This is a genomic window from uncultured Aquimarina sp. (assembly GCF_947495315.1).
Classification (GTDB): Bacteria; Bacteroidota; Bacteroidia; order Flavobacteriales; family Flavobacteriaceae; genus Aquimarina.
Genome location: NZ_CANLYD010000022.1, coordinates 57,672 through 108,328 on the forward strand (window position 1 = coordinate 57,672; position 50,657 = coordinate 108,328).

General features: G+C 33.0%; 48 protein-coding genes (1 of these 48 only partly in view). 23 read left to right on the top strand and 25 right to left on the bottom strand.

Features of this window, described 5'->3' with window-relative positions; genetic code table 11:
- From Q0910_RS26375 to Q0910_RS26425, 11 genes are all read left to right on the top strand, one after another.
- Nucleotides 1-1,451, top strand: the 3' portion of a protein-coding gene (locus Q0910_RS26375) for an RHS repeat-associated core domain-containing protein (protein WP_299223298.1). Its footprint begins 2,947 nt before the window's first position; the window shows 1,451 of its 4,398 coding nt (coding positions 2,948-4,398); the start codon falls outside the window, past its left edge; its stop codon occupies nt 1,449-1,451.
- A gap of 5 nt (nt 1,452-1,456) precedes the next feature.
- Nucleotides 1,457-1,870 (top strand): hypothetical protein, encoded by a 414-nt coding sequence (locus Q0910_RS26380; RefSeq protein ID WP_299223300.1) that lies wholly within the window; start codon nt 1,457-1,459, stop codon nt 1,868-1,870.
- Between the two features lie 469 nt (nt 1,871-2,339).
- Entirely contained in the window at nt 2,340-2,798 is a 459-nt protein-coding gene (locus Q0910_RS26385) for a hypothetical protein (RefSeq protein ID WP_299223302.1), read from the top strand.
- A 1,491-nt stretch (nt 2,799-4,289) separates the two neighbouring features.
- Nucleotides 4,290-5,024, top strand: a complete 735-nt coding sequence (locus Q0910_RS26390) for a hypothetical protein (protein WP_299223304.1) — start codon at nt 4,290-4,292, stop codon at nt 5,022-5,024.
- Between the two features lie 219 nt (nt 5,025-5,243).
- Nucleotides 5,244-6,173, top strand: a complete 930-nt coding sequence (locus tag Q0910_RS26395) for a hypothetical protein (RefSeq protein WP_299223306.1) — start codon at nt 5,244-5,246, stop codon at nt 6,171-6,173.
- Nucleotides 6,174-6,177: 4 nt separating this feature from the next.
- On the top strand, nt 6,178-6,648 hold the full coding sequence (locus Q0910_RS26400) for a hypothetical protein (RefSeq protein ID WP_299223308.1): 471 nt from the start codon (nt 6,178-6,180) through the stop codon (nt 6,646-6,648).
- A 29-nt stretch (nt 6,649-6,677) separates the two neighbouring features.
- Nucleotides 6,678-7,916, top strand: coding sequence for a hypothetical protein (locus Q0910_RS26405; protein WP_299223310.1), 1,239 nt, complete (start codon nt 6,678-6,680; stop codon nt 7,914-7,916).
- Complete coding sequence (locus Q0910_RS26410) at nt 7,904-8,221, top strand: hypothetical protein (protein ID WP_299223312.1); 318 nt, start codon at nt 7,904-7,906, stop codon at nt 8,219-8,221. Before Q0910_RS26405 ends, Q0910_RS26410 begins: the two co-directional genes overlap by 13 nt.
- The gene (locus Q0910_RS26415) at nt 8,214-8,678 is read left to right on the top strand and encodes a prepilin-type N-terminal cleavage/methylation domain-containing protein (protein ID WP_299223313.1); all 465 of its coding nucleotides are present in this window, start codon (nt 8,214-8,216) and stop codon (nt 8,676-8,678) included. Before Q0910_RS26410 ends, Q0910_RS26415 begins: the two co-directional genes overlap by 8 nt.
- Before the next feature lie 2 nt (nt 8,679-8,680).
- On the top strand, nt 8,681-9,811 hold the full coding sequence (locus tag Q0910_RS26420; RefSeq protein ID WP_299223315.1) for a type II secretion system F family protein: 1,131 nt from the start codon (nt 8,681-8,683) through the stop codon (nt 9,809-9,811).
- Between the two features lie 234 nt (nt 9,812-10,045).
- Complete coding sequence (locus Q0910_RS26425; RefSeq protein ID WP_299223317.1) at nt 10,046-10,240, top strand: hypothetical protein; 195 nt, start codon at nt 10,046-10,048, stop codon at nt 10,238-10,240.
- Between the two features lie 97 nt (nt 10,241-10,337).
- On the opposite strand, the gene Q0910_RS26430 is transcribed toward Q0910_RS26425, so the two are convergent.
- The 11 genes from Q0910_RS26430 to Q0910_RS26480 all read right to left on the bottom strand — a co-directional run bounded on the left by Q0910_RS26430 (nt 10,338) and on the right by Q0910_RS26480 (nt 21,963).
- Nucleotides 10,338-10,472, bottom strand: coding sequence for a hypothetical protein (locus tag Q0910_RS26430; protein WP_299223319.1), 135 nt, complete (start codon nt 10,470-10,472; stop codon nt 10,338-10,340).
- A 160-nt stretch (nt 10,473-10,632) separates the two neighbouring features.
- Nucleotides 10,633-11,085: a hypothetical protein gene (locus Q0910_RS26435; protein WP_299223321.1), complete on the bottom strand. Its 453-nt coding sequence runs from the start codon at nt 11,083-11,085 to the stop codon at nt 10,633-10,635.
- Nucleotides 11,086-11,617: 532 nt separating this feature from the next.
- Nucleotides 11,618-12,037 carry a hypothetical protein gene (locus tag Q0910_RS26440; protein ID WP_299223323.1) on the bottom strand — a complete coding sequence of 140 codons (420 nt, stop codon included), beginning with the start codon at nt 12,035-12,037 and terminating at the stop codon, nt 11,618-11,620.
- 483 nt (nt 12,038-12,520) lie between these two features.
- Nucleotides 12,521-13,423 (bottom strand): aldo/keto reductase, encoded by a 903-nt coding sequence (locus tag Q0910_RS26445; protein WP_299223325.1) that lies wholly within the window; start codon nt 13,421-13,423, stop codon nt 12,521-12,523.
- 39 nt (nt 13,424-13,462) lie between these two features.
- Nucleotides 13,463-16,327, bottom strand: coding sequence for a glycoside hydrolase family 3 N-terminal domain-containing protein (locus Q0910_RS26450; protein ID WP_299223395.1), 2,865 nt, complete (start codon nt 16,325-16,327; stop codon nt 13,463-13,465).
- 154 nt (nt 16,328-16,481) lie between these two features.
- A complete protein-coding gene (locus Q0910_RS26455; protein ID WP_299223327.1) occupies nt 16,482-16,967 on the bottom strand; it encodes an ABC transporter ATPase in 486 nt (161 codons plus the stop codon).
- 122 nt (nt 16,968-17,089) lie between these two features.
- Nucleotides 17,090-17,881, bottom strand: coding sequence for a (Fe-S)-binding protein (locus Q0910_RS26460; RefSeq protein ID WP_299223329.1), 792 nt, complete (start codon nt 17,879-17,881; stop codon nt 17,090-17,092).
- Nucleotides 17,882-17,945: 64 nt separating this feature from the next.
- On the bottom strand, nt 17,946-18,392 hold the full coding sequence (locus tag Q0910_RS26465; RefSeq protein WP_299223331.1) for a phosphoheptose isomerase: 447 nt from the start codon (nt 18,390-18,392) through the stop codon (nt 17,946-17,948).
- Nucleotides 18,393-18,459: 67 nt separating this feature from the next.
- Entirely contained in the window at nt 18,460-19,779 is a 1,320-nt protein-coding gene (locus tag Q0910_RS26470) for a (Fe-S)-binding protein (RefSeq protein WP_299223333.1), read from the bottom strand.
- Between the two features lie 13 nt (nt 19,780-19,792).
- Nucleotides 19,793-20,743 carry an MlaD family protein gene (locus tag Q0910_RS26475; protein WP_299223335.1) on the bottom strand — a complete coding sequence of 317 codons (951 nt, stop codon included), beginning with the start codon at nt 20,741-20,743 and terminating at the stop codon, nt 19,793-19,795.
- An 86-nt stretch (nt 20,744-20,829) separates the two neighbouring features.
- Nucleotides 20,830-21,963, bottom strand: coding sequence for an N-acetylmuramoyl-L-alanine amidase (locus tag Q0910_RS26480; protein WP_299223337.1), 1,134 nt, complete (start codon nt 21,961-21,963; stop codon nt 20,830-20,832).
- Nucleotides 21,964-22,161: 198 nt separating this feature from the next.
- Between Q0910_RS26480 and Q0910_RS26485 the strand changes: the two genes are divergently transcribed.
- From Q0910_RS26485 to Q0910_RS26500, 4 genes are all read left to right on the top strand, one after another.
- Nucleotides 22,162-24,942 carry a putative LPS assembly protein LptD gene (locus Q0910_RS26485; protein ID WP_299223339.1) on the top strand — a complete coding sequence of 927 codons (2,781 nt, stop codon included), beginning with the start codon at nt 22,162-22,164 and terminating at the stop codon, nt 24,940-24,942.
- A 115-nt stretch (nt 24,943-25,057) separates the two neighbouring features.
- Nucleotides 25,058-25,438, top strand: a complete 381-nt coding sequence (locus Q0910_RS26490; protein ID WP_299223341.1) for a RidA family protein — start codon at nt 25,058-25,060, stop codon at nt 25,436-25,438.
- Nucleotides 25,439-25,504: 66 nt separating this feature from the next.
- Nucleotides 25,505-26,068 carry a hypothetical protein gene (locus Q0910_RS26495; protein ID WP_299223343.1) on the top strand — a complete coding sequence of 188 codons (564 nt, stop codon included), beginning with the start codon at nt 25,505-25,507 and terminating at the stop codon, nt 26,066-26,068.
- A 547-nt stretch (nt 26,069-26,615) separates the two neighbouring features.
- Nucleotides 26,616-26,969 carry a cupin domain-containing protein gene (locus tag Q0910_RS26500; RefSeq protein ID WP_299223345.1) on the top strand — a complete coding sequence of 118 codons (354 nt, stop codon included), beginning with the start codon at nt 26,616-26,618 and terminating at the stop codon, nt 26,967-26,969.
- Between the two features lie 2 nt (nt 26,970-26,971).
- Here the strand turns inward: Q0910_RS26500 and pfkA are convergent, their stop codons facing one another.
- Both pfkA and Q0910_RS26510 read right to left on the bottom strand, forming a co-directional pair.
- Nucleotides 26,972-27,958 (bottom strand): 6-phosphofructokinase, encoded by a 987-nt coding sequence (gene pfkA / locus Q0910_RS26505; protein ID WP_299223347.1) that lies wholly within the window; start codon nt 27,956-27,958, stop codon nt 26,972-26,974.
- A 25-nt stretch (nt 27,959-27,983) separates the two neighbouring features.
- Nucleotides 27,984-32,411: a translocation/assembly module TamB domain-containing protein gene (locus Q0910_RS26510; protein WP_299223349.1), complete on the bottom strand. Its 4,428-nt coding sequence runs from the start codon at nt 32,409-32,411 to the stop codon at nt 27,984-27,986.
- An 81-nt stretch (nt 32,412-32,492) separates the two neighbouring features.
- Here Q0910_RS26510 and tsaD point away from each other — a divergent pair, with 81 nt between their 5' ends.
- The 3 genes from tsaD (at nt 32,493) to Q0910_RS26525 (ending at nt 35,469) form a co-directional block, all read left to right on the top strand.
- The gene (gene tsaD, locus Q0910_RS26515; protein WP_299223351.1) at nt 32,493-33,515 is read left to right on the top strand and encodes a tRNA (adenosine(37)-N6)-threonylcarbamoyltransferase complex transferase subunit TsaD; all 1,023 of its coding nucleotides are present in this window, start codon (nt 32,493-32,495) and stop codon (nt 33,513-33,515) included.
- A gap of 68 nt (nt 33,516-33,583) precedes the next feature.
- Complete coding sequence (locus Q0910_RS26520; protein ID WP_299223353.1) at nt 33,584-34,288, top strand: 16S rRNA (uracil(1498)-N(3))-methyltransferase; 705 nt, start codon at nt 33,584-33,586, stop codon at nt 34,286-34,288.
- A gap of 41 nt (nt 34,289-34,329) precedes the next feature.
- Nucleotides 34,330-35,469 (top strand): esterase-like activity of phytase family protein, encoded by a 1,140-nt coding sequence (locus Q0910_RS26525; RefSeq protein WP_299223355.1) that lies wholly within the window; start codon nt 34,330-34,332, stop codon nt 35,467-35,469.
- Between the two features lie 98 nt (nt 35,470-35,567).
- Here Q0910_RS26525 and Q0910_RS26530 read toward each other — a convergent pair whose 3' ends face one another.
- The 12 genes from Q0910_RS26530 to Q0910_RS26585 all read right to left on the bottom strand — a co-directional run bounded on the left by Q0910_RS26530 (nt 35,568) and on the right by Q0910_RS26585 (nt 46,224).
- Complete coding sequence (locus Q0910_RS26530) at nt 35,568-37,304, bottom strand: T9SS type A sorting domain-containing protein (protein ID WP_299223357.1); 1,737 nt, start codon at nt 37,302-37,304, stop codon at nt 35,568-35,570.
- 166 nt (nt 37,305-37,470) lie between these two features.
- Entirely contained in the window at nt 37,471-38,208 is a 738-nt protein-coding gene (locus Q0910_RS26535; protein WP_299223359.1) for a hypothetical protein, read from the bottom strand.
- Between the two features lie 58 nt (nt 38,209-38,266).
- Nucleotides 38,267-39,034, bottom strand: a complete 768-nt coding sequence (locus Q0910_RS26540) for a CDP-alcohol phosphatidyltransferase family protein (protein WP_299223361.1) — start codon at nt 39,032-39,034, stop codon at nt 38,267-38,269.
- 56 nt (nt 39,035-39,090) lie between these two features.
- The gene (locus tag Q0910_RS26545; protein WP_299223363.1) at nt 39,091-39,672 is read right to left on the bottom strand and encodes a DJ-1/PfpI family protein; all 582 of its coding nucleotides are present in this window, start codon (nt 39,670-39,672) and stop codon (nt 39,091-39,093) included.
- A 47-nt stretch (nt 39,673-39,719) separates the two neighbouring features.
- Entirely contained in the window at nt 39,720-40,097 is a 378-nt protein-coding gene (locus Q0910_RS26550; RefSeq protein WP_299223365.1) for a nuclear transport factor 2 family protein, read from the bottom strand.
- 38 nt (nt 40,098-40,135) lie between these two features.
- Nucleotides 40,136-41,965, bottom strand: a complete 1,830-nt coding sequence (locus Q0910_RS26555; protein WP_299223367.1) for a DUF885 family protein — start codon at nt 41,963-41,965, stop codon at nt 40,136-40,138.
- 111 nt (nt 41,966-42,076) lie between these two features.
- Entirely contained in the window at nt 42,077-42,433 is a 357-nt protein-coding gene (locus tag Q0910_RS26560; protein WP_299223369.1) for a VOC family protein, read from the bottom strand.
- 107 nt (nt 42,434-42,540) lie between these two features.
- Nucleotides 42,541-43,014, bottom strand: a complete 474-nt coding sequence (locus Q0910_RS26565; protein WP_299223371.1) for a hypothetical protein — start codon at nt 43,012-43,014, stop codon at nt 42,541-42,543.
- Between the two features lie 23 nt (nt 43,015-43,037).
- Nucleotides 43,038-43,247 (bottom strand): cytochrome c oxidase assembly factor Coa1 family protein, encoded by a 210-nt coding sequence (locus Q0910_RS26570; RefSeq protein WP_299223373.1) that lies wholly within the window; start codon nt 43,245-43,247, stop codon nt 43,038-43,040.
- 12 nt (nt 43,248-43,259) lie between these two features.
- Entirely contained in the window at nt 43,260-43,487 is a 228-nt protein-coding gene (locus tag Q0910_RS26575; protein WP_299223375.1) for a hypothetical protein, read from the bottom strand.
- A 74-nt stretch (nt 43,488-43,561) separates the two neighbouring features.
- Nucleotides 43,562-45,226 (bottom strand): DUF4832 domain-containing protein, encoded by a 1,665-nt coding sequence (locus tag Q0910_RS26580; protein WP_299223377.1) that lies wholly within the window; start codon nt 45,224-45,226, stop codon nt 43,562-43,564.
- Nucleotides 45,227-45,504: 278 nt separating this feature from the next.
- Complete coding sequence (locus Q0910_RS26585; protein ID WP_299223379.1) at nt 45,505-46,224, bottom strand: thioredoxin family protein; 720 nt, start codon at nt 46,222-46,224, stop codon at nt 45,505-45,507.
- A gap of 43 nt (nt 46,225-46,267) precedes the next feature.
- Between Q0910_RS26585 and Q0910_RS26590 the strand changes: the two genes are divergently transcribed.
- The 5 genes from Q0910_RS26590 to Q0910_RS26610 all read left to right on the top strand — a co-directional run bounded on the left by Q0910_RS26590 (nt 46,268) and on the right by Q0910_RS26610 (nt 50,580).
- Complete coding sequence (locus Q0910_RS26590) at nt 46,268-46,915, top strand: DUF4159 domain-containing protein (RefSeq protein WP_299223381.1); 648 nt, start codon at nt 46,268-46,270, stop codon at nt 46,913-46,915.
- A gap of 4 nt (nt 46,916-46,919) precedes the next feature.
- Nucleotides 46,920-47,438 carry a TrmH family RNA methyltransferase gene (locus Q0910_RS26595; RefSeq protein ID WP_299223383.1) on the top strand — a complete coding sequence of 173 codons (519 nt, stop codon included), beginning with the start codon at nt 46,920-46,922 and terminating at the stop codon, nt 47,436-47,438.
- A gap of 97 nt (nt 47,439-47,535) precedes the next feature.
- A complete protein-coding gene (locus Q0910_RS26600; RefSeq protein ID WP_299223385.1) occupies nt 47,536-48,624 on the top strand; it encodes an AI-2E family transporter in 1,089 nt (362 codons plus the stop codon).
- Between the two features lie 33 nt (nt 48,625-48,657).
- Nucleotides 48,658-49,242, top strand: a complete 585-nt coding sequence (locus Q0910_RS26605; protein ID WP_299223387.1) for a GrpB family protein — start codon at nt 48,658-48,660, stop codon at nt 49,240-49,242.
- 156 nt (nt 49,243-49,398) lie between these two features.
- A complete protein-coding gene (locus Q0910_RS26610) occupies nt 49,399-50,580 on the top strand; it encodes a class I SAM-dependent methyltransferase (protein ID WP_299223389.1) in 1,182 nt (393 codons plus the stop codon).
- The last annotated feature ends 77 nt before the right edge of the window (nt 50,581-50,657 follow it).

Genomic DNA, 50,657 nt, shown 5'->3' on the forward strand with positions numbered 1-50,657 from the left:
TCCAGCAATTAAACCGTAATAAAGACACGCATCAGGGTAGTAATGCGATGGATAAGTTATCGTATGAATATAAAACTGATAAACCTAACCAATTACTAAGAGTAGACGATGCAGCGGGAGATGTTGCCGGAGCAGATGATATAGGAGATCAGGATGGTATTAATTACGAATACAACGATATCGGTCAATTAGTAAAGAACGTTTCTGAAAATATTGAGTATCTTTACAATGCCAGTGGTCTAGTGACAGAAATTAAAAAGGCTGACCAGCCACTGGTCAAGTTCTTTTACAATGATAAAAATCATAGAGTACGCAAGGAATCTTATAACCCTCAAAATGGTAATCTAACCTATACGGAGTTTTATATCCGTGATGCTGCGGGAACAGCGATGGCTATTTACAGAAAAGATGCCAATGGCACCAATCTGGTAGAAAACACCATTTATGGAGCCAGTAGATTGGGAGTACATAAGACAGATGGTAGTAGCTATTATCAATTGACCGATCATCTGGGCAATGTACGTGCTGTAGTAGGTAGAACCAATACGGGGCAGGAGATCGCAATGACCACTGCTACAGATTACTATCCGTTTGGAATGCCAATGCCAGGACGTAACCTTCAAGGAGACTATAGATACGCATACCAAGGCCAGGAAAAAGATCCCGAAACAGGGAAAGAAGCATTTCAACTGCGTTTGTGGGATAGTAGAATTGGGCGGTGGTTGACTACGGATCCAGCGGGACAATATGCATCTCCATATATGGCAATGGGTAATAACCCAATTAGTCGAATTGATCCTGATGGAGGGTATGACGATACTATTTACACACATGGTGACCAGTCAGTTGAAGTTCATGATGGTGTTGATAAAACAGTTGAAGTTAGTGCTGAAGGTTTTAAAACAGCACAACAATATGCTTCTTTAGGAAAATTTAAAAATTGGACTCGTGATCAGTTTGTAAGTTATAAATCTTTTTATGAAACTCAATTGTATGGTAATACTTTTGATGAAAGACTATCAAATTTAGATGCATATATCTGGGATGCTATTAAAGATGATTTTTTAGGAAATAAATTGCAAGATCCTGCTATGCAAATTGCAATTATAGAAGACTATGGTTTACTATCAGGTGGTGGTGGGGCTGCAAAAAATGTTAAATACGCTCCTAAAATACTTGCTAAATTAAGAAGTACTGAAATTGGAGCTCAAGCTGCAGATAAAGTAGCTGATATTGCAAAACTCATGAAAGAAGGAGATATTTGGTTAATGAATGAAGCTATTTATACTTATGTCCATAAAGGAAAAACGTTTATTTTAGATGGTCACCATAGAATTGAAGCTGCAAAGTTATTAAATAGCTCTATTGAAGCAATAGAATTACCATTTAAACATGCTAGAAAACTTTTTGGTGATAAAATAGATGATATACATAGAGGTTTTTTTAATTAAGTAAAATGAAAAAAGAAATTGATACATATATAGGGTTTATTAAAGATTTTGAAGAAGAATTAAATACAACCTTTAATATTTCAGGAAATATTTGGGAAAAAGCAGGCAATGATTTCCCTAAATTGGGAGAATTTAATGGGTATAAATATAGTTTTCATGGAGCAGGTTGCAGGGTTGAAAAAGAAGGAGTAATATGCGAATATGATATCGCTCCTTTAAATAATACGAGCATTAAATTTTCCTTATGGAAACTTTTTAATTTTATCAAAACTAATCCTAGTTTACAAGACATGAGTAAGGATGATGTTCATGTAAATATTTTAAAATTAATTGAAGATAAAATCATTTCTAAACTAATTATTGAAAACATTGATACCGGTATATACCAAATATCCCCAAGCTGGCGCGAGCGAAATTAAGTAACGGCTAGCGCGATGCCAGCTCTACGAAGTTTGCAACTTCGTAGCGATAACAATAAGAAAGTAAAAACCCGATCGCTCGGATGTGATAGCGGGGAAATGTTTTCCGTGCAACGTCTGAGTAAAAATAAAAGCCCGATAGCGCGAATATGATAGCGCGGAATTGCATTCCGTGTCACATAAGAGTAAGCGACAACAATAAGAAAGTAGTAAAAACGGTCATGTTTGTAAAAAGATGTGGCTGTTTTCTTTTACAATAATTTGTAATTTACCGCACAGATTACAAAACCTGATAGCCTGGAAATGTTTTCCGTGCAACGTCTGAGTAAAAAATAAAAACACAAAACAGCTACAGATTTAGGCTTGTAACTGTTTTTATAGGGCATAATCAATCATATATCGGACTTCGAGAGCCTCAGCCCTCGTTAGGGATAGCATGCTTAAACATATAATTTCAAAATAGAAATCAATGACTCGATTATTAAAAATATTTGGGATTCTAATCTTGCTATTATTGTTTTTTGGGATTCCCTTAAAATTATATTTTAATAGAAATACTAAATCTTATAATAATCAGAATATTTACTTCGAACATTTCAATGTTTCATTCTCTGGTATTGTTAAAGATAAGGAACAAGTATCTAATGGCGCAGGAATAGTTACATTAGATATCATTACATCTTCAGTAAAAGAATATGATGTAAGAGATGAATATGAAACCTATCTTTGTGTAATAAAAAATGATATCGCAGAAGTTATTATGAATAGATTGTTTTTAATACAGCTAGATGACTCTCTTGTAATAGATTCCAAGAGAAAGAAAATGGATTTATTTAGAAATAGTTCTCTAAAAGAATCTTGGGATTTTCAACTACCAACAAATGCTACTTTCTTTTATACATTTGCTAGATGGAAACATAAACTATAACTTGCCCCAGATGCTGCTAGTATGGGCTACCGCTAGTTTTCAAAACTAGTGGCGGGTATGAGTAAGCAAATAACCTTGGCAGACAAAGCTAAAAATGATAAACAGCCACGATCTATTTTATATAGATTGTGGTTTTGTTTTTTTTAAGAAGAGTATACCCCGCTCCGCAAAGAGTGATTAAAAAATAAAGTTAGAATGCTGCGCGAATATCTCCCGACTTCGCGCAATGATCAAAGACGATAAGTCAAAAAATAGTAAAAACAGTCATGTTTGTAAAAAGATGTGGCCGTTTTTTGTTTTTTAAGAATAAGCCAGTCCCTGCTCTGCATTCTATGCAAAGCCTATCTTCCTTGCTGGTACAAGCAGAAAATAAGTAACGGTCATAGATTTAGGCTCGTAGTTGTTTTATGGTATATAATCAATCATATCTGGACTTCGAGAGCCTCGGCTCTCGTTAGGGATGGCACGTTAAGAATACTTTGATGATATTAGATAATTTCTTCCTTTAAATTTCTGGTTATTCTTATGAGTTATCTAAAAACACATCTTTAACATTTTAATAACAAAAATCACTTAAAGACGCCTAAAACCCACTTCAATTCCTAGGTTAAGGTACTTGTACAAGTGGGTACATGAGCATCAGAACATCGCTTAAGGTACTTATGATAGTGGGTACTCTTCTCATATAGGTATGCATGGGGTACTTCCAACACAGGATAGGGGTACTTCAAACAGAAGCATGACTAGACACAAACAGAAGTATCACTTGTATTGGAGCTAAGTGGCACTTCCCTCAGAGCTCGGTGTTGCTTGTGTTTGAGGTGTCCTCTGGGTAGTCTAGAGGTATGGAGAGGGTACTTACGAAGTACCCTTAAACCGTATGACTGTGTTAATTTATTAACAGATTTTTGATCATTAAGCACTTTAAAAACACTTCGATAAACTCCATGTGCCGGCTTAGTTAGTATGACGCCTTATCATTTGGTTTTTTTCGAGGGCTAAGGCTATCGAAGTCGGAAAATGACTGTATGTGATATTAAAGGAGATGTCATCGAATCTTCAGTTCATTAGATTTCGACTACAAGAGTACTATATCGAGTTGTATTTTGTCTTGCCTGGCAAGGTGAAGTTTCATAGTGATAACGCACAGATGTAAAAAAGTCAGAAACAGGAAGACGGAAGTTAGAAATTATAAATCTATTTTAGAATTAATGTAAACTTTTGTAGGATAAGACAACATCCGACTCCTGACATCCAACCTCCAACTCTCAACTTCGGACTCCTGGCTTCGGACCTCTGACATCCGACTCCTGACTTCCATCCCAAAATTTTCACACAAATCATGGTAACAAATCACACCAAACAGACACTATACTATAAGAAACCATTAGTAAGCGGTTAACAATCATAATAATCAGCACCTTACTAGTATAATTAGCTGTCTTCTATTATCTTTGGCGGCTCATTTTACGGAAGATAAAAAAACGAAATATGCAGTATAAAAAATATATTTTAGTAGTAATCGGTATCATCTGTTTAGTAGGATGTCGTAGCATTTCAGTAAACAAATCTGTTATGCATACTGCTACAACAACTCCCGTAGCATTAGGCGTTATTGGAATCCACGAAAATCATTTGCGTAACACAGATTTTCAGGTAACGACTATTCCTATGTATAAAAAGGATATTCGAGTAGGAGTTACTGCAGCAGATTTTGATAAAACTACCTACAAGGCGTACCTGTCTAAATCACAAAACAACAAACATCAAATTACCTATATAGATTCTTTAGAAACCAAACCACAATTTCTAAAAATAGAACTGATCGATTGGGTATCCACAATTTCCGAATTAGAGCAACCATATAACCAACAAACGATAGCGTACCTAAAACGACAACAAGGTGCAGAAATGATATCATCTGTTTCGTTGGCAGTATCACAAAACACTCTTAACGAAATAAACAGCGCAGAAGCTGTGTTTTTAGTAAACAAAAACTATAAACAATATGAATTATCGCTAGTTAAAGGTGGTAAAACCTATAAAACCATAGATTTTGCGGATACCACCATATTTGGGTATCGATTATCATATTTCTGTTGGGGAGAAAACGATAAGAGAAGAGTTGCTCTTTTTGATATTGTAGATGAAAATGACGATTGCCCAAAAAACACTTATAAAAAAGCTGAAAAGGCAAAAGAAAAAATAAATTATTTTAAGTTGTAAAAAGAAACTTATAATGTCAATTGATCATTTAAAAAAGCGTTAATTCGAGTGTCCGCCTCAGACGGATGTATCGAGAATAGCTTTTTTACGATCATAAATCTATTCTCGATAGCTCTACTGAGAGAAGCCGAAGTGCACTTTTCCTTAGGCTTGTACTGAGGAATATCGAAGTGTCGAAGCACTCGAATGGACGAATTAGGATAAAAACAAAAGATGAACATGAAAAAACAATTCTTATATATCTCAACACTATTCCTTACTTTATTAGGATGCGAAGAAATTCTGTTTGAAGAAGATCTTACGGGTGATATCGTTACAATCATTGCGCCTTCTGATGGATCACAGGTAGAAAGTACATCTGTTTCTTTTAGTTGGGATGCAGTTGATCAAGCTACCTCATACAGACTACAGATTGCCAGACCTACATTCGAGAATGCCGTACAGATTGTAGAAGATACTACGGTAACACTTACTAATTTTAGTATCACACTGGTGAAAAATGATTATGAGTGGAGAGTTCGCGCTCAGAATTCCGGATCACAAACCGAATATACAACTGCTGGTTTTAGTATCACCGAAAGTGAAGATTTTTCTGCAAGAGAAGTACTATTATCATCTCCAGAAGACAATGCCATTATAAACACTACATCAGTTACGCTACAATGGGAAACAGTAACAGATGCTATAACGTATAGAATACAATTATTAGATGAAAGTGATCAGGTAATTCAAGAAAATACTGCTACAAGCACCTCTATTCAACTTACATTTCCTGAAGGAGTTACTAAATGGCAGGTTCGAGCGGAAAATGATACTCAAAGCACCTTATACTTCTCTAGAAGTTTAACTGTAGATAGTATGAATCCTGCCAAACCGGAAACTACTGCACCAGCCAATCAGGCAGTACTTACGGATACAGCAGTATCTTTTAGCTGGACTAGAGAAGCTGTAGAGGGTACAACAGAATTTGATAGTATATATGTATATCGCAATGAGCAATTAACAGATCTAGTTATTAAAGATCGGGTAACGTCTCCATCAGAAATCACATTAGATGCAAGTAATACCTACTATTGGTTTATAAAAGCTTTTGATGAGGCAGGTAATCAAAGTGAAGCTAGTGACACTTTTAATTTCACAATAAATTAATACCATGCTAAAAGGTAAAAAAGGATTATATATTTTACTACCAATAGTCGTATTCATTTGGGGAGCTATTATTTTTCAAGTGGTTGATGCATTTTCTGATGAAGATCCAGTAGTTTCTGATATTACAAAGGTTTCTTTTGCCACCATAAAAACCAAGGAGCGAGAGAAATTTACGATTGGTGAAATAGATAGAGATCCATTTTTAGGAACTATATACCGTCCTAAAAAGGTGCTAAACAAAAATCCTAAGCCAATAGTAAAAAAACAGGAGACTGCCTGGCCTTCTATTCGTTATAAAGGGTTGGTTTCCGCACAAAATAATTCGTTAGCTATTTTTTTAGTAGAGATAAACGGATCAGATCAATTGATGAAGGCTAACGAATCATTTTCCGATGTGAAACTTATAAAAGGATCTTCTAGCTCCGTAAAACTAAAATATAAAGGTAAAACCAAGGAATTCCCCATTTTGAATTGAATGTATTCTACAAAATAAAAGCCCAAGCCATGCAGTTTGCATTGCTGATTTCTGTAATTATTGCAATACTACTTAGCGCCTTCTTATTACTTACACACGTACAATCTTTTTTTAGAATTAAATCACAAGAATTAATCGAAGCAGCCGAGTTAGCAAATTATCAACTATTCGAATCTTTAAACGACGCTACTACATCAAACGATACGATTCGCACCAATCTGGATACAAAAACCTTAAAATTAGCTACCAATTATTATGGCGCCTGGACAAAAACGTTTTCTGAAGTTACCATTAGAAATAGGAAAGTTAAAAAAGTCGCTTTCTCAGGATCCATTTTAGATCAAAAAACACCAAATCTTTATTTGGCAAATAAAAATGCTCCATTAGTCGTGGTTGGCAATACGCAATTAGAAGGAAATAGTTACTTACCTAAACAAGGTATCAAAGCCGGAAATATATCCGGTAATTATTATCAAGGATCAAGTCTTTATTATGGACGTACCATGGAAAGCAAGGAAACAATTCCTGAGCTAGATGTTACATGGCTTTCATATATCGAAGCACTTACAAAAGGTGATTACATCGACGAAGATTTTATTATTCCACTTGAAAAAGAAATTAAAAACTCATTTTACAACACTCCAAAAATTATATATAATAAGGAATCTATTATTCTTGGAAATGAAAAAATATCTGGAAACGTCATTGTACAATCAGCGTCCAAAATTGTTATCACATCAACTTCGCAATTAACCGATGTGATACTGATTGCTCCAACTATAATAATTCAAGATAATGTAAAAGGTAGGTTTCAGCTACTTGCCACCAAAAAGATTGAAGTTGGAAAACGGTGTCACCTCTCCTACCCATCTTCGATAATGCTGTTAGACAAAAATAGTATACCAATAGCTAATCAAGGAAATGCTTCGCAAAGCAAAACTCCGGATTTTAGTATCGATAAAAATACCATCATTGAAGGCTCTGTTGTGTATTTAAAAAAGAAAACAGCTATACAAAATCGAATCAAAACACATCTAAAAATAGAAAATAATGTTGCGATTACTGGCGAAATATATTGTCAAGGAAATATCGAGTTTTTAGGTACTGTAAAAGGGTCTTTATACACTCAGCAATTCATCGCTAATCAGTCAGGTTCTGTATATCTTAATCATTTGTATAATGGTAAAGTTCTGATAAATCCTATTCCTGAGTATGCAGGACTACCATTTAAGAACTCTAAAAAGAACGTAGCAAGATGGTTATACTAAAAAAAATACGAGCTGCTACATTGATCGAAACTTTAACGGCTTCGGTATTGATTATTATTGTATTTATGATCGCTAGCTTAAGTTTCAATAACATATTCAGTAATCATATAAAAAGGGATCGTAGCGCCATTGAAAATAGAATTAAAGAATTAGAATATTTGATCATTCATCATAAAATAGATATACCGTATACGGAAGATTTTGGCTCTTGGGAAATTGAAGTTATTACTAAGAATAACAACAACATTATATTTTATCGTCAGGGTGATAATACTTTAGAAAAACAAGTAATACAACATGACTAGTACTTCTCATAAAATAAAGGCCTTTACCATAACTGAAATGATGGTAGTCATTGTTATTTCTGCGGTTGTAGTCGGATTAGCCTTTACCATATTGGGGATTGTACAAAACAATATGAGAAGTATTGAGAATAATTATGAGTATCAAGCGCAAATACAATCTCTAGAAGTTGCCTTAACCATAGATTTTAATAAATATCCAACTGCACAATGGAATCCCAGGGAAAATGAATTACTACTTTCTTCTCCTATTCAAGAAAAGGTGTATAAATTCAGTACTGATAGTATTATAAATGACCTGGATGTTTTTATAGTAAAAACAAAGCATACTACCTTTTATTTTGAAGGAGAAGAAGTAAAATCAGGAAGCGTTGATGGTATTAAGTTTACCTTTGACAACACTACGGATTTACATCGTATTTTTATTTACAAACACAATGATCCTACAATCCACTTCTGAATATGGGAATAAAAATCGAAAATACTACAAAAGCAAAACAAAAGGATAGCTCTTTTGATATTTCGGAAATCCTAACGAAGGAGATTACCTTATTCGGAAATGCCTTTAACAGCAAAAAGAAAGAACAATGGTATGCAGAACTAAGTGTTTTATTAAAATCCGGAATCGATCTTAAGAGTGGATTAGAGTTATTGTCGGAAACTCAGAAAAAAGAAAAAGATCAGAAGTTAATGACCACCATGCTATCTAAACTGATCGATGGTAACGCTTTTTCTGAAATACTAAAAACGAATAAAAACTTTACCGATTACGAATATTATGCAGTAAAAATTGGAGAGCAAACAGGTCAGCTAGCTCGAATCACATTAGAACTAAGTGATTTTTATAAACGAAAAAATGATCTAAAAAGAGAGATCATTTCTGCACTTACCTACCCTATCATTGTGCTGCTAACAGCTTTGATTGTTATATTTTTTATGCTTAGATATGTAGTTCCTATGTTTGTAGATATCTTTAAGCAAAACAATGTAGAGCTTCCGGGTGTTACTAAAGCTATCATTGGTTTTTCTGAGTTTACGGGTGAAAATGGACTCCTTATTTTGGGATGCATTGCTATCGGAATAGTTTCTATTTTCCTTGTTTCAAAGAAAAAATGGTATCGAAAATTTATAGGTAATCTTCAGCTCAAAATTCCAATCCTCGGTAATTATTTCCGGAAAATATATATGGCCCAATTTACACAAGCACTTTCACTACTAACCTATGCAAAGGTTCCCATGGTGGACAGCATTGATTTGGTCAAAAACATGATTAATTTCTACCCGTTGCAGCAAGGCTTATACAAAACCAATCAATCCGTCATTTCAGGAGATAAATTAAGTGCTTCATTTGCCAAAAGCCCAATTTTTGACAAAAAATTGATTGCCATGATCAGGGTCGCTGAAGAAACCAATCAAACCGAATTTATTTTTCAGAAACTCAATGAACAATACAATCAGCAGGTAAAACATCAGTCACAAGTAATTTCTAATGTATTAAACCCCTTACTCACTATTATGGTAGGAGTTATAGTAGGTGTAATACTAATAGCAATGTATTTACCAATGTTTAGATTAAGTAGTGTGATTGGATAATAATAATTCTGATCATTCAATTGACTAAGTAAAAGGTAACAAACTTTATTTATACCGGAATACATAAAATCTAGCTTCACACATCGCATAATTTTGCACAAAATTAAATCAAAGAGGTTTTTGTGCAGAAATATTCCGTTGATCCACATTATTCTGTCGAACCCCCACAAAGTCATGTTTTGTTATTATGAAGAATTTACCTTAGAGTTATATAACTTATAAATTTTTCACATTATGATTGACAAAATCAAAAACTTAGGGACTTCTCTTAACAAAGAACAGCAAAAAGAAATCAACGGAGGAAATATCGGTGGAAGACGATGTAATTCAAACGCGGACTGCTGGAATATGTCTCCGTTTTTAGGACCTGGAGATGTTTCTTGTAGATACTCTCCTTTTTCATCGTACAAGGTATGTCAGTTTAATTAAGAGAATTTATTCTCTTTTGAGTCATCCTGAAACGGATTGGCAGTTTTTAATATCCCCTATGAAGCTAGCTTCATAGGGGATATTGTTATGTATAAAATTAGGTGTTTTTCTTTTTTGAAGGAACTCTAAATGCTTTCCTTGCTTTTATCTTATTATATAGTACAATCACCACTGCAAAAAGTGCTAACAGGGCAAATCCTCCTCTGCCCATTAAGTAATCAATAATCTCCATAGTTATAATTTTACTCTAGAGTCGGTAAAAACGGCAAGAACTTACATTTTTTTCTAATCTTCTTAGCTATGAAATTCAGGCAGATAATATGTAAAACCCTGAATAAATTTTGTTTTATTTCTTTTTAAGAAACTATGCTAAAAAGCAAAGTGATAATTATTTAACCAGTCATCACAGAGGTGCGTATGGAATATTCATCAATACTAGAAAGATTACTAAGTGAATAAATCTGATGCGAAGTATTACTTATGATATCTTCATAAAATGCTAATATCTTAGCATCAAAACCAGGAGTATCTTCTGCAGTGATCTTAAATATATCCATCTGATAGATAAAATTATTTAGAATATGATGACTAGAAGATAGCATCGCTTTATAAATCTTTAATTTTGCATTTTCTAATTTGACTTTTTTAAAGCGTCTGCGCATATCAAGTACTAAGAAAACGGAAAATATCAAGAAAGGAATAATAAATTCATCAAATTCGAACTGCTCTATACTGGCTAGAAATGCCAATACTTGTTCAAAAAGGTCTAGTTCTAAAAAAATAGCGGAGAAATACACGAACACGGATAACGATAATCCGATGATCGTAAGTTTGTAGTTGTTCATTGGAGGGGTCCTGAGGTTTAAAGTAATGACGATTTGTGATTGTTTTTAGTACATTATGATTTCTATTTCTGGATAAAATCATATAAGGATCGATTGTTAAGCCAGATAAATGTACATAAAATTTAATAAAAAAACGGTTTTACCATAATTTATTAACAATGCACGCATAGTTATTCACAATTTTAGTTGTCTTCATGAATCTACACTATCAAAATCCGGCTACGGCATACATACCCCACATATAACCGTAGCCATTGATTTTTTTTGTAATTGCTATTCAATTAAGCCTACCTTATTCATTGAATATTGCCCTTACTATATGTAAGTGTCATTAAACAGGTATTTGTTACTGTCAATTTTTAATTATTTTAAAAATAAATTGTAAGGCGTTAAGAATTAGCAGATAATAAGGTGGTTTTTATTGAATACGAGACAGAAGATAAAAAACAAAAGCTACTTTTTACAGTAACTTTTATCTTCTAGTAAATATTTATTTCTGAATTACAAATTATGCTAAATACAGGTAAACTCTTTAGTCATCAGTATCAATGTAAACACGACCATCAGTATAGGTTTCGCCATCATCAAATGAAATTTCTAACATAAATGATGTAGCTGTGAGTGACGAAATTTTATATAATCCACCACTAACCGTTTGTCCCTGTCCTGATAAATTAGTAACTTCTATTATACCGGCTGCTTGATCAAACCATTGCCAGTTTCCTTCACCTAGAACATCATTACCAAATAAAGAAATGTTTTGCCTATAAGTATTGTCTGATGAAAAATAAATATCAGCAGTAAAATCAGCCTCATCGAACCACCATTTGTCAAACAATAACTCTAAATTGTCATTGACTATCACGTCATCAGTATCATCACTGGAACAACTTACACTAAAAACACTTGTTAAAAGTAATACGAATAGCATTTTGGGTACTCTTGTTTTCATTCTTTTTTATTTTGGGTTATTAATTTATAAACACTTACTTTTTACAGTAACTTTTATTTTTTATTTTTTTTCTTACTCACATCCGTCCTTGTCAATGAAGAGCATCGTCAAAGTCTTATAATCACATAACTATAAACCTGCCAGCTACGGTAGATCCTAACTATTTGGTTTTTTTAATCCACGCGATCAAAATCTGGCCACGGCACACATACCCCTACGCAACCGTAGCCATTTGATTTCTAAGTAAAGTTAATCTGACTAAAATGCCTACCATAATCATCAAACTAAACTATTACTATATATATGTGTCGTGAGAGATTATTTTGTTACCCCCTCTTTCTTGATTTTTTTTATTTTTTTTATTTAGGCAAATATATGACGTGCAAAAATCAACTTCTTAGCTAAAAGATGTTGTATTTAGTTTTTATAATAACGAAATTAAAATTGAAAACCTGCTTTTAAGTTTCCAAAACAGAAATATAATTAAGCAACCTCCTCACCTTTAGAAGCTTCCCATATCCTAAACCACTCTTCATCTGTAATCTGAAGTGATAAAGAATTTACAGCAGACTGAATACGATTTATTTTTGTTGAACCTATAATGGGTACTATTCCTGAAGGGTGTTTTAATATCCAAGCGGTCAGTATTTGATCAGGAGATGTATCATACTTATCTGCTAAACTATTTACAACTTTATTTATTCTTAAAACTTTTTCATCTGGTTGTTTTGAAAAGAACTTCCCTCCAGCAAGCGTAGAATACGCCATAGGTTTTATGTTATGCTTTATACACTGATCTAAAGAACCATCAATAAATGGTGCTAGCTGTAATGGTGAGATTTCTATTTGATTGGTTTGTAGCGGAAAAGAAGTATTTAACATATCGAACTGAGAAGTAGCAAAATTAGACACTCCAAAATTCAACACTTTACCACTTGATTTTAGCATTTCAAAAGCTTCTGCTATCTCTGATGGATTCATTAGAGGGCTTGGCCTATGAATCAACAACATATCTATATAATCTGTTTGTAAATTCATCAATGATTGTTCTACAGACTCTATAATATATTTTTTGGTTGTCTTATAGGACTTTATCTTGTTGTCAGGTCGATTAGGAGTCACTAACCTAATTCCACATTTAGTAATCAACTGTATTTGTTTTCTTAGCGAGCTTTTATCTTTGATAGCACTACCAAATAATGCTTCGGTGGTATAATGTCCATAAATATCTGCGTGATCAAAGGTTGTTACGCCAATATCAATGCAATCTTCGATTAATTTTTGAGATTGATCAATGGTAAGATTTGCTCCCCATTCTCCCCAATTCATACATCCCGCTACTATTCTAGAAAATAATGATCCGTTTTCTGAAACCTTTGTATTCATTTTATTTAATTTTTAGACTATAACCTAAGATATATCTTCTCAATAATTTATTGCTTCATATATCAATCGCTGAATTTCTGATCGAATATCGTTTGATATCAATTTACGATTGGCAGAATCAGGAAACGTACGATTACTAAGAAATACGTAGATGATTTCTTCATCAGGGTCTGCCCAGGTAAATGTCCCGGTAAAACCACTATGCCCATAACTATTCATAGATATACAACCACAAGTGGGTCCCACATCACCTAACTGAGGTTTATCAAATCCCACACCTCTTCTTACATCTCTATCACAATAAGTGCAGGTATTAAACTCAGCTATAGTCTGACTGCCTATATATTGCTTACCACCATAATACCCGCCATTAAGATACATCTGCATTATCTTAGTAACATCGTTTGCATTAGAAAATAAACCTGCATGACCTCCAATACCTCCAAACATTGCCGCTCCCTGATCGTGTACATATCCGTGAACAATCTCTTTTCTATATGCTTGATCATTTTCGGTAGGAACAATGTGCTTTTTATCAAACTTGCTTAACGGTAAATACCCCATATTACTTGCTCCTATCGCCTTGTAAAGATGTTGTTGAGTCAAAGCGTCTAAATTATTTCCATAGTGTTCTTCGATAAAAGATTTCATTAAATAATATGGAAGATCACTGTATTTATAACTAAGCCTACTTCTTAATTCGCTATCTCTTATCCGTAACATTAGTGAATCTTTCATATCACTTCTTAGATACAAATTACCAGTTACTTTAATATTAAATTCATCAGAAGGTTTATTTCTATAGTATTTCTTATCTGGTCTTGTAGTAGCAGTATCTAGCGTTTTTAAATAAAAAGGAATCCAGGCTCTTAATCGTGCATAATGGGACAGCATCGATCTAACAGTAATATCCTTTTTATTAGAATCGCTAAACGAAGGCAACATCTCTCCTACTCTGGTATCCAAAGATAAAATACCTTTATCTTTTAGTTCCATTGTTAATGGTAATGTAGAAAGAATTTTAGTCAAGGATGCCAAGTCATAAATGTCTGAGCTTTTAACTTTCCGGGATTTTGAATAGGTATGGTATCCATAATTTTTATTGAAAATCACCTTACCTTTTCTCGCGACGATTAATTGCAAGCCTGGCGTCATATCTCCTCTTAAGGCTATATCTACTATTGAATCAATACGCTCTAATTTATGAGAGTTCATACCTACCGTTTCCGGTATACCATATGTAAGGCGTTTTAAAGATCTTGTTTCAAACCCTGTTCCTAAAGGAAAATCCACACCAAGACTTACCGGAAGTTTTCCTTTTGCTTCTATAGCTCCAAAAAGCAATTGAGCGGCTTTTTGTTGGGCAACCGGACTATTTTGATATGCCATTAAAATACCTTCAAAGTTTGTGGTTGTCTGCAAATCTAACATTGCATAAGGGCGAGAAAAAACACTAAGAACCGTATTATTTAACCTAGCGATTTCATATAGCCATACCAATTCTTTATCCTTAAACTTATAATCTTTCCAAGGATTAGCATTTGATTTATGTAAACCAACAATGACATAATTATAGTTTCGTAACTGATCCAATATATCAGATAGCTGATTACCTTTTACCCAATCTACTTTAGTATACTTGTTCAGTTCTTCTAAAAAGATTTCTCCAGAATCATCTCCGAGAGAAACATATGCTACTTTTTTAAGATCTAAATTTTTAACAGGTAATATTGCCCGATCGTTTTTGATTAAGGTTAAAGAATTCTCTACCAGTTTATGATGCAAAACCTCATTGGCAATACTATTAAGCTCTTCGGTAAGGTATTCAGTTTTTACAGGCTTGTATTTATGAAGTCCTGCCTTATATTTTGCTTGTAGTATCTTTTTAACAGAGTGGGATAAGCGTTGCTCTGTAATTTCACCCGCGTAATACGCTGATACAATTTTCTGAGATGCCAGTGGAACATCTTCTGATATTAAAAGAATATCATTTCCTGCCTTCAAAGCTGCAAGATCAATATCGCCAGGGGCTTTAAAATCAGAAGCTCCTTTCATATTCAAAGCATCTGTAATGATTACCCCTTCAAAACCAAGACTGTCTTGTAAAATATTAGTAACTACGTTCTCAGAAATTGAAGATGGATATCCCGATCGAGGTTCTAAGCTTGGAATATTAAGGTGTGCGACCATCACACTGGATAATCCGTCAGCAATTAGTTTACGATATGGGTATAGCTCTATACTATCTATTCTTTTTTGATCAAAATTAATGGTTGGCAATGTTTTATGTGAGTCACTATCCGTATCTCCGTGACCTGGAAAATGTTTTGCACTTGCCAGAACACCCTCTTTTTGCATTCCTTTCATAAAAGCTAACGCCTTCTCTGTCACATTATCCTTGTCTTCACCAAAAGAACGATTCCCAATAATTGGGTTTTTTGGATTCGTATTCATATCCACAACAGGTGCAAAATTAATATGGACACCTAACCGTTTACAGTGTTTAGCTATTTGTCGACCTGTCTCTTCTATTAAATCATTATCCTGAATAGCTCCCAAAGTCATATTCCACGGAAAAGCTTTGGTAGAATCCAATCGCATAGCTAATCCCCATTCTGCATCCATCCCAATAAGTAAAGGCACTTTAGAGAGTTCTTGATACTCATTATTTAATTTAGCCTGACGCTGTGGCCCTCCTTTAGAAAAGATAATTCCTCCAATATGAAATTCCTCTATCAGTTTCTTTATTTTGTCTGTCTCTTTCTTAGGTTTTGAAGAAAAAACATCTACCATAAATAGTTGTCCTATTTTTTCCTTTAGTGTCATTCGATTATAAATACTATCTACCCACAATCTTTGGGTATCATATTCATCTTCAACAATAAGTGGACTTAATGGAATTATATCAGTTTTTAGTTCAATAGTAAGAGAATCAGGCTGATTTGCGTTGATCGAATCTTCTATCTTTAAAACATCAGATTGCTGGGAATAAACTGATAAGGTGAAAATAAAAATTATATAGGAAAAGTATTTTGTAAAAGTATATCGCACAAAAAAACTAATTTAAAAAACGGTTATGCCAACTTTCTTTAGCAGGAACTTCCCAATCTGTTTTATATTCGGCAATATTAGTTACCAGATTATTAAACACAATAGTATTAGGAGATACAGATCGGTTTTTTGCCATTTTCCTAAAGTCTGTAAGTGATTTATATGCAACAAACTCTCCTTGTTTATAAGAAACATTCATTTTATCCATCAAATCGACATTGTAATCGCTTTCTAATTTCTGGATAAAATGTACGGAAGCATCTATAGAACATCCTGTAGCCGCATTCGCATCTTGATCTAGAGCAATACTAATAAACCTTTTATATTTTATATCATATCCTGCCTTAAGATCTGCTCCGTGTGCAGTCCATTGTGTTATAAAAGTATCTAACTTTTTTTTTATCTCTTCTAACTCCTCTGAAGTAAAGGATCTATTGGCTTGATATATCCAAATTCTCGAAGTATCAGGGAGCTCATTAAAATCTACTAACATCTGCTTTCTTTTTATTCTCTAAAATAACAAAAACTATTTCTAATTGTTGCAACAAAAAAGAGTTAATATGAAGAAACATATTAACTCTTTAATTATTGTATTTCATTTATTAAAAAATACTTTTATAAATCTTGAGCATTTGCAATTAATTCTGCCACATCCATCACATCAATACTATCTTCTTTCTCTTTGCTTTTCACACCATCGGTCATCATAGTATTACAGAAAGGACAACCAGCAGCAATAATATCAGGTTTTGTTTCCAGAGCATCCTCAGTTCTTTCGATATTAACATCTTTATTACCTGGTTCTGGTTCCTTAAACATTTGTGCTCCTCCTGCTCCGCAGCATAACCCATTGCGCTTGCAACGCTTCATCTCTATAAGTTCTACTTCTAATTTCCTAAGAAGATCCCTAGGTGCTTCATATACATCATTTGCTCTACCCAAGTAACAAGGATCGTGAAAAGTAATACGTTTTCCTTTAAACTTTCCTCCTTGTACGGTTAATCTTCCTTCATCTAACAAAGACTTAAGAAATTGTGTATGGTGCATCACTTCATAATCTCCTCCTAATACAGGATACTCATTTTTTAATGTATTGAAACAATGAGGACAAGCGGTAACTACTTTCTTTATTTCATAAGCATTCATTACTTCTATATTTGTAACTGCTTGCATCTGGAACAAGAATTCATTACCTGATCTTTTGGCAGGATCACCAGTACAGCTTTCCTCCGTACCTAATACAGCAAAGTCTACATTGGCACTATGAAGTAATTTCACAAAAGCTTTAGTAATTTTCTTGGCTCTGTCATCAAAACTACCAGCACAGCCTACCCAAAATAAAACTTCTGGCTTTTTTCCTTCAGCCATATACTCTGCCATTGTTGGCACCTTTACTGTTTCACTCATATGTATTTACTATTTATATATTATGATTTCCGTTTTAAAAATTATTCAAAACAAAAATTCATATTTAATCGTGTTTACCGTCGTCAAAAACTTCGATGGTTACTACTCTCTCTACCAGTTCTGTAAATTTACCAGTATAACGAGTAGCTTTTACCAAGTGATTATCAATCCAATGATAGTTTCCTCCTCTTGGTTTTCCCATTAAAAGACTATGATACTTAAATCCGTGTTTATTTAACCAAGCCTCTGTAACTTCTCTATGATCTTCTGTTCTGGATGTAAAAAAGCATATAATATGTCCTTCTTCATACCATTTGTTCAATGTAATTAATGCATCCGGAAATGGTGCACAAGTAGCCATTCTCTCTGGTTCTTCATTAGGAACATCTTCTGTAATTGTTCCATCAATATCAATAAGATAGTTTTTAATACCTTCTGGTAAAACAGGACTAATATGTTCTCCGGCTTCTATCTTATCATGCAATAGTTTCTCTACTTCTTCCTTCTTCATAATTTCTAAATTCTCTTAAATTTTTAAAGTTTATGGTTAATAGTTATGGTTAATCGTATTATCATTTTTATTCTTGACTCCAGTTTAATCTATCCATTTGGTTAAATGGCCAAGGAGCTCCATTATTTTCTATGTTAGACATCATATTATTAAGGTCTGTTGGCGCTGCACTTTGCTCCATTACTAAATATCTTCTCATATCTAAAATAATAGACAATGGACTAATACTCACCGGGCAGGCCTCTACACAAGCATTACAACTTGTACACGCCCATAATTCTTCTGGAGTAATATAATCGTTTAATAATTGTTTACCATCGTCAACAAAACTACCATTCTTATCAATATTATCTCCTACTTCCTGAAGGCGATCTCTGGTATCCATCATAATTTTACGAGGCGACAGCTTCTTACCTGTCTGGTTTGCCGGACATTCACTAGTACAACGTCCACACTCTGTGCAAGTATATGAATTAAGTAACTGTACCCAGTTTAGATCTGTTACATCAGAAGCACCAAATTTTTCTGGTTCAGCTTCGGCTTCGTCTTCTGCAGGGGCTGCAAATGGATCTGCATTAGGGTCCATCATAAGCATCACCTCTTTGGTAACAGCTTCTAGGTTATCCATTTGTCCTTTAGGCTTTAAGTCTCCAAAATACGTATTAGGAAATGCTAAAAGGATATGTAAATGTTTAGAGAAATATAAATAGTTCAGAAATATTAGAATCCCTATAATATGCATCCACCAAGCACCTCTTTCGACAAGAATCAAACTTGCTTCTGACATTCCATTAAATAATGGTGCTATATATTGACTTACTGGATATGCTCCAGCTTTCGCATAATGTTCTGCTCCCAAACTTTGTAATTGGAAATCTGCACCATTCATTGTAAGAAACAGTGTCATTAATACAACCTCAAAATACAGGATAATATTACCATCATTTTTAGGCCAACCTTTTAAAGTCTTAAAACGCTTAATATTAATTACATTTCTTCTTATCCAGAATATAAATACACTCACTAGCACTAAAAGTGCTAAAATTTCAAAAGAACCAATTAGGAAATCATAAAAACCTCCTAAAAAAGCAAATATTCTATGTGTCCCTAAAATACCATCTATGATAATTTCCAGTACTTCAATATTGATAATAATAAATCCTAAATAGACTACAACATGTAATATTCCCGAAATAGGTCTTCTTACCATCTTAGATTGCCCAAAAGCAATACGCGCCATATTATTGAAGCGCTCTTTTTTATTATCAGTTCGATCTACATCCTTACCCAATCGAATATTCCGAATGACTTTACGAATGTTTTTAGTAAAATATCCAATTCCAGCTATTAAAGCAATTATAAATATGATATTAGGAATATATTGCATAGTTTGGTAGTAGTTAGTTTATTGAATCTGTTGGTTTTACGTACGGTTTATTCTTTTTCCCAAAGACAGAGACATTCACATATCGCGTTGGGTTTAATCGAAGATCCTGAAGTAATAATTCTAGTTCTTTACTGGCTTTTTCTAAATTACCATATAATTTATCATCCTTAAGTAGCTTACCCGCAGTTCCGTTTCCAACTTCTAAATCTTTAGAGATTTTTTCGAAATTAGCTAAAACACTGTCTAAATCATTAACCAACTTACCTATGTTAACCTTTGATAAGGAATCCGAGAATTGGTTAAGATTCGTTGACATTTCGTCGAGATTAGAAAGCGTACTGTTTAGCTTCCCTTCATTACCTGACAAAATATTGTTCAACGCTCCAGATGCGCCTTTGAAGTTTCTAACCGTAATACTTAGGTCTTTAAATATAGAATTCAGATTATTTTTATTATCAAGAGATAAAATTTCATTTACAGAAGTTAATAACGTATCCGCATCTTTTATTGCGGATTCTAATTTGAGCTGAAGTGGTGTTAACTGTTCATTTACCAATTCCAAAAGACCTGCTTCTACTTTTCCTGGAAGCGTGTCTTGATCTTTTGCTTCCAATCCTTGTTCATAAATAGGCTCTATTGCAAGGCTTTTGCCTCCAATTAAACCTCCTCCATAAACCTTTGCCAAGCTATTTTTAGAGAAAGAAAAATTACTATTAACATTAAATTTAACCAACAGTTTCCCGTTAGTATCAGCAAAACCTATAGAAATGACTTTACCGACTACTAGACCATTTATGGTAACAGCAGAAGAAGGTATTAAACCTTCTACATTATCATATATAGCATAAAAAGTCCTATCATCATTCAAAAGGTTTTTACCTTTTAAAAAACTATAACCAAAAATCAAAAGTGCTATAGCAGACAGTGCTAAAATTCCTGTTTTAACTTCGCGAGTAAATTTCAAAATAGCATATGTTTAGGACACAAATTTAGAATAAAAAAAATACTTCTAAAGATTATTAACGAACGAATTATCAGTATTTATTTAGATTAATTCGATGAAGTATCTGTTTTTAACGCTTCTGTAAGTGGAATTAATTCATTATCCTTAAATGCAACCACAAAACAAGAGGTATACCCTTTCTCTACAGCTACACCTTTTAACTCCTTGATTAAATTATAATTAGAGGTGTTTCCGAAGTAGTATTTATGTAACTCACCAAACTGAACTTTGGACAATTGATTCAATCCATTAAAATTTTTCGGGTCAAGCTCAATATCATTAGAACCGGCTGCAATCTGAACTTTAAAAATTATATCATCATATAATTCCTCTCCCACCATTTGTGTTATTGAATCATTGTTAACTGTTTCTGGGATTTCAGGTTCCGGCACATAATACGCTGCATCCAGGCTTTCCTTATAATCTACGATTGACTTGATTATAGATTTCGCCATTTCTTCCTGACCTTTTTTAGAATTAAGATATTTCCCTTCTTTATTATTAGTAAGAAATCCTAATTCTATAAGCACGCTTGGCATATATGTCTGGTGTAATACAACAAAACCAGCTTGTTTTACTCCTCTACTTTTTCGTTTTAATGTTTTATTGAATCTATTCTGCACAAAACTTGCTAGCGTAAGGCTTTGATCAAGATATTCTTCCTGCATTAATGTTAATCCTATAATAGATTCTGGAGAATTCGGATCAAAACCATCATAGTTTGCCTCGTAATTATCTTCCATTAAGATAACAGAGTTTTCATTTTTCGCTACATTAAAGTTTTCATCATTAGCATGCAATCCTAATACAAATGTTTCTGTTCCATATGCTTGAGAATGATGAGAGTTACAATGAACAGATACAAATAGATCTGCCTTTGCTTTATTTGCTATACTTCCTCTCTCGTGTAATTCGATAAATTTATCATCCTTTCTAGTATATACTACTTTAAATCTATCGTCCTTTTCTAAAGCCGTTCCAACTGCTAATACTACTTTAAGAGAGATATCCTTCTCTTTATAACCATTACCTCTGTTTCCAGGGTCATGTCCACCATGTCCAGCATCCAAAACCACGACAAACTTTTCCTTATAACTATCCGGAGCTACTGATATAGAAAATGCAGACAGTATAAAAATCAATACAATCGACAAGGAGCTATATATTATTTTCTTTTTCATAATTACACAAAATTATCACTTAGCTTGAAACATTACCTAATTGTTTCCGTATTTAGTATAATAATTCTAAAATCATAAGGTTATGATCTTAGAAATTACAATACAAGTTTTATTTACAATAACGTCGGAGCCCTGTATTTGATATAAATATTTATTTTTTTACCAATTACAATCTCTACATAAAAAATATATGTAATTTTGGCACTTCAAAAACTAAGCCATAGTTTTACAAAAATAGGATTTAAACCATTGCAAACAACGGTACGTAACATACTTTATTCACTAAGTTTTTCACTATTTTGTATTTGTTATACAACTGCACAAGAGTTTGATAAAACCACTAAGAAACCAGTTCCGGTTAAAAAGGATACTCTTTCTATACCTAAGAACACTGTAGATCCAAAATCAGAAATACTTCAGAATGAGAAAGATCAAGATACCACCAAGAAGGACACCATTGCGGAACCACCACAATTATTGACGGATAAAGTAAAATACAAATCCACTGATTATATGAAACTTAGTCGTAGAGAAAACAAAATGTATCTCTACAATGAAGCTGAAATCATATATGGTGAAATGCAAATTAACGCAGGACTTATTATCGTTGACAATGCTAAAAACGAAGTATATGCCTATGGTATTAAGGATTCTGTTGGTGACTATTCTCAGACCCCAATTTTTAAACAAGCTCAGAATGTAGTAGAGCCGGATTCTATTCGTTTTAATTTTGACACAGAAAAAGCACTTATTTACAATTCCAGAACCAAACAAGGTGAAATGAATGTTAAAGGAGAAGTGTCAAAAAGAGTGAATGATTCTGTTATATATATGAATAATGTAAAATTCACTACTGCTGAGGATGTTGATAACGCAGATTATTACTTTTATGCAAGACGAATAAAACTAGTCCCTAAAAAGAAGATAGTAACAGGACTTGTAAATATGTTTATTGCGGACGTTCCAACACCTCTTGGCTTACCTTTTGGGTATTTCCCTTTACAGGAAAACAGAACTTCTGGCTTTATTATTCCTAGTTATGGAGAAGAAAATAATAGAGGATATTTTCTTCAGAATGGTGGGTACTATTTTGCATTAAGTGATTTTGCAGATTTAACAATAACTGGTGATTACTATACCAATGGTAGTTATACGCTCTTAACAGAATCTGCATATGCAGTACGTTATAAATATAGAGGGAATCTTAGGTTTAGGTTTGAAAACAATCTAACTAGTGAACGAGGTTTTCCTGATTTTTCTAGAACTACTACATATAATATTCAGTGGACTCATAACCAGGATGCAAAAGCAAATCCTAACTCAAGATTTTCTGCATCGGTAAACTTTGGAAGTAGTGACTTTTTTCAGCAATCTACGAATCAGTTAAATACCGGTAATTTCTTAAACAATCAGCTTAGTTCTTCTATTTCCTATGCTAAAACGTTTCAAGGAGATCCGCAAGTAAATTTTAATATAGCCGCCAATCATAATTCTAATACTCAAACAGGAATAGTTAATCTTACTCTTCCTAATGTAAATGCTAGCGTATCACGAATATTTCCTTTTGCGCCAAAAGTGGGTATTAAAAAAGGAATTATTCAAAACATCAACACGCAATATAACTTTAGAGGAGAAAATAGAATTCAGACTACGGATGACGAGCTTTTTACTTCTGAGATGTTTCAGGGCGCAAGTATAGGAATGCAACACACAATTCCTATCAGTACCAATTTTAAGATCTTTAAATATCTAAGTGCTACTACGGGAACAAGTTTTCAGGAGAATTGGGTGTTTGAGACTATCGAACAGAGTTTTGATGAAGATGCCAATGACGGCGTAGGTGAAGTAGTAAGAGACACAATTACGGGTTTTGATGCATACAGAACTTATAATTTTTCTGCTAGTTTAGGAACTACTATTTATGGTACCTTTAACTTTAAAAAAGACAAGAAAATACAAGCGATCCGTCATACGATGAGACCTTCTATAAGTTATAGTATCAATCCGGCTTTTAATGAATTCTATGATGAATATACTATCCCTGATGATCTGAGCACACCGGATATTGATGAAGCAGAAGTGGTTGAATATTCACGTTTTGAAGGTGGTTTCTTTGGAGCACCAAGTAATACTTTTTCGAGTAGCGTAGGTTTTTCTTTAAGTAATAATCTAGAAGCAAAAGTAAGAAGCAGGGACACCACTGCCACTGAACCTAAAAAAGTGGTACTACTAAATAATTTAAATTTTCGAACAGCTTATAATATTGCTGGTGACTCACTTCAAGTTAGTCCTCTATCAATAACTGGAAATATTCCTATCGTTCAGAATAAATTAGACATTAATTTTAGTGCAGAGTTAGATCCTTATGCATTAGACAACAACAATCGTAAAATTGATGTTTGGAACATTAATAATGGTGGTAGTTTGTTTAGGTTAACCAGAGCTAGTGCTAATTTTGGATACTCGTTCTCTAGCAAAGATTTTGAAAAAGGAAAATCCGATGAAGACCCTTTAAGCAACCAAACCTTAAGAAATGGTGGTAGGCCAGATAACCTATTTGGTGGAGGAACAGATTTTAGAGAAGAGCAAACATATCGACAAAACGATAATGATCGAGAACAAAAGGATGTTAAAAATTATAGTTATAAAATTCCCTGGTCCTTACGTTTATCGTATACGGTTAATTATAGCAATAATGCACGGCAAAACGAAATATCCTCTCATTCCATTATGTTCTCTGGTGATGTAGAATTAGCTCCTAAATGGTCTGTAGGTGTATCTTCTGGATACGATCTTAAAAATCCAGGGTTTACATATACCAACCTCAGATTCCAAAGAGATCTGGATAGCTGGAATATGAGTTTTAACTGGATTCCTTTTAGTGACCGAACGTCTTGGAACTTTTTTATTGGAATTAAATCTTCAGTTCTTAGTGATATTAAGTACGATAAAAGACGAGAACCAGACAGACAGTTATAATAATAGTTTTGACCCATCGACACCTGTCCGCCTCTGGAGGAAGCTCAGGGTAACGGTTTGAAGAATCTATAATTAGTTCATAAAATCAAAATAAACAATAACACTTTCACACATCATGAAAAAAATAATAACTACTTCTAAAGCTCCAGCCCCAATAGGACCTTACAATCAAGCTATTCTTAACGGAAACACACTATACACCTCTGGTCAGATTGCAATTAATCCAGAAACTGGTGAACTAGTTATGGATGATATAAAAACGGAAGCAGAACAGGTGATGCTAAATCTTAAAGCTATTTTGAATGAAGTTGATATGACTTTCGAAAATGTTATTAAAACAACTATTTTCTTGAGCGACATGAACAATTTTTCAAAAGTAAATGAAGTATATGGAAACTATTTTGATGAAAACACTGCACCAGCTAGAGAAACAGTAGCAGTTGCTGCTTTACCAAAATTTGTGAATGTAGAAATCTCTGTGATTGCTGTTAAATAAGTTCTTGTTTAAAAAATATGCGATGAAACTCAAGTGAATTTTACTTGAGTTTTTTTATTTTTAATCATGTTTGATTTTACAATTAGTTCAAAAGATCATTTATCTAAAATTATCACGGAAAAAGGAATCACCTCTTGGTCTGAACTGGTAAACTACGTAAAAAACATTCCCTATGGCAGAAATTCCAATAGAACTGATGCTTCATTAGTTATTACAGAAAATAAAGGAACCTGTAGTTCTAAACACGCTTTATTAAAAAGAATCGCAGATCTAAATGAGATGCATGATATTGAGCTCATTATAGGAATTTATAAAATGAATGTTACAAATACTCCTAAAATAGGAAATGTACTTCTGCATAGTGATCTGAAATATATTCCAGAAGCACATTGCTATCTTAGATATAATGACGAAACAATTGACGCCACCTCAAATTCATCGGATTTTGAAAGTATTAAAAACGATGTTATGATTGAAAAAAACATACAACCAGATCAGGTAGGTGATTATAAGGTGAAATACCATAAAGATTTCATCAAAGAATGGATTATCTCCGAAAAGCTAAATTTTTCATTTAGCGAAATATGGAAAATTAGAGAACAGTGTATTCATAATTTATCAGACAATTGAACTGATTCTTTACTTTCTAATTTCATAAACAAAAATCAAAACACCTTCAAAACATAAGCAAAATCAATACCTTTCAGATGTTGATCAATTTTGGCACGGCTATTGTTTATTAAATAGTAATAACAATTAAAATTATATATTATGAAAACTTTACTATTTAAATTCAAGTTTGATTCTACATCTTTTATTAACTTTTTAAAAGAACTTCCTGCATCTTCAGCTTATGCTATTCATAGATAATAGAAGATGAGAATTCAGGAAACACTGACCGATAAAAATTCGGGCTCACCCAAAAATTGTTGGGTACAAAAATATTGGAAACCTTAAAAAGCGAGATACTGTAAAAAAGATCTCGCTTTTGTATTTTAAGTCCCTACTATTTTATCTTCTATTCTAAAAATCAACATTATTTTTTCGTAATTCTGTTTTGGTTTTTAAAAACTCTACACGTAAAACTACCACCCGGATTATCTAGGTTTTATGATTTAACTCATAAAATCAAAGGAAAAACGCTCCTAATTTTGTAGTAATTAAAAATACAATTGATATGCAAGTAACTTCCTTATTAAATAATCTTATTTACGGAGACGAAAAACCAGTAATCACGAAATTAATAGAAAACGATGCCACTAAAGAGATTAGAATAGTTTTTAAAAAAGGGCAAGAAATGAAAAAACATAAAACTATTTTTCCTATAACTGTAGAGATTTTCGAAGGGGAAATCGGGTTTTTTATTAATAATATAACGTATGTTCTTAAAAAAGGAGATATAATTTCGCTAGAACCTAATATCAGTCACAGTCTTATTGCATCAGAAAATAGCATTGTCCGGCTTTCTCTATCCAAAAATGATTCTGTTGAAAAGGATACAAAAAGTAAATCATTAGGAATAATAAACTAGCATTATACAGAGAGTATATCCGAAATACGCAGTAATTCTTTGTTGATACTATGATCTTCTTTTAATCCTTCATCAAAATTGATGGAAACTATCTTATTATTAAGTACCCCAACCATTACATTCTCCTCTCCGTCTAACAATGATTCTACCGCCTTGACACAAAGTCGGCTTGCCAACGTTCTATCGAAGCAAGAAGGAGAACCTCCTCGCTGCATATGCCCTAGAACAGTTACTCTTACATCATAATCTGGTAAATTTTCGGTAACATAATCAGCAAGTTCATATACATTTTTTCCGATTTTATCACCTTCACACACGACCACAATACTAGAAGATTTACCCGAACGTTTACTTCGTTTTAAGGATTCTAATAACCTATCTAGCCCTAAATCTTCTTCTGGAATTAGTATTTCCTCTGCTCCTGCTCCTACTCCGCTATTTAACGCTATAAATCCTGCATCGCGCCCCATTACCTCTATAAAAAACAAGCGATCGTGCGAACTAGCAGTATCCCTAATCTTATCAATGGCTTCTACAACAGTATTCAGCGCAGTATCATATCCTATTGTAAAATTAGTACCTGCAATATCATTATCAATGGTTCCTGGAACACCAATAACAGGAATATCATGCTCTTTACTAAATATCTCGCCACCTCTAAAAGTGCCATCACCACCGATCAATATCATGGCATCAACTTCAGCGTTTTTAAGATTCTCTGCTGCTTTTTTTCTTCCTTCAGCTGTTCTAAATTCTTTGGAACGAGCTGATTTAAGGATCGTTCCTCCTGCACTAATAATATTACGTACGCTTCTGGCATTCAGTTCGCAATAATCATTTTCAATCATTCCCTGATATCCTCTATAAAAACCAATACACTTTACATTGTAATATGAGCAGGCACGAGCAACTGCTCGTATCGCAGCATTCATTCCAGGAGAATCACCGCCAGAGGTCATTACTCCGATAGTTTTAATTTGTCTAGCCATTTATTGTGTGTAAAATTTAATCAAATTACTTATTTTTATCTGTAAAATTAATGAATTCTGGTGTGTCTATTTTGGTTGTATCTTGAGTTTTTACAACTAAGGTATCCTTTTCCTTTTTAGAAGTAAAAACCCTTTCCCAAAGTTCATTAAAATTATTAAAATCCACAGAGTATGATAATCCTAAACCTTGTTTATACCCTTGAGACTCTCCGATAAACTGAATCTCATTTTGACGATTAAAAATCTTTCCTTTTAACGTCCCTTCTTCATTAAAAAGATATTCTACCTCAACATCTCCTGTAACCACAGACTCACTTACACCTCCAATTGGAACCCCTACTCGACCATTAATAAGAATTTTATTGTTGATCTGAGTGGATACCGTAACTCCAAATTGATCTGCAGCCTCTTGATCAACATTTCTATTTCCCTGAACATAATTTACACCAACTCTAAATTTATCATCATCACCAGAAAATATACCATTTACCAATCCTGCTGCACGTTCAACCAGATTCCCTGTTATAAAAGTCGGATCCAGGTTTCCACTATAAAACTGACCTTGAGTAACTAACGATAAGGCTTGTAATTCTTTTGTTGCCTGATCCTCTAATTGATACTCCAGTTCACTCTTGGCAACAGAGCTTAAATTTGGTAACTCTATATTAAAATTAGGATCGGGTTGTATTAATTCTCCATTTAAATCAACCACTACTACTACCGGAATTTTTCGATTGATCGTAGCATTCTCCAATAACACTGCTGGATTCGCTTCAGTTTTATATACTGCACTTAAATTGAGTTTTGCTCTTGTAGGACTACCATCCCAGTTAATACTTCCACCCGATCTTACAGTAAAGTCTTTACCAACCAACGCACCATATCTAAAATTATAGCTCCCTTCGTATGCTACAAAATCTCCCCACATATTAAACTTACCGTTCGTATTGATTTCTATAAGCAATGTCCCGGCTCCTCTTCCTTTTAAAGAACTACCTGTTTTTTTATCAACAATAACTTCCACTAATGCATTATTATTAACATCCAGATCGAAATTAAGTTCTAATCCTTTGATTTCTTTTAATATAATTTCTTTACCATCTAATCGTGCTTTCTTTTCTTCGGGACTTAAAAAATGGATATAGGAGTTATCACCTATCGATTCGGATTCATTTAATGGAATTTTAAAAACCGTTCCTTCTTCTGTCGTAGCATTTACATTGATAACCAAACCATCGGTAGGGCCTTCAATGGTTGCATCACCACTGATAAAACCTGTTCCATAATACAAAGATTCTTCATCCTCTTCTGTATCCAGTACCAATAATCTTTCATTAGCAGTTAGTTTAAGTCCCAACTCCCATTTAGAAAAATGCTGATGTCCAATGAATCCTCCTAAAATTCCTCTCGTATCATACTTCGTATCTGTAATATCCACATTATCAAAGTTAAAACGCTGTTCATTTAAGATAATTCTGGAATCGTTATCTAAATCGAGATCCACGTTTAGGTATGGAATTTTTAACCCAGCTTCATTCAGTTTTAAGACCCCATCGATAGAAGGGTTCACATAACTCCCGGTAACTTTTGCATTACCTGTTACCAAACCTCTAAGATCTGATATCACAATTCCGCCCAAAGCACTAAATCCAGACATATCTAACTGATCCAAACTTACATCAATATTCATGTCTGGATTATTATTAGACACATCAATGGACCCAATTGCAGAAAGGGTTTTTTGATTATTCTTATTCACCAATTTGGTATTCACTTTGTATTGTGTAAGTGACTCATTACCTGAAACATTGACTCTAAGCTCACCTAAATCTGTATCATTTACAGCCAAATCATTAATGATTACAGTAGAACTTGGAAAATAGACACCCTTATCCTGAAGCACCGTTAGATCTCCGTCTACTATCCCAGATAATTTTAGGTTCTCTATATATGGTGTAATTTTGTTTAAATCTACATCCTCGAAGGTTGCTTTGATGTCTTTATTATTTTTACCCTCCATAATACCAGAAACACTTATTTGCTCTGATTCATGTCTTAACAGTATAGATCGAATATCAACATTTTGAAAATTATTATCAAAAATTATCTTATTGTTACTTTTACTTCTATTAGGATTTGCATACCAGGTATATCCTTTAAAAGTGAAATCAGATTTTTTAAATCCTAGAACAGAATTATTGTCTTCATTAATCGTATGATAAAATTCCAGGTTATAATCATCTACATTATTCTTACCGCCTTTAAATTCTGATCGCATAAACAACGTATCTTTTAGTGTCACATTAATCAGACTAAATTTAGACACATCATAATACTTAGTATCGATGCTATCAATAGCTACATATGTATTAAATAAAGGGTTTTTATTATCCACTTGTATATCTACCTTTTTCATTAAGTTATCAAATGCCTTAATTGATGGAGATTTAAAAGTTAGCTTAAATTCAGAATCGTTACTTTCTACCTTACCTTTGATAAATGTATTAGGGGCGAACTCAATTTCCGGAAAAAACACATCTACAATTTTATTATAGATCTTGAAATTAAATTCCATGAATTCGTTATCTGTAATCTCTGTAGGTTCAAAATTAGCATATAAACTACCTATAGAATTACGAAATAAATCATATACATTCTCGAATCTAAACACTCCTTTAACACTTCCATCGATAATATCAGGACTATTCATAGTAATCGTTCTTACGTTTTGATTGTCAAAACTAGAAGTGATTTCAAAATCGTCAAAATAGTAACTTGCATTTTGGTTTTTGTATAATGTTTTTTCGAAAGAAATTGTACCAAAAGCATCATTAATTCCAGTTCCTTTCATTTTCATTATTACATCACCATTGAAAATAGACATACTATCTCTGGTAAAAATATTTAACTGCTTTAAATCTATATGATCCACATTTGCTGTAAAATCATAATTATTGATTTCCTCTGATAAATCAGCTACTCCATTAAAGCTAAATTTTACATTAGGATCATCAGAAATTAGTTTCCCATCAAAAACAGGATCTTTTAAGTTTCCTATCACATTAAGATTTGTATACGTATATCCGTTAAACTCTAGTTTTCTTATATCTCCTTCTAACTTGGTATCGAGATTTTCCAGTGTAAACCCACTTCCATCCACATGGATATCAAAAGCGGCATTTCCTAATCTTGATTTACCTACTAATTGCCCTATATTAAAGTTATTAGAAATGACATTTCCATTGTAGGTTCCTTCTTTTACATTATCAAGATTTCCTAATAAAACAAAAGCATTGATCTTCCCTAGTTGAGAATAGAAATCCATATCTACATCAACATCCTTAATAGTAACAATGGTAGTGCCTACACCTTTTACACTTCCTAATTGATATAATTGTTTTGGCAATGATTCTCCTAAAATCCTTGGTAGTAAATTAACAAGATCATAGTAATTAGTTGTTAAGTTCTTTAAATCACCATCCAATCGAAACTTAGATCCATTTGTCACTGCATTTCGTATTCTAATATCTCCCTGAATTATAGATCTATCCAATCCCGTAATGTCCGAGTTTAATATTTTAAAATCATTAAGAGTGCCTTTTACGGTAGTATTTCTCACAGTCAGATCTTCATCATTGCCGAACTCTTTGTAAAAAGGTATTAAATCATTCGTAGAGATCGTAGCTTTTGTAAATTCAGCATTAATATCAACATTATTCTCAAAATCTACAAGTCCTCCTCTTTCATATGAAAACACAATTTCGCCTTCTACCTTAGAATCAACTGTTTCTATCAACAATTCACGAAACTTCATTTCAGTAGGTGTGATTGAAAACCCCGTTTTTAGATTAGAAACATTTAACCCTCTATGATCCTTGAATGAAAGCACATTAGTTGTAATATAAAAATCTTCACCATCTACTTTTAAGCTTTCCGCATCTAAAAATATATCTCTAAGTACAACAATTTTAGGAGAATTAAGATTTTCATCTACATAACTAAACTTACTACTCTCCATAGTTACATTTCCGGTAGTCAATAAAAACTTTGTATTAGATGTAGAAGTTTTACCCGTATTAAATTTTCTGATAAAAGTCATTAAGTTATCACTGCTCTCATCCTTGTACATTTTCATTCTAAAAGTGAGATCATCAATAGCTACATCTCCTAATTCTGGCTGACCTTTAGAAATTTCTCTAATATTCAGAATTGAGGAGGTAATACTTTTAGCATATATTAAAGTATCCTGATGATGATCTTTTACAAAAACTTCTTTAAGACTAACATCGCCCGAATACGTTATCCCTAAGCGACCTACATTTATATCTACACCATATTCTTTATTAAGATACGTTGTGATTTTTCTACCAAAAAAAGTTTGAACTGCGGGAATAGAAAATAAGATCACCAGTAGTATAAATAGCGAAATAAGGGTAAGTAAAACCCTCTTCAATATTTTCCCGAATTTTTTGATACGTTTTATTGTTTTAACTTTGCTGACAATATTAACAATTTCTATGCCCTTTTCCTCATAATGAGTTCACAAAATGTATACATCTTAGGTATTGAATCTTCTTGCGATGATACCTCTGCCTCTATATTATGCAACGGTACAGTATTATCAAATGTTGTAGCCACACAAAAAATTCACGAACAATATGGCGGTGTAGTGCCTGAATTAGCTTCCAGAGCACATCAACAAAACATTGTTCCGGTAATTGATCAAGCCATAAAACAAGCGAATATTGACACCTCTGATCTGAGTGCTATTGCATTTACGAGCGGTCCTGGTTTAATGGGATCTTTACTTGTTGGCACTTCATTTGCTAAGTCATTAGCCTTAGCCTTAGACATCCCTCTAATTGATGTTAATCACATGCAAGCTCATATTCTGGCACATTTTATAGATGAAGATGAATTTGAAAAACCTGATTTTCCATTTCTTGCTTTAACGATTAGTGGTGGTCATACCCAGATCGTAAAAGTCAATGACCATTTTGATATGGAAATTATTGGAGAAACTATTGATGATGCTGTAGGAGAAGCATTTGATAAAAGTGCTAAAATATTGGGCCTTCCTTATCCTGGTGGACCTTTAATCGATAAATACGCTCAATCCGGAAACCCTAAGGCATTTCCATTTACGAAACCACGTGTGGATGGATTGAATTTTAGCTTTAGTGGACTTAAAACTGCTGTGTTATATTTTGTTCAAAAGCAGGTAAAAGAAAATCCTAACTTTATAAAGGAGAATCTGGAAGATGTATGTGCATCTATCCAATATACAATCATAAATATCTTAATTGATAAGTTAAAGAAAGCTTCTAAAGAAACCGGAATAAAATCTATTGTCATCGGTGGTGGTGTTTCTGCCAACTCAGGAATCCGAAAAGCCTTGAAAGAAGGAGAACATAAATATGGTTGGAAGACTTTTGTCCCAAAATTTGAATATACCACCGATAATGCAGCCATGATAGGAATCGTGGGGTATCTAAAATATCTTAAAAAAGATTTTACGGACATGAGTGTTGTCGCCAAGGCAAGAATTAAGTTTTGAATAGACAGTTAGATTATTCGATTATTAGACAATTGGATTGTTATAAATAAGAAACCTGAAACCAAAACATGCAATTATTCTATAGTAAAGATATTACTGAAGCTACCAGAGAATTTGAGTTTTCTAGAGAAGAAAGTAAACACATTTCTAAAGTGTTGCGAAAAAAGGAAGGCGATACACTTCAGATCACCAATGGATTAGGTTTACTTTGCAAAGGAGTAATAACTTTTTCCAGCCCTAATAAATGTATTATACAATTAGAACATAAAGAACTCAAGACTCCTAAGAACTATAGACTACATCTTGCAGTTGCTCCTACCAAAATGAACGATCGATATGAATGGTTTTTGGAAAAAGCTACCGAAATTGGAATTGATGAAATCACACCAATCATTTGTGATCATAGTGAGAGAAAAGTTATAAAACTAGAACGCTTTGAACGTATTTTACAAAGCGCTATGAAACAGTCTTTACAAAGTTATTTACCAAAAATGAATCCTACAATTTCATTTTCGGATTTTATCCAAAAAGAAAACAAGGATCAATTACTTATTGCACATTGTGAAGAAACTAAAAAGCAATCACTAAAAGATATATTGACTACAAAAAACAATACTACTATATTAATTGGTCCTGAAGGTGATTTTTCTATTAAAGAGATTGAAAAAGCACTAAATATGGGATATAAACCGGTTACTTTAGGAGAAACCAGACTTAGAACAGAAACTGCTGCTATTGTTGCTGTGCATAGTGTTGCTTTTCTAAACTCATAATGAGATAAAATACTATCTTTATAATTACTAACAGTAAAGATATGACGGCAAAAATTATATACTTAGTATGTGCTATTACGTTTTTTGTCGGTTGTTCTTCAAATGATAATACTACGGAGCCTGAACCGCCAGTTACATCGGTTAATACAATTAGCAGCCTTGAGTTTATAGATGAATTGATTATTCCAATGCAAGATATTAATGGAATACCAATTGGTGGTTTCTCTGGTATTGATTACAAAAATGACGTCTGGTATATCATAAGTGATGGATCAGACCCTATAAGATACTATACAGCGGGTATCTCATACAATCAAAACAGTTTTACTAATGCAACTATAGATAGGATGATCGAGATCAGAGATGCTATGGGAAATTCTTTTCTTGAAAATCAGGTAGACCCCGAAGCGATTCGGTTTGATACGTCTACAGGAAATATCATATACGCTAGTGAAGGCTCTATAAATAATGGCACTAATCCTGCTTTGTTAGAAATTGGAACCAACGGAATACAATTACGAAATTACGTATTACCTGATAATTTAGCTGCAAATATCATAGATGATCTAAGTGGTCCAAGACATAATGGTGCTTTAGAATCTCTATCGATAAGTTTTGATAATAATGCCTATTGGATAGGAATGGAACTTCCATTGATTGAAGATGGACCTGAACCCACTACTTCGGATACAGAATCACCAGTACGCATTACACGTATCAATAAAAATACAGGATTGGCAGAACGACAATTTGCGTATGAGTTAGATCCTGTTGATCGTGAACCTACATTGGGAACTACATTTACCATCAATGGTCTTGTAGAAATTCTGGAATATGATGAAGACAAATTCCTTAGTATAGAACGTTCCTTCTCTTCTGGCTATCTAGATGGTGGAAACACAGTTAAAATCTACAAAGTAGACGCGACAAACGCTACCAATATATTAGGCATAACTGCCTTTTCGAACGAAACCTATACCAAAGCAACCAAGACGCTGCTATTTGAATTTGATAATATTCGTAATCAATTAACGAATACTATTGTAGATAATATAGAAGGAATTACATTTGGCCCGGTATTATCTGATGGCAGTAAATCTTTGGTAGTGATTTCTGATAATAATTTTAACGCTTTTTTACCTCAATTAAATCAGTTAATTGTTTTTAAGGTAGTTCCTTAATAGTTAAAACAATATGACAATAATAATTCATAAAGTTATGGTATAAAAAAAGTGCTTCAATTAAAATTAAAGCACTTTTCTATATAGTAAATATTAAGTTATCTAATGATTAATTTATTAGTGGAAACTCTCTTGTTATTTTCGAACAACTGCACTAAATATATTCCTGGTGAAAAACTAGATACATCTAAAGATGTCTGATTATTCAACTTCTTGCTTGTCACTTCTCTTCCAAGAACGCTAAAAATCTTAATTTCGGTATTATTATTTGCCATTGCAGGAAAATTAATAACTCCGTCGTACACAGGATTAGGATATATCTTTAACGAACGATCGTTTGCATTAAATTCTGCAACGCTTAATGTAGTAGGAAAATCATTACTATCTCTAGCAGTAATAAAATAACTTCCATTATTTCTTTCGGTAATTAAACCTACTATATCAATAGGTGTAGTTGGTATAGTTTGACCTATATAATCAACATCAAAGAAAGTAGCTCTAAAAGTAAACATATCCGTATTTTGAGAGATAGGATATTCCGCACCGTTATCCCAAGTTGCGGAAGATGTATTATCTACAGTTACGGCTGTAACAACTACTAACTCCGACTCATAGTTTTCTGGATTTGCTGTAAGGTCTGCTACGCTTACAGTTTGAGGTACAATTGTGTTTCCCGTACTACTAGCAACACCTGGATCAGAAGAAGGTATGAATTGTAACAGACCATTAAAACTACCTAGCTCTCCTGTAATACCTGTAATACCATCTCCAATCGAGTACATAGATGTGATTATACCGTTACTATCATCAATTAATATAGCACCTGTAGCATCTTCGATAAATTTTTGATTTCTAAAACTTTGTTGAAAAGTTAAGATCGCTTCTCCAGTTAACGTATAAAAACTACCTTCAGATGATCCTCTAAGAGTTGCTACATCAGATACAGTAGTTGTGGAACCTACTGAAAAATTAACAGTTTCAAGTACTTGTGGTGTGAGAGATCCACTTGCATCCTTTAATTCGAGAGTAACTGTATATGACTGTCCATCCATTACTGATATATTTATTGGACTTGCAGTAGCTGTCATAGGTGTTCCACTATTAATAATATATTCAACAACATTAGTTCCTCCTAAGGTAAAGTTATTCACCGAAAAAGTTACATCAACTGAAGTAGTTCCTGGTGCAAAAACAGCCGAACTAACACTTGCAATTAAAGAAGGATCACTGGAAGCTCCTATCCATGAACCTGGATCAAATATACCAGCAGCATCCTGCGCTCCTAGAGTATGGCTAGTACAACCTGTTACTGCACTATCTGCCCATACATTCCATTCTGCCTCATCAAAGACACTTGCAGAAGCAGTAACACTCCCTACTCTTTCAGCTCTTCCATCTTCAAATTCATGACAAGTTCCTGATCCATCTTCTCCTGGAACACCAAAAATATCTATTGTTGTATCAGAAGCATCAAAAACCGCAATTTGATCATCACCATTGCTATCTGCTGCACCTCCTGTACCAGCATTGATAGTTGGTGCAAATCCATATACAGCTTCAAATTCAGTTCCATTTGCGGCAATTACAGCAAACCCTCCGGCCGCTAAAGTACCAATTGGCGTTAAATCTATTCCTGAAGTTTGAGGATCAGCATTTCCATTTGTCCATCTTCTCAGCTCCCAGTCAGTTAAATCCACATCTGTAGAACTTACATTATAAATTTCGACATATCTAGCTGATGCATTATCATTAGGATCAGCTAATTCTGTAATAATTATTTGCCCAAAAGAAACTGTTGAGCATAGAAAAATGAGTAAAAAAGTAATTTTTTTCATGATTGAGTATAATTTTAATAAAATAAACATGTAAAGATAAACAATACTAGTCTTTTAAACTAACAATCAAAAAGATGTCATACCAATTTAACCTTAAGATAAAATAATGGTTACTTTAGGATACTGTAGAATTGTTTAAATTAATTTTAAACATTCCTTCAATAACCTAAGCGTAATAAATCCAAATATTCTCTTCTCTATATTCTCCAAAATTGTTTTTCACATCTATTTTTATAAGATTTAAAGCTCCATCAACCATATAAGCCCCCGATTTCATTATTTTTATATCTATTAAGTTTTCCCAGAAATTAATATCACCTGTTACATTCATAGAATTTTCACAAACTTTAATAATCTTTGCTCCATTCCTTAAGTGTGTTCTGATCCAAGGATCCATAATTTCACCATTCTCTTGTAAACTCATATAATCCTTCATTTTCATCTCAGGATATTTATATTTTAGAATAGGTCTTATGGGAATCACAAAATTCCTGAATCCAAAATTTTCTTTGACTTTTTTACCTTTTGCAATTAATAACTTGCTATATCCTTGTCCAAGATATTCCTTAGTAACTATAATTTGTAACCCCCCTAAACTATTTGGTGTTAGATTATTTTCAAAATCGTTAATCCCTTTTTTCACAAGCCAATCCCACCCTTTATTAGGCAATTCACTTAATGATTGATCCCAGAATAATGGTATTGCATTCATAAAACCTATTAAATTATTATCTTCACTCACTATGAATAGTTGGGTATGCGGAAAGTACTTTTCTAGCCTACTCCAATACTTTTTAGTGACTTGAGAGTTTAGAATAATATCAGGGAACGCCAAGTTTATTGCGTTTCTGTATTGTTTCACAAGACGATCATCTAAATCAGAAAATGTTACATATTTAATCAAGATAGCTATTTTATTTGTTATGAAAAACGAGCGACTATTCCCCTTCAAAAGACAATATTCATTTCAAAACAAATCTTCGAATTCCAATGAAAACAAGAATTAAAATCGAGTATCCTATAAAAAAAGGTATTACGTATTCTTCTAAATTAAGCAATAGCATTACTGCCATAAACAACAACTGAAATCCAAGACCGAAAACAGATATCAATGTCATAAACCATTTTGGAAAAGGTTTGCTATTATTTGCATCCTTATCAAGAAAGTATATTGTCTTATCAAAAACTATATAAAGGATATCATAAATTCTATAAAAGATATTTACTGTACGCTGTTTCTCTCCTTCCATGGCTGTGGGTGCAGTATCTTCAAATACCCTACTAGTAGCATCTCCTTTTACAGTGTTTCTTAAGATCACATAATAATAATTATAAACTGTTCCTTGTAACTGAATTCCAACAAAGGCTAACAACATAAGGATAATAGAACTATCTGTGATATACCAAAAAGTAAGTAGAAATAGAAAGTTCAAAATGATATCAGCTATGGAATCATAATAACGTCCCGTGTACGAAGGTGTTCGTTTTATTCTTGCCAATTCACCATCCGCAGCATCCAAAATAGATTTTAAAATCAAGAAAAATGCTGCTGCTGCATTATACTGGTATAACATGCAGATGATTGCCATAATACCTGAAACAATAAACAAAGTAGTTACGTGAATTGGTGTTAATCTCGTATTTTTCAATGAATCCGCGATCCAGTGTCCCGGAGATCTTCCATAATCGGATACATCTAAAAACTGATATTGTTTTGGTAATTTAGCCATGCATGTAATTTATAAATTTCTTTTTGGTATAAAGAATTTTGAAAAACTATTCTTAGCTAATGTATCGTAATTTTGAATTCTTTTGGATGATAATCCATTCCTTTTCTTATATCTTCTGCTTTCTCATCTCCAATTAACTTTTTACATATGTATAATCCAAGATCCAAAGATGAAGCTACTGCTCCAGCTGTAATTACATTATTATCATCTACAATCCTACTATCCAAAACTGTATCACAATATTTTTCTAGTGACTTATATTCATTAAAATTTGTTGTCGCCATTTTTCCTTTGAGAAATCCTGCAGCTCCTAATAACAAACTTCCTGTACAGATCGAAACTAAATATTTCACTCTATTCGCTGTTTGTAACCAATCTATAAATTCTTTATCGTATTGTAATGCTCGGGTTCCAAGGCCTCCAGGAACTATTACCATATCATAATCAGATAAATCAGGTTTTATTTTATCAACGATCATTTCTAATCCAAAACTATCCTTAATGGTTTTGTTTGTTGCACATAAATCCCAATCTAGATTTTCGATGTGCTTTTTTGTTTTTATGTTTTTTATTGGGTCATAAATCCCTATAAAATCTAAGAGCGTTATTTCATCAAAAAGTATATATGCTATTTTCATCTTTCTGGCCTATTTTTATCTAAAAGATTGATATCGATTCTTTGATATTAATACATTGTATTAGGGTTGGCTGATTTTTTTGGAATCTGTTGTATGGCATCCCAATGTTCGCATATTTTTCCCTGCTTATCGAAACGAAAAAAATCCATAGTAACATACTCATCATTTCCAGGCCAAGTTTGATGTGTATGAAGGGACACAAAATCTCCCTCTGCGATGCACCTCACAAATTCAATAGACTTATCAGGATATTCATTTTGCATCCTTTCAAAATAGGAAACAAAACCTTCGATACCATCTACTACATCTGGATTATGTTGGATATATTGGTTTCCAAGATATTTTTGAACAGCCTGTCTAGGGCTCCCCTCATATGCCATTTTATAAAAAGCAATAGCGTTTTTTTTATTTTCTGCTAGATTCATAAACTTTAATTATGATTTATTCTTTATACAGTCCATTATCATTTTTTCTTTTGAACATCTTCTATATATGCATCAATAATCTCTTCTAGAATATCCAACGGAACTGCCCCTTTTTTTAAAACCGCATTATGAAAATCTCTTAAATCAAAACGATCACTTAGCTTTTGTTTTGCTTTTTCTCTAAGTTCAAGGATTTTAAGCATTCCGATCTTATAAGCACAAGCTTGTCCTGGCCAAACGATATATCGTTCTATTTCTGTTGTAACCTCGGTTGTGGTCATTCCTGTATTCTGTACCATATAATTAATTGCTTGTTCTCTTGTCCATTTTTTATGATGAATACCGGTATCTACTACAAGACGAACAGCTCTAAACATCTCAGCTTGTAATCTACCCAGGTTTCCAAAAGGATCGTTTTCATAAAAACCTAGTTCCCAAGCTAATTGTTCGGAGTATAAAGCCCAACCTTCTATATATGATGTAAAAAGACCAATGGTTCTAAAAATAGGAACTCCTTCCAGTTCTGATTGAATAGCAATTTGAAAATGATGTCCTGGCACTCCTTCGTGGTAAGCCAATGTTTTCATACCAAATTTTACAGATTCATGGACGTTTCTAAGATTCGCATAAAAAACACCTCCTCGAGAACCGTCCATAGCAGGCCTGTTATAATACGCACCAGCTGATCCTTCTTCTTTGAACTCTGGAACGCGTTTTACCTCTAGACCAGCTTTTGGTCTTATATCAAAGGCATCGTCGAGGTCTGCGCTGATTTCGGATAGTATACGATCATATTCATCGAGTACCATTTGTCTTCCTTCATCATTATTAGGAAAAAGAAAACGTTCTTCTTTATTTAATTCCTGGATAATAACACCCAATGTTTTTGTAGAATCGGCATATCCTTCTGCAGAAAGGATTTCTTGCATCTCGCTTTTTATTCTTGCTACTTCTGACAATCCTATTTGATGTACTTCTTCTGGATCTAGATCTGTCGTAGTACGTTGCTTTAACTGATAACGATAATACGCTTCGCCATCGGGTAATTTCCAAACTCCATCTTCTGTGGTAGCCTTTCCTTTAAGCTGTTCGAAATACGCAATGAGTTTTTTATAAGCACCAAAAACGGTAGTTTCTATTTCCTCTTCGACTTGTTTTTTAAGTGTATCTTTTTCTTCTTGAGATAACTCCTCTAATTTGTCAATTTTAGTTTCGAAATTAGTATATAGAATATTTGATTTTTTCTCACCAATAAAACCATTCATTTCATCTAGTACGCGATCCATAACGAACTTTGGAGGGATGATCCCTTTATCCTCTCTTATTTTTAGGCTCTCAATTAATTGATCAAACTTAGTATCAAAAATAGATAAGCGCGTGATATACGCTTCAGCATCACTTTTATCTCTAAGTTTATGCGAATTTTCCATCAAACTTGGTAACGAACTCTGTACCCCTCCCATTTGGTTCACTGGATAATCGTGATAGAAAAAACGCTCACCATCCATTAACCCTTCCAGGTAAAACCCTAAAATCTTAGTATTTAATTGATTGGCTTCTGACTGATTTTCAAAATTATAGCTCTGTAAAGTTTTATAGTCTTCTTTCATTTTATTGAAAGTTTCCCATTGTTTTGCATCAGAGATATCATCCAATTCATCCTTAGACCAGTCATAGATTATTGGAATACCCATAGATGTGGTAAGTTCAGGGCTATCTAAAGCTAGTTCTGCAAATACCTTATCATAAAAATGATTGATACTAAATGGTCGAAACCAGATAAGATTTACTAGCCAAAGTAATCCCAGAACCAAAATGATAAGTAAAGTTCTTGAGGTCCAAAATTTCCATGTACGCTTTTTTGCCATGATGAATGATTTATGTGTGAATATGATTGATTGCCACTGTAAGATTATGTGCTAAGATAGCGAATGTAGAGGAAAGTAATTACTTATAGTTATTATTGGCGATCCGTTTTTTTAAATACTTTGTCCAAATGTCAATAGATTATTATCTGGGTCAAGCACTGAAAACTCCTTTTGTCCCCAAGGCTTAATTTCCAACGGTCCATTCGGATGAATATTCGTTTTATTGTCTAATAATGATTGGTAAAAACTGTCAATATTGTCAGTTCTAATATAAACCTGTCCGTAGTTTTCTTTAGGATCAAGTTCTTTAAATTCAAAGAAATGAATTTGAATTTGGTCTTTTTCCATCATCAAATAACCATCAAAGTCAGCACTTCCAAATTCTTTAAATCCTAATTTATGTATATAAAACTGTCTTGTGATATTTTTATCACGCATTGGTAATTTCGGATTGATATCTGTTAGCATGCTTTCATTTTTAGTTTTGTAGAGCCGTTATTTTTAGTCTTTCAATTCAGAATTTCTTATAAATTTAAATCTGACAGATTTTCTCACCTGACCCTTGACCATAGTTTTTAATCATTCCAACCGTAACTTCTCCAATTCGTATTTTCAGAATCGTATTTTTCCGTGACCATAAATCCTCTTGAATATTTAATTATGAAATGTTTGTTGTCTTTTAGTTTAATATATTCTATTCCTGCAATTAGTTCATATTTCTCAGGCAAAACTCCGGTTTCAGATTTGAGTTTTTCAATTTCAGTTATTATACGGTTGCTTCTAAGTCTTTGAATTTTATCTACAGTAAAACCAGATACAATTTGTGATATTATAAAAATCGGAAGAATTGAAAATACGAATAAAGCTTTTCTAGTATTTACATTTTTACTTAAGAGACTGATAATCAAATAAATTAAGGTCACCACAAAAATTATCCCAAAAGGAATCAAGAGAAAAAACATTTCAATAACTATAAAAGAAGGAATAAAAGGAACTATAATTCCTATCAAAACTATAGTGAAAATTGCTATTTTTTTAATCCAACTCATTTAATTTTATAGCTATTAGTTTTTTATTCTGATTGCTCAAGTATTTTAATTGTTTGTTTTTCCTCGATAGGTTTTTTAATTCGGATATTAATTTTCTTATAATTCCATTCTCCATTTATTTTGTCAGCAGAAATATCCATAGAAGCTTTTCTTTTACTTCCTTTAATACGAATAGATAAATCAACTGACTTATTATTGTCAGAATAGCGAACTTCACCTTCCAAAATCGCCAAATTATCAATTGGTTATAATTGACCTAATAGATTAGTTGCTTTTTTATTCTGTTGAACCTTTTTCAGTGCATTTTCATAAAGTTCAGTATCCGCATATGCTTGAGCAAAGTCAGCCATATGCCCTCCCATTCCAGAAGAGAAAAACAAAGTTAAACAAATCAAAGTAAAACTTATAAGTGGCAAAAACCACTTCCAATTCCGTTTCCACCAACTTTTCTCTTCAATTATTTCATTGTTCATATAGTTTTTGTACCTGTTTCAGCTAATTCATAATCAAATAGACTTATAATCAATACATCATTTCTTCTTTTAGATTATTGCTTCACAAATTTATAAGTCGATAATTTATTATTATATAAACATATAAAGTATACTCCTTTTGGCAATTTAGAGATATCCAATTTATGATTATTCGAAATCAGTACTTCTTTAACTACTTGTCCAATTGTATTATAGATTTGAACTTTTTCTTTATCAGAATTTTTTAATTGAATTGTAATTAAATCCAATGCTGGATTTGGGTACATAAATAGATATTCGTTAAGTGAGAAGTCTTCAACGTCAAGTGTGGTTAAATTTATGGTTTGCAATAAATCATTATATCCTGTTACCGAATCCCAAGTACCTGAATTAGCAAATTGAATACTATAATCAGGATTTGTTTCTAATAAAGGCCCATTATCAGGTATCCAAAGATATAATTGAAATGTTCCGGATAATTGAAAATCGAAATTTTGAGTAATGGAAACAGTAGTTTCCCATGTTCTAATATCTGTGTTGACTAATTGTTTTGTAATAGCATTTGTGACTGTATTTTTTATTACGAGATAAACATTTCTTTGTTTAAAGGGTCTTGCAAAACCAACATTTGATATGTTTAAAGTCAAGTCAAAACCTGTATCATCTAATGTTATTGTAGATGAATTTAATACAAATCTATACCCTAAGTTTTTCAAAATGTCGTTATAGTGATTTGAGCTAATTACTTGATCCCAAAAAGGCGTATAGTAATCTCTATTAATAGTTGTCCAATTAGTTAAATCTAATTCATTTATAGCATTTACACCCGTGGTTCTAAAACCATTATCACAAGGACTTAATCCATTAGTTTCTCCTGTCATGGGTAAATATTTAGTTTCATTTGAGATATAATTATAATCCATTGTACCTATAGGATTCTCACATTGACTAGATATCGAATATGTTCCTTGATCACCCCAATCATTCAGAAAAGCATCGTTAAAGAAACCTATTCTGGCATTAGCAGTATTTTGATAAGCAGTTTGTTCGGTTAGTTGTGAAACCCCATACATGTTAGTTTTAATTCCTGTATATCGAACTTGAATAGGAATTTCCATAGGCGTAGCCGTTAACATGGCATCTATAATTTCCTTACGATTTGCCCATTGTGCTGTAGAGATGTTACCATCCGTACCGAATTCTGTTGAGTTGGTATAATACCATTCTCCCCAAGTACCTATAAAACCTGCTTGATGAGAAAAAATGACATCTTTATTAGCATTTAATATTGGTGACAGTTGAGAAATGTGAGTTAATATTTGAGATTTTATAGGTTGTTGAGCATCTGTTCCTTGGGCATTAGAATAAGAAAAACGTACAATAATCTTAAAGCCTGCTTCTCTAACATTGTTAAAATCGTTTTGTATGTTATTTAAAAAAGTAGTGTTAATATCTGAATTCAGAAAAGCATCTAGAAGAAAGTATCGATACACGACAGTCACTTTATCCGAACTACTTTTCCAGCCATTCAATGTAGAAACAGATAAATTATTAGCTCCAGTGGTGATTGCATAATCACTAGAGGTTATAGAATATTTTTGTAAACCTCTTTCTGGATTTGCAATAATATTGTTGGATTCTGTATAGTTTACTGTTTGTGCTACTAATGAAATTTGACTTACTATAAAAAATAGCAATGCAATTGATTTTCTCAAATTTATTGTCTTATAAATTTTCATAATTGTTATTTTTTGAAAGCACTTATACAATCCTGAATAAGCTTAAGTTTTGTTGCTAAAATTCATACTCTACTCATTAGCTTAACGAATTAATATGTTTTTTTGTATATAATTATGTGACCTTTATTCGAGATGAGGACACAATAACTCAAAACGGTTTGTATAAGAGTAGTAACAGATAAAAATGCACTACCATTCCATTTGACAATTTACTTAATTAAAGTAAAAAAACCACAACAATGATTGTTGTGGTTTGATTACTGTTTTGGGAAATTTAATTAGATATTTATTTTGGTGGCTCCGGTAGTTTTTAATTCATCATTTTGTGTATAGGCAATGATTAATAATTCATCGTTATTACTTATCCAATCAGGAATGGATAATGTGACTAATCCAGATACATCTTCTTTTACCAAACGATTAATAACAATATTGGTGTTTTTTAGTGTTCTGTTTCGATTCTCTCCTCTACCGATTTTTGTTGTTCGTTCTGATACAACTAACGCAAAAGTAACTTGATCAAACGTTGAGCCTTCTACATTATATTCGATTACAATCTGATCATCTTCCTTCTTCAAATCCGTAAGTTTGATGGTATTGATTATTTTAGATGTTGAATACTTGCGTATCGCCGCTAGTGCTTTGGTACTATTCGACCCCGTAAAATGTTCACTGCCATTAACTACCAATTGTGGTGTATAAATAGATCTACTATTAAACTGTTGGGCATAATCTCTTTGATAATCGCTAAATGCTGCATCACTAAAAGGATCTCTCCAGCCTAATCGGTTCCAATAATCCACATGATAGGATAAAACAAAAACATTATTATCTTCATATTTTTCTTTGATAGCATCCAATAATTCATCTGCTGGCGGACAACTGCTGCATCCCTGTGAGGTAAATAATTCCATTACCACAATTGCATCGCCATCATCCTGAGCAGTAACCAGTCCGGAAATTGTGATCGTTAATAGTATGAAAAGGTTTCTTATCATCTCGTTTATTTTAGTACTTTTAAAGTCTCTTATTTAGACGATGATGATCACAAAACTTACAGGTTTTATTTGCCTCTTATTATTTTCTGGAGCTACAATAGCTCAGGATATTGCAGTATTACAATATAATGGTGGTGGCGATTGGTATAGTAATCCTACGGCATTACCTAATCTAATTAGTTTTTGTAACCAAAACATTCGCACAGCGATGAGTGCTAAACCAAAAACTGTAAAGCCAGAGAGTGTAGATATTTTTCAGTATCCATATATCCATATGACTGGTCACGGAAATGTTTTTTTTACGGAACAAGATGCAGAGAATTTGCGAAACTATTTGCTAAGTGGTGGTTTTTTGCATATCGATGATAACTACGGTATGGAACCTTATGTCAAAAAGGAATTGATCAAAATATTTCCGGATAAGGAGTTAGTAGAGCTACCTGTTTCTCACCCTATTTTTTCGTCAAAATATAAATTCCCAAAAGGGTTACCTAAAATACACGAACACGATGGAGAACGTCCGCAAGCATTAGGAATAACTCACGAAGGAAGATTGGTATTGCTATTCACCTTCGAAAGTGATTTGGGTGATGGTTGGGAAAACCCTGAAATTCATAATGACTCGGAAGAGGTTCGTCAAAAAGCACTAAAAATGGGTGCGAATATAATCAAATATGCTTTTGAGAATTAAATAGATGACAGCGCAATTACACCACAAGAACACTATTTTTGTCAAAAAACAATTTCCTATCACGTTGGTTTGCGACCGTGTTAATTCTCCTGCAAATATTGGTAGTATTTTTAGAATTGCTGATAGTTTTGGAATCCAAAAAATATATTTCTGTGGAGAAGATATCACAGTGATTAGCAAACGAATGCAACGTACCGCTAGAGCTACTCACGAGATGATCCCTTACGAACAAGAAGATCAGATTATACCGGTTATTGATAAATTACAGTCTGAAGGATATAAGATCATCGGATTAGAAATTACGCAAAACAGTATTCCCGCATCAGAAATAGATTTTTCTGCTAATGATAAAATTGCCCTTATTATTGGCGATGAAAGCCAAGGTATTTCTGAAGAGGCATTAACCAAAACAACAAAAAGTATACATATTAATATGTACGGTACTAATAGTAGTATGAATGTGGCTACAGCTACTGGAATTACGCTCTATGAAATTACGAAACAGTTGATGGTTGATGGTTGATGGTTGATGGTTGATGGTTGATGGTTGATGGTTGATGGTTGATGAAGATTATTATTAAAATTTTAAAAACTAAGATTTCTACGAAAAATAGTTGCTTATGAGTTCTAAAACAATCGCTTATGGTATTCTGAGAGCAATAGCAATCCTTGTTGGTGTGCTTGTGTTACTCTGGTTTTTGTATAAAATACAGTCCATCTTACTTTATATCACCTTTGCTGCTGTCATTTCATTGATGGGAAGGCCATTGGTACAATTCCTAAAAAGGAGATTAAAATTTAACAATACCCTTGCAGTAATGTTTGCCTTATTCATCACCATCGGATTGTTTCTTAGTTTGTTTTTATTATTCGTTCCCATTGTTACGGAGCAAGGACAACTGATTGGATCAATCGACATTAATGAAGTTGGTGATGATTTCGACCGTTTAAATCAGGAAATCAGTGATTATTTTAATGTCGAAAAACTAAACTTTATAGAATTGATCAAACAAACAGATCTGATGCAGTTTTTTGATCTCAAGGCAATACCAGATGCTATTAATACTTTCTTAAGTGGTTTTGGTGCACTACTAATTGGATTGTTTTCAGTATTATTTATTTCGTTTTTTCTGCTGAAGGATAGCAAACTATTAGAAAATAGTATGCTAGTTTTTGCAAAGAAAGAAAATGAAACTAGATTTATGCGAGCTTTTACTAAAATCAAGGACCTATTATCTCGCTACTTTGTCGGCTTATTGCTTCAGGTATTGATTCTATTTGTATTATACACTATCTTATTATTAATTTTTGGAGTTAACAATGCTATTGCCGTAGCTTTAATTGCCGCTATTTTTAATCTTATCCCATATGTAGGCCCATTATTTGGTGGGGCTTTGGTCTTAATATTAGCAACTACCAGTAATTTAGGATATGATTTTCAATCTGTAATTTTACCCAAATTAACCTATATCATGATTGGTTATATTGTAATCCAATTAATTGATAATTTTCTGAATCAGCCTTTAATTTTTGGAAATAGTGTAAAATCACACCCTTTAGAAATTTTTCTGGCAATTCTTATTTTTGGAGCCTTGTTCGGAATTGGCGGATTAATCGTAGCCGTCCCTTTTTATACAGCTATCAAAGTAATTGCAAAAGAATTTTTATCTGAGTATAAAATTGTGAAACAATTGACTAAAGAGTTGTAATTACTAATCTGCTAGCTACAAAATATGCTATACATGAAGAAAACACTCTATGACTTAACTAAAGAAGACTGGAATACTTTATTCCCAATCCAATTAGTAGATCATAACTCTGCTTGGAAAACTATTTTCGAACAAGAAAAACAACTCATATTAGATACCATATCAACAGAAGCAATCCTAAGGATTGAACATTTTGGAAGTACTTCGATTCCTACTATTAAATCCAAACCCTATATAGATATTATCATCGAAACTCCAGAGGAATTACTTTTTGATGATACCATTATCAAACAATTTAAAAAAATTGGATATACTTATTTCTTAGTGCCAAAAAGAGAGCTATTTGATGCTTATATGAGTTTTGGAAAAGGGTATAATCTCGATGGTGCTAAAGAGCAAATTTTTCATATTCATATGTGTCCAAAAAACAATCTAATGTGGAAACAAGTAAAGTTCAGGGATTATCTGATCAATCATCCAAAAAGGGCTATGGAATACGAAAAACTAAAAATAATATTAGCTGCAAAACATAAAAATGATAGAGGTGGTTATGTTTTATCAAAAACAAATTTTATTAATGAAACTTTAGAATTAATAGAAAAAACAACGAGTCCTTAATGAAGTCATATAAACTTTTCTCAATTCGCTGTAAAATGTCCTTTTTCACTCAATTTTTGTTTTTTTCTTACTTCGTAGCGCTGCTATGAAGCTCAAAAAATACTATTTTTCGCTTGAATCAAAAAAGTTTAAATCACTTCAGTTTAAGAAATAACATTGAACCCAAAAATTCTACATACAGAAATACAGGAATATATCTTCAAGAAATCCGATGAAAACGTAGATCTGACAAAGTTGATACTATCAGGAAGCCCTTTTGAGCATATTAATGTTCAGGAATTGGCGCAACAGATCAACGGAAGATTAAAAGCTAAAAATAAATTACCGCTATGGCATCAAACAAAAGGTGTTTATTATCCACCTACCCTAAACCTGGAACAGACTTCATCTGAAGCTACAGCGATTTATAAAAGTGAGTTAGTTTCTGGTGATACATTGATAGATCTTACAGGTGGTTTTGGAATTGATGATTATTATTTTTCCAAAAAAGTAAAGTACGTTATTCATTGTGAGTTACATCCAGCATTAAGTGAGATCGCATTGCATAATTTTCAGGTTTTAGAGGCTAATAATATAAAAACGCATACCGATGATGGATTGAAAATTTTAGAAAATCAGGAGCATATCGATTGGATTTATATCGATCCATCGAGAAGACACGATAGTAAAGGAAAAGTTTTCTTTCTGGAAGATTGCCTGCCAGATGTCCCTTCCAATCTGGATTTTTTACTTTCAAAAAGTAATTACATTCTGATTAAAACTTCTCCGCTGCTTGATATCCATTCTGGGCTAAAATCACTACAATTCGTCAAGGAAATTCACGTAGTTGCTCTGAACAATGAAGTCAAAGAACTGCTTTGGATTCTGGAAAAAGGAACTAAAAAAGACACCGTCATCCATACTATCAATCTTGTAAAAGATAAAAAGATTACGTTTTCCTTTTCATTAAAAGAGGAAAGTGAAATTTCACCCAAACTTTCTTTACCCAAAAAATATATCTATGAACCCAACGCTGCCATTATGAAAGCAGGAGGTTTCTTTAGTATCGCAAAAGCTTATAAACTAGAAAAACTTCATCATCATTCTCATCTATATACTTCGGATCAGAAAATAGAATTCCCTGGAAGAAGTTTCGAAGTACTTTCGGTACTACCCTATCAGAAACAGACTATTAAGAAAGAGAAAATTACCAAAGCCAATATCACCACACGTAATTTTCCTGAAAATGTTTCTGCAATACGCAAAAAGTTTAAAATTAAAGATGGTGGTCCTACCTATCTATTCTTTACGACCAATTGTAATGATGAGAAAATAGTTTTGGTTTGTAATAAATGTTAAGTTTTAGGTTTTAGGTTTTAGGTTTTAGGTTTTAGGTTTTAGGTTTTAGGTTTTAGGTTTTAGGTTTTAGGTTTTAG

Bases quoted from the DNA above. Each gene is read 5' to 3' on its own strand.
- Q0910_RS26490 (WP_299223341.1), top strand. From the start codon at position 25,058: ATGAAAAAAATAATAACTACTTCTAAAGCTCCAGCCCCAATAGGACCT.
- Q0910_RS26435 (WP_299223321.1), bottom strand. From the start codon at position 11,085: ATGAACAACTACAAACTTACGATCATCGGATTATCGTTATCCGTGTTC.
- Q0910_RS26395 (WP_299223306.1), top strand. From the start codon at position 5,244: ATGAAAAAACAATTCTTATATATCTCAACACTATTCCTTACTTTATTA.
- Q0910_RS26605 (WP_299223387.1), top strand. From the start codon at position 48,658: ATGAAGAAAACACTCTATGACTTAACTAAAGAAGACTGGAATACTTTA.
- Q0910_RS26575 (WP_299223375.1), bottom strand. From the start codon at position 43,487: ATGAACAATGAAATAATTGAAGAGAAAAGTTGGTGGAAACGGAATTGG.
- Q0910_RS26600 (WP_299223385.1), top strand. From the start codon at position 47,536: ATGAGTTCTAAAACAATCGCTTATGGTATTCTGAGAGCAATAGCAATC.
- Q0910_RS26440 (WP_299223323.1), bottom strand. From the start codon at position 12,037: ATGAAAACAAGAGTACCCAAAATGCTATTCGTATTACTTTTAACAAGT.
- Q0910_RS26495 (WP_299223343.1), top strand. From the start codon at position 25,505: ATGTTTGATTTTACAATTAGTTCAAAAGATCATTTATCTAAAATTATC.
- Q0910_RS26530 (WP_299223357.1), bottom strand. From the start codon at position 37,304: ATGAAAAAAATTACTTTTTTACTCATTTTTCTATGCTCAACAGTTTCT.
- Q0910_RS26425 (WP_299223317.1), top strand. From the start codon at position 10,046: ATGATTGACAAAATCAAAAACTTAGGGACTTCTCTTAACAAAGAACAG.
- Q0910_RS26445 (WP_299223325.1), bottom strand. From the start codon at position 13,423: ATGAATACAAAGGTTTCAGAAAACGGATCATTATTTTCTAGAATAGTA.
- Q0910_RS26580 (WP_299223377.1), bottom strand. From the start codon at position 45,226: ATGAAAATTTATAAGACAATAAATTTGAGAAAATCAATTGCATTGCTA.
- Q0910_RS26500 (WP_299223345.1), top strand. From the start codon at position 26,616: ATGCAAGTAACTTCCTTATTAAATAATCTTATTTACGGAGACGAAAAA.
- Q0910_RS26420 (WP_299223315.1), top strand. From the start codon at position 8,681: ATGGGAATAAAAATCGAAAATACTACAAAAGCAAAACAAAAGGATAGC.
- Q0910_RS26405 (WP_299223310.1), top strand. From the start codon at position 6,678: ATGCAGTTTGCATTGCTGATTTCTGTAATTATTGCAATACTACTTAGC.
- Q0910_RS26410 (WP_299223312.1), top strand. From the start codon at position 7,904: ATGGTTATACTAAAAAAAATACGAGCTGCTACATTGATCGAAACTTTA.
- Q0910_RS26520 (WP_299223353.1), top strand. From the start codon at position 33,584: ATGCAATTATTCTATAGTAAAGATATTACTGAAGCTACCAGAGAATTT.
- Q0910_RS26400 (WP_299223308.1), top strand. From the start codon at position 6,178: ATGCTAAAAGGTAAAAAAGGATTATATATTTTACTACCAATAGTCGTA.
- Q0910_RS26560 (WP_299223369.1), bottom strand. From the start codon at position 42,433: ATGCTAACAGATATCAATCCGAAATTACCAATGCGTGATAAAAATATC.
- Q0910_RS26460 (WP_299223329.1), bottom strand. From the start codon at position 17,881: ATGAGTGAAACAGTAAAGGTGCCAACAATGGCAGAGTATATGGCTGAA.
- Q0910_RS26550 (WP_299223365.1), bottom strand. From the start codon at position 40,097: ATGAATCTAGCAGAAAATAAAAAAAACGCTATTGCTTTTTATAAAATG.
- Q0910_RS26430 (WP_299223319.1), bottom strand. From the start codon at position 10,472: ATGGAGATTATTGATTACTTAATGGGCAGAGGAGGATTTGCCCTGTTA.
- Q0910_RS26390 (WP_299223304.1), top strand. From the start codon at position 4,290: ATGCAGTATAAAAAATATATTTTAGTAGTAATCGGTATCATCTGTTTA.
- Q0910_RS26595 (WP_299223383.1), top strand. From the start codon at position 46,920: ATGACAGCGCAATTACACCACAAGAACACTATTTTTGTCAAAAAACAA.
- Q0910_RS26555 (WP_299223367.1), bottom strand. From the start codon at position 41,965: ATGGCAAAAAAGCGTACATGGAAATTTTGGACCTCAAGAACTTTACTT.
- Q0910_RS26565 (WP_299223371.1), bottom strand. From the start codon at position 43,014: ATGAGTTGGATTAAAAAAATAGCAATTTTCACTATAGTTTTGATAGGA.
- Q0910_RS26455 (WP_299223327.1), bottom strand. From the start codon at position 16,967: ATGTTAGTAGATTTTAATGAGCTCCCTGATACTTCGAGAATTTGGATA.
- Q0910_RS26590 (WP_299223381.1), top strand. From the start codon at position 46,268: ATGATCACAAAACTTACAGGTTTTATTTGCCTCTTATTATTTTCTGGA.
- pfkA (WP_299223347.1), bottom strand. From the start codon at position 27,958: ATGGCTAGACAAATTAAAACTATCGGAGTAATGACCTCTGGCGGTGAT.
- Q0910_RS26470 (WP_299223333.1), bottom strand. From the start codon at position 19,779: ATGCAATATATTCCTAATATCATATTTATAATTGCTTTAATAGCTGGA.
- Q0910_RS26380 (WP_299223300.1), top strand. From the start codon at position 1,457: ATGAAAAAAGAAATTGATACATATATAGGGTTTATTAAAGATTTTGAA.
- Q0910_RS26385 (WP_299223302.1), top strand. From the start codon at position 2,340: ATGACTCGATTATTAAAAATATTTGGGATTCTAATCTTGCTATTATTG.
- Q0910_RS26545 (WP_299223363.1), bottom strand. From the start codon at position 39,672: ATGAAAATAGCATATATACTTTTTGATGAAATAACGCTCTTAGATTTT.
- Q0910_RS26415 (WP_299223313.1), top strand. From the start codon at position 8,214: ATGACTAGTACTTCTCATAAAATAAAGGCCTTTACCATAACTGAAATG.
- Q0910_RS26525 (WP_299223355.1), top strand. From the start codon at position 34,330: ATGACGGCAAAAATTATATACTTAGTATGTGCTATTACGTTTTTTGTC.
- tsaD (WP_299223351.1), top strand. From the start codon at position 32,493: ATGAGTTCACAAAATGTATACATCTTAGGTATTGAATCTTCTTGCGAT.
- Q0910_RS26465 (WP_299223331.1), bottom strand. From the start codon at position 18,392: ATGAAGAAGGAAGAAGTAGAGAAACTATTGCATGATAAGATAGAAGCC.
- Q0910_RS26540 (WP_299223361.1), bottom strand. From the start codon at position 39,034: ATGGCTAAATTACCAAAACAATATCAGTTTTTAGATGTATCCGATTAT.
- Q0910_RS26585 (WP_299223379.1), bottom strand. From the start codon at position 46,224: ATGATAAGAAACCTTTTCATACTATTAACGATCACAATTTCCGGACTG.
- Q0910_RS26480 (WP_299223337.1), bottom strand. From the start codon at position 21,963: ATGAAAAAGAAAATAATATATAGCTCCTTGTCGATTGTATTGATTTTT.